We start from the raw sequence: 57,671 nt of genomic DNA on the forward strand, positions 1-57,671 counted from the left end.
CGCCAATACTGGCGGCTATCGGTCCCAAGGCGGTCCAGGAAGATCAGTTACTGACGTTTGGTATCTCGGCAACCGATGCCGACGAGACAATCCCGGTGCTTACGACCTCGGCTCTTCCGACCGGCGCCTCATTTATAGATAACCTTGACGGGACAGGGACGTTCAGCTGGACACCAGACTTCACTCAAGCCGGTGACCACTTTGTGACTTTTTACGCCACTGACGACAGTGCGGCTGTTGATTCAGAAATAGTGACCATTGCAGTCGGCCAGGTCAACCTGCCGCCAATACTGGCGGCTATCGGTCCCAAGGCAGTCCAGGAAGATCAGTTGCTGACGTTTGGTATCTCGGCGACCGATGCCGACGAGACAATCCCGGTGCTTATGACCTCGGCTCTTCCGACCGGTGCCTCATTTATAGACAATCTTGACGGAACAGGGACGTTCAACTGGACGCCTGATTTCACGCAGGCCGGTGACCATTTCGTGACGTTCTACGCTACTGACGACAGCGCCGTTGTCGACTCTGAAGTCGTGACCATAACCGTCTTCCAGGTTAACGTGCCGCCGATACTTGCCGCCATAGGTCCTCAGTCGGTCTTTGAGGGTCAGTTGCTCACAATCGGCGTTTCGGCAACGGATCTTGACGCGACAATCCCGGTGCTTACGACCTCGACTCTACCGACCGGAGCCTCGTTTACGGACAATCTTAACGGAACGGGGACGTTCAACTGGACGCCTGATTTCATCCAGTCGGGCGACCACTTTGTCACGTTCTATGCGACTGACGACAGCGCCGCTGTGGACTCGGAAGTTGTCACGATCACGGTAGTCGAGGCCGGTAACCAGACCCCGGTTCTGGCCCCGATCGGTCCCAAGTCCGTGGCCGAGGCGGATCTGCTCAGTTTCTCGGTAAGTGCCAGCGATCCGGATAGCACTATTCCAGCCCTGTCAACCTCGACCCTGCCCGCCGGTGCGAACTTCGTTGACATCGGTGACGGCACGGGGACGTTCGACTGGATACCGGGCTATGACCAGGCCGGACCGCATGAAGTTACGTTCTACGCCGCCGATGGTTTTGCGGTAGACTCGGAGATTATCACGATCACGGTGGTTGACGTCAACCGTCCGCCGGTCGCAGATGCCGGTTTTGATCAGTTTACGGTGCCGGCTAACAGCCCGGTAACGCTCGACGGCACCGGCTCGTTCGATCCGGACGGCGATGTCATCACGTATCAATGGCTGCAGATCGGCGGCCCGGCGGTTTCGCTGTCCAGCGATACCGCAGCCATGCCGACGTTCACGCCGGGCATCCCGGATGATTACTTCTTTGAACTGACGGTCAGTGACGGCCCACTGTTCTCCGGGCCCGACACCGTGTTGATAAACGTCGTCAACGGCGCGCCGCCGCTGGCCGTAAACGACCTGGCCATTCAGATCGTCGGGGACAATATCGATCTCTCGTGGTCGGCCGTGTCCAGCGACACCTCGGGCTTTGCGATCACCGTGGACCGCTACGTGGTGTACCGCGGCACCTCGGCGTATTTCAACCCGACGCCGGCCGACTCCATCGGCGCCACGGACGGTGCTCTGCTTAGTCTGACGGATGACAACATCGGCGGTGTCAACGTCGTCGGCGACACGTTGAATCAGTATTTCTACGTGGTGCAGGTGGTCGATATCTATGGAAACCGTTCGGCGCCGTCAAACCGCGTCGGCGAGTATGATTACCAGCTTCTGGAGACCGCGACCACGAACTACAACCTGGTAGCAGTGCCGTTTGCCAACACGGGCATTACGACCGCGGATGACCTGATCACCGCCATCGGTTCGAGCAACGTGTTCACCGTCAACCAGTTTATCCCCGCGTCGCAAAGCTACCAGTCGCGGTTTGCCGCCGGTTTCGGCGTAAACTTTGCCGTCATCCCGGGTGGCATTTACCAGGTGAATGCCGCGACCGATACTCTGTTAAGCGTGGCCGGTGATATCCCGGACTCCGGAACCGTCAGTTACACGCTGATCACGACGGCCACGACGGACTTTGGGTTCATGATGATCCCGTTTGAATTGGAGAGCGATTTCTCGGTCGCTCAGGATGTCATTGATGCCATCCCGGGCGTTCTAAATACACTCAACAACTTCGTTGCCAGTTCGCAGAGCTACGTTTCGCGCTTTGCCGCTGGTTTCGGTACGAACTTTACGGTTCGTGCCGGCAAGCCGTACCAGGCAAATGTGGCCACCGATGGCACGTTTCCGGGACCGTAGGGAGTAGGTTGGTATGAAAAAAGTTGATTGTAACATATACGGAGGTGCCGCAGTGCGGTTTAACAGTAAGTACCTCAGGACGAGTTTATTTCCGGGACTTGTCTTCCTGATAGTGCTGACGTGGTCATCCTCTGCCTTCGCACAGGGCTCGATTTTCGGCGGCGTCAGCAACTCCGATGCCTCGACTCCGACCAACGGGGAGATCAGCTTCGTCGGCTTCCTCGATGACACCGACGAGGAGATCAGGATCGAGACCTCGGATGGGGCAGGGTACGACAACGGGAACTGGTTTGATGATTTCCAGAACTATCTGACCGAGGCCCCGTTCAACCCGTACGACTACTACTTCTACAATGTGGTCAACGGGGAGGGATATCACCTGTCGGGGTTGATTCCCAACAACTCCTTCCAGCAGGAAGACGTGACGCTGGCGCCCGACGGCTGGCCGGCCATGCCGGTCGGTCTGACCGGCAGTGCGCTCTCGTCCTCTCGTGTTCTGGTAGAGTGGAACGGCGTACCCGGACTGACCTACCACGTCTACCGCCGTCTGTCCAGCTCGAACGGCTCGTTCTTCAGGCTTGACAATGCCGCCGGAGATCTGGCCGATCCGGGCGTGACGGACAGCTTCTTTGTGGACAACACGGTTGACGGCGTCAGTTCATATGACTACTTCATCATTGCAGAGAACGCCTCGGCCGGCTATTCGCCGCACTCGGCCTTAATCGTGATAAACTCGGCGAGCCCCGTCGCTCCCGCCATTGCGTCTGTTGACCCGGACAACGGGCCGGCGGTCGGCGGCACGCCTTTCAACGTCTACGGCAGCGGGTTCGACCCGGGCGGCGTTTCCGTCCAGATCGGCACCTCCACTCCCGTCGCCGGGACGGTCATCTCGCCTTACCACGTCACGGCCACCACGGCGCCCGGCACTATCGGTGCCGCCGACGTCACCGTTACCAATGATGCCTCCAGTCTGATTTCGAATGCCCTCGCCGGGGCATTTACATACAACGCCAACGCCGTGCCGGTCCTGGCCGCAATCGGCCCCGAGTCGATCGACGAAGGCCAGTTGCTGTCGTTCGGCGTTTCGGCATCCGATCCCGACGGGACAATCCCGGTGCTTACGACCTCGGCCCCGCCGACCGGCGCCTCGTTTACGGATAACCTGGACGGCACCGGCACGTTTACCTGGACGCCCGATTTCACGCAGTCGGGCGACTACTTCGTGACGTTCTACGCCACGGACGACAGTCTGGCCGTCGACTCGGAAATTGTGACCATCACGGTCAACCACGTCAACCTGGCACCGGTGCTGGCGGCTATCGGCGGCCGGACGGTTGACGAGGGCCAGCCCCTGACGATTGGCGTTGCCACGACCGATGCCGACGGCACGATTCCGGTACTGACGACCTCGGCTTTACCGACCGGGGCAACATTCACGGATAATCTCGACGGTACCGGGACGTTCAACTGGACGCCGGATTTCACGCAGTCCCGCGACCATTTTGTCACGTTCTACGCTACAGATGACAGCGCGGCTGCTGACTCTGAGATTGTTACGATCACGGTCAACCAGGTGAACCTGGCCCCGGTGCTTGCGGCTATCGGTGCCAAGGCGGTTGCCGAGGACCAGTTGCTGACGTTCGGTGTCTCTGCGACCGATGCCGACGGCACGATTCCGGTGCTGACGACTTCGACTTTACCGACCGGGGCAACATTCACGGATAATCTCGACGGGACAGGGACGTTCAACTGGACGCCTGATTTCACTCAGTCCCGCGACCATTTTGTCACGTTCTATGCCACTGACGACAGTGCTGTCGTGGACTCTGAAGTCGTGACGATCACGGTCGGCCAGGTGAACGTGCCGCCGGTGCTTGCGGCCATTGGCGCCCGGACGATTGACGAGGGTCAGATCCTGGCGTTCGGTGTTTCGGCAACGGATGCCGACGGTATAATTCCGGTGCTGACAACCTCGGCTCTTCCGACCGGCGCCTCATTTACAGACAATCTTGACGGGACCGGTACGTTCAGCTGGACGCCTGACTATTCTCAGTCGGGCGACCACTTTGTAACGTTCTACGCCACGGACGACAGTGCGGCGGTGGATTCGGAGATCGTGACTATTACGGTTAACCAGGTCAACCTGCCGCCGGAGCTTGCGGTCATCGGCGCCCAGGTGGTCGACGAGGGTCAGTTGCTGACGTTCGGTGTGTCGGCGACCGATCCTGACGCGACGATCCCGGTGCTGACGACTTCGACGCTTCCGGCCGGTGCCCTGTTTGCGGATAATCTCGACGGCACCGGCACGTTTAGCTGGACGCCCGATTTCACCCAGTCCGGGCCGTACGACATTACATTCTACGCTACTGATGACAGCCTGGTCGTGGATTCCGAGTTGGTGATCGTCACCGTCAATCACGTGAATCTGCCGCCGGAGCTTGCTCTTATTGGTCCGCAGGCGGTCGCCGAGGGCGAGTTGCTGGCGTTCGTGACGTCGGCTTCGGACCCCGACGGCGATATACCGGTGATGACCAGCACGGCTTTGCCGGGCACGGCAACCTATATTGACAACGGCGACGGTACCGGCGCATTCAACTGGCAGACCACCTTCGCCGACTCCGGCTCCTACACGGTGACGTTTTACGCGACCGATGCCGTTGATCCGCTTGCCGTTGATTCCGAGGTGGTGACAATAAGTATTGGCGAGGTGGGCAACCACTCGCCGGTCCTGACCCCTATTGCCGACACTACCGTCGCGGAAGGCTCTAACCTGGCTTTCACGGTCACGGCGTCGGATTCCGATCTTGAGATTCCGTCACTTTCGGCCTCCGGCCTGCCGGCCAACGCCACCTTTACGGACAACCTTGACGGTACCGGCCTGTTCGACTTCAACCCGGATCTCACGCAATCAGGCGTTTATCCGGTCGTCTTCAAGGCCGTCGACGCCGCGCTCGAGGTCGACTCGGCAGTCGTACAGATCACCGTCACGGAGACGAATCAGCTTCCGGTGCTGGCCGCGATCGGCCCCCGGACGGTTCTCGAGAACGACACCCTGAGATTCCTCGTCAGTGCCACCGACGGAGACGGCACGGTGCCGCTCCTGACGACCGGTGTTCTGCCCGCCGGGGCGGTGTTCACTGACAGCCTTAACGGCAGCGGTTTGTTTGAGTGGGTGCCTGATTTCACGCAGGCCGCACCATACGACGTGATGTTCTACGCTACTGACGCCGTTTACGCGACTGACATTGATTCAGAGCTTGTTGTCGTAACCGTCGACGAGGCGGGTAACCAGCCGCCGGTGCTGGCGGCGATAGGGCCGCAGACGGTGGCCGAGGGCGACAGCCTGATTCTTACTATTACCGCGACCGATCCGGACGGGATTCCGCCGACTATGTTGGCTCTGGATGTCCCGGCTAACGCCACCTTCCTGGACAACGGCGACGGCACCGGCTTGTTCGAGTTCGGGCCGGACTTCTACCAGTCCGGACCGTACTCGGTGACTTTCATCGCCGATGACGGCCTGCTGGCCGACTCCGAGGTGGTCGATATCACCGTCAACGAGGTTGGCAACGTGCCGCCGGTCTTTGATCCCATCGCCGATACCACGGTGGCTGAAGGAGCGACCCTGGTCATGACCGTCAGCGCGGTTGACCCCGACGGCGGCACTATCTTCCCCGCCCTGTCGGTCAGTACCGCCCTGAACAATTACACCTTTGTGGACAACCATGACGGCACCGGAGCCTTTACTTACTCTCCCGACTTCGTGAGCGCCGGTGCAGATTCCGTGTTCTTCTTTGCCGTCGACTACGGGACTCCGCAGCAGAGTTCATCGGTCGGCATCGAGATCACGACCGCCGATGTCAATCAGCCGCCCGTGTGGGCCGAAGCCGGTCCGTTCGGCGTCTCCATCGGCGAAACCCTCGTGTTTACCGTGAGCGCTTCCGATACCACGGACCCGATTACGATACACCGTCTTTTCCTCTCGGTGCTGTCCACTCCGCCCAACGCCTCGTTTGCGGACAACGCGGACGGAACCGGAACCTTCACGTTCGCCCCGGACGCCTCGCAGGCGGGGCTGCTAACGGTCACCTTCCTTGCCGTGGATCTGGGCATTCCGATGCAGTCGGCGTCGCTGGCCGTGGACATTACGGTCGCGGTGGAGAACATTCCGCCCATACTGGATTCGATCGGTCCGCAGACGGTGGTCGAGGGTGACATTCTCCTGGTCAACGTGTCGGCCGCCGATCCGGACGGCCCGCCGCCGCAATTGCTCGCCGATAAGATGCCGAACAACTCCAGTTTCGACGATAACGGTGACGGCACGGGTGTCTTTACCTTCTTCCCGAACTACGTGCAAGCCGGTCTGGCCAGCGTGACGATAAAGGCCTACGACGGCTTTGCAATCGATAAAGAAGTTATCCTGATTCAGATATACGAGGCCGGCGACCAGGCTCCGGTGTTTGACTCCGTGCCGTCGGCGTCGGTCACTGAAGGCGAAACGGCGACGCTTGTCATCACCGCCTACGACCCGGACGAGATAGGTGTCAGTCTCTCCGCTGACGATGCCACCATGCCCGAGTTTGCCTCGTTCTCGGACGACGGTGGCGGTGTCGGTACCTTCACCCTGACGCCGTTGTTTGCCGATGCCGGCACGTACCCGATTGACGTGATCGCGGATGACGGCAGCATGGCCGATACCGTTACGGTCACCGTCACCGTCATTGAGGCCGGCAACCAGCATCCGTTCCTCGATCCAATAACCGCCGAGCAGACCATCCCTGAGAAGGCGACGGTGGCCTTTACCGTGACCGCCTACGACCTGGATGAGACCTTCCCCATCCTGTCGACCTCGCTGCTTCCGGCCAACGCCACGTTCACCGACAACAATGACGGCTCCGGTGACTTCTCCTTCACGCCCGACTTCGATCAGGAGGGCGTGCACGAAATCACCTTCTACGCCACCGATAACATCGAGACTGATTCGGCGCTGGTGACTATCACGGTCACGGACAATAACCAATTGCCGTTCGTTTACCCGACCGGCGGCCGGACCCTCTACGAAGGCGACACCCTCATCTACGAGGTTACGTCGTTCGATGCCGACGGCTCGACACCCTTTGTGGATGCGTTCCTGTCCGGTACGGCGGATTCGTTGCCGCCGAACATGACGTTTGTCGACAATCGGGACCTGACCGGTACCCTGACGTTTATGCCGGACTACCTGCAGGGCGGCCCGGCCAGCAACCCGGAGCTGTATAATATCGTGTTCAGCGTTGCTGACGAGCGGTATCCCACCGTGATCCAGACCTCCGGCACGGTGACCTTCCAGGTCATTGACCGTAACGCGCCTCCGGAAATCGCACTGCCTGACGGCCCCGGCCCCTATTCCGTGACGGAGGGAGCCACCCTCTCCTTTACCGTCGGGGCCACTGATCTCGATAGTTCGATGGATCCGTTGATTTTCGCCACCGACATACCGCCAAACGCCACGTTTGAGGGCACTTCGAGCATTAAGGAGTTCGTGTTCACTCCGGATTACACTCAGGCGGGCACCTATTTCGTGACGTTCTGGGCCTATGACGATGATGGTGACCTTGACACGGAGGTTGTGCAGATCGACGTGCTCGAAGCCGGGAACCAGGCCCCGGTCTTCACGTCCGTGCTCGAAGAGTTCAGAAATGTGCCGGTCAACACCCTGTCTCAGATTGTCGTGACCGCCGTCGATCCTGACCTGGATCCGGTGATACTGACGGCCGAGCCGATATGGGTGAACATGTACGCATCCTTTGTCGATGCCGGCAACGGCACCGGCACCTACTCCGTCATGCCTGATCCGCTCGACGTCGATTCCGTTTACCCGGTCAGTTTTGTGGTCACTGATCCTTCCGGTCTGACCGATACGATCACCACCAGCCTGAGGGTAGTGACGGTGCTCAGAGGCGACCTTGATGACAACAGCACCTATACGATGAACGACCTGGCCTGGCTGATCGCCTACCTGTTCCGGGATGGCCCGGTGCCGGCCACCGTGGAGGCGGCGGACGTTGACGGTGACGGCGACGTCAACGTCGGGGATGTCACCTACCTTATTAAATTCCTCTACTACTACGGTCCGGCGCCACCGAACTAATCGGTCGTCGGCAACTCCTCAGAGACTGCTCTGGCAGGACCGCCCCCGCAAGGGGGCGGTCCTGGTTTGGCTCCGATGGCCCCATCGAGGCCCCGGACCGCGCGGACCGCAGCCGAAACTTACCGCCGATGACGCGGCCTGCCGCAGAGTGCCTCCGGCACCCGGCGCCGCCGCCGGGCCGTGGTGAAGGCGGACTCTGAGCACGGCTGCCGGCCTGCAAACCGGCCGCCATTTGTCCCCAACCTTCCTTTTATTGGCCAGGCTCGGAGTTTTTTTATTGACTGCCCTGCCCGACGGGGGTATTGTTCGCCGGAGAAGCAATGTCTGCTTGAGGCAGGCCAATACCGCATGCGGTACGTGAGGAGGTGAGGCTTACTGAGACTAAGCTAAATGACGCTGAAATGGATTTTCAACTGAATGACGATGTGAATATGGATGGAGGCTCAGATCACATGAAGCTTAAATTGTTAATGGTCTTTTTTTCCATTTTGTTGCTAGCCGGAGCGGTTTCCGCCCAGGTAACGAGTGTGTCGATTGATACAGTGACTAATCTCTGGAACGTCGACACGCTTAAAGCCGGCGAAACCCACAAGGTATACATCCATCTGACCAACTTCAGTAGCTTCAGCTACAACGTCTCCAACGGTTTTGTCGTCTACTCGCCTGATGGCGCCGGTTGGTCCGGTCTTGCAGGCGGCTTTCTCCCGACGCTGACCAAGGCTGATAATTTCGATGTCGTTTACTCAATCAACGTCTTCGATACTGATGGTAGCAGGGACTCGGTCGGTTTCGCCGGCGCCGCGGGGGCGGATGGGGACGCGCTTTTTATAACCTTCGACGACACCGCGTGGACAGTGACCTTTACTACAAGCATCGAGGATACTACCAAGACAATCTGCATCGACAGTTGTGGTTTTGATCCGACTAACACATGGTCCTGGGCGCCTCGCCCCTCGGGCACGAAGATCAAACCGGACTGGTCGGGGCCGTATTGCTGGACGCTGTACAACGTTGTCACGGATGTACCTGACGGCGCGGCACCGCTGCCGGACAAATTCGCGCTGGCTCAGAACTATCCCAACCCCTTCAACCCCAAGACGGCCATAAAGTTTGACGTGCCGTATGAGACCCACGTCAAGCTGACCGTTTTCAACATGCTGGGCCAGGAGGTCATTACCCTGGTGGACGAGGTAGTGCCGCCGCAATTCGGCAAGCAGGTTGAATGGGACGGCCGTTCGGCTAGCGGCCGAACAGTGGCTTCAGGTGTGTATTTCTACAAGCTGGAGACCGACTCGTTCGTGCAGACCAGAAAGATGGCATTGCTCAAGTAACAACTTGGAATGAGCATCTTGGCAACCCCCCGTTCGCGGGGGGTTTTTTTATGCAGTAGAGACGACGAAGGCAATCCGGGCGGTGCGGGCAGGTTATGTTGCTTCATGGCAACGGGTTACAAGATTTTTATTGACATCATGGTCTGATTTAAGTATGATAATAACTCACCCTGCACTTGATGGCGTGTCGTAACCTCTTGATTTACAGGGAGTTATATGCTTGGAGTCATCGGTAACAAGTTCTCGATTGGCAAAGAAACGTACCAGCCCTTCGCGGCGGAACTGCATTATTTCAGAATCGACAAGCGGCACTGGTCCATCTGCTTTGAGCGGATCAAGCGAGCCGGATTCCGTATAATTGCCACCGCCGTGCCCTGGAATATTCACCAGGACGACTCCAAGCACATCGATTTCAACGGCTTTAATGATCCCCGTAAAGACCTCATCGTCTTTTTAGAGCTGGCCCGAGAGTTCGGCTTTAAGGTGATTCTCCGGCCCGGCCCCTGGGTGGGCGGACAACTAAGGCATGGAGGTCTGCCGAAGTTTCTGTTTAACGACATCAAGGTCTTTGCTCGTGATGCCCAGGGTCGGGAAATCAAGCTGCCGGACAGTTACGGGGTGGAAGGCGGCTTCCTGCCCAGTTACATGCACAAGACTTTTCAGTTTCACCTCAGGAGCTTTTTTCGGGCCCTGATTGAAACGACCAAGAACTATGTCCACCCGAGAGGTCCGGTATTCATGGTAGAGCTCGACTACGAGACTTCGTTCGGGCGGATACTCCAGCCGGACGGCGCTGACTTCAATCAGGATGTCCTTTCTGCCTACTACGGGCCGTTTCTCGAATCGATCTACGAGGATATCAAGAAGCTCAATGCCAGGTATCGGGAGAGAAATGCCGACTTTGCCGGCGTAGAGCCCCCCAGGCAGGTAGCAGGCCTGGCCCTGAAGGACTACCCCAAGGTGCTTGACTGGTTTCGCTTTCGTGAGCACATGCTCAGACAGTACCTCGAAATACTGGAAGATATTTTCAAATCCTATACGGTCGAGCCGCTCTTTTTCCGGTCGCTCTATTTTCAGTCCGGTGACCTGCTGCCGGCCTTCAACCTCGTTCCTGACGACAGATCACCCTTTCTGGGCGGCAATGTCTTCCCCGAAGGCACCTATTTCGACCTGGTGAACAAGGCGCGGTTTCTCAAGGCCGAGTATGGTTTTGCCTTTGCAACCTCCTTTACTTCCGGCATTGCCTCGTCCGACCCGGAGCGCGAGAGAGAGATATCACCCCTGAAGCCCAATGTGCGCCGGTTCTACTTCGCGGCCGGCCTAGCGGCCGGTTTCAAAGGGCTGAATCACTACATGTTTGTTGACCGGGACCACTGGTACGGGGCTCCGTTGCACAACGACGGTACGGTCTCGGAGGGTTACGAGACGGCCAAGAACTTCAATCTGGCCATCTCCTCGGTCGGGTTTGAAGAGATGGATGCCCGCCCTGAGATCGCTGTTCTCGGCAATCGTCTGTATTACTGGCTTCGCGAGACGGAGGGAGCCAAGCAGTTCGAGTACATTCGTCGCCTTATGGGCGAGTCCGTTGTCGGTTTCTGCCGGGATCTGCTGCGGCTCAAGCTGCCGTACGGTATTCGTGAGAACCGTGAATGGGACACCATGAGCCAGTTCAAGCTGCTCTTCGTTCCGACCGCCGAGATTATGGCTCAGAGGGATCAGGAAGCCCTGGTCGAACTGGCCAAATCCGGCGTCACCCTCGTGCTGTGCGGTCTTATGCCGAAGTACGATGAGAATTTCAGGGACTGTCAGGTGTTGGCCAATCACTTCCGCATCAAGACGACGGTTGACTGCCGGATCGGGACGATCGCGCACAAAACTGATTCGTTCATCAGCAACGTGTACGGCTCCATTCGCTCCGTCGACGACGCCAAGGTCAGGAAACTGTGCAGATCGGAGAACAAGATCGTAGGCGTCTGTTCCACCCGGGCCAAGGGACATGTTTACATGTTCAGCTTCGACGTCGCCTCCGGTGGAAATCACAAGAAGCTCTCCTTTGTGGAGTCGATCCTGGCCGGAGAGAAAATCACCAGCTACGTTCAGTGCAATGACCCCTCGGTGGATGTCTCCTTTCAAATGGGTGCCAAAAAGGGCATTCTGTTCGTGGTTGTGCCCCCCCCGGGAGAACTGTCGGACGGTCTGGATTCCCAGCGCAAGGAAGTGATTGTCCAGGCGGACCTCAAACGGCTCGGTTTCTCCGCTGCTAAGCTCAAGCTGACCAACATCCTGCAAGGCGAAGAGGCCAAGCCCATCAGGACCACCGCCCACGATCTCAAAGTCGGTATGCCGTTGGAGGTTGACTACCCCGATGGTCTCATTTTCCTGGTTGAGAAGCGGTAGCATACCCTCACCGCCGGCCGCCCGCAGCCTCTCGTTGTCCCGGCTCCGCCCGATAAAGCCTGCGGTGCATAACTGCCTGCCTGCTTTGCTTTTGCTCCTGGCAGCAGTCACCCTGGCCTGCAATTCCGTCAATGTCAGCCCGCTGTACCGGCATGGGGCTGTCGCGACCACCTCGCCGGTCGCCTCTGAAGTCGGACGCCAGGTGTTCATCGACGGCGGTAACGCCTATGACGTTGCCGTGGCGGTGGGGTTTGCGCTGGCCGTTGCTTACCCGCAGGCGGGCAATCTTGGGGGCGGCGGCTTTGCCGTGGTGCGCGACGGCCGTTCCGGCCGGATTCAAGCTCTGGATTTCCGCGAAACCGCCCCCGGTTCCGCCGACGAAACCATGTACTTGGACGATACCGGTGCAGTCATACCCGGCCTGTCCACCTATGGGGCCAGGGCCTGTGGCGTGCCCGGAAGCGTAGCCGGTCTTTACGAACTCTGGAGAGATCGCGGCGCTCTGGAGTGGTCCGATCTCGTCCTGAGGGCGGCCCGGTTGGCCGATACAGGCTTTCTTATCGATGAATTCCTGGCTGGGGCTCTAAGCTCTTATCGTGTCGAACTCTCCAGCTTTCCGGAGACGGCGGCGATCTTTCTGCCCGGCGGGGCCCTGTTGAAACCCGGGGACAGGCTGGTGCAGAAAGACCTGGCCCGAACCCTGTATCGGATAGCCGAGGAGGGCCCGGGCGCCTTCTACCAGGGTCCCATTGCCGTCCTCATAGACTCCTGCATGCGCCGTCACGGGGGCCTGATCACCCTGTCCGACCTGCAGAGCTACGTTCCGGTCTGGCGGGAGCCGGTTCACTTCGTATTTGACTCCCTTGACGTCTACTCGTCACCTCCTCCGAGTTCCGGTGGTATTGCCGTCGGCCAGATCCTCACGCTCCTCGAACCGTACGACTTCTCCCGGTACAATCCGGCGTCGCCCGAGTACATGCACTTGTTCTGTGAGGCCTCGCGACTCGTCTTTGCCGACCGTGCCGAGCACCTCGGGGATCCGGGATTCTATGACGTCCCCGAGGGCCTTGTAAGCGAGGCCTACCTGGCCGCCCGACGCGAGCTGATCCAGGCCGGGCGTGCCGGATCGTCGCAGAACGTTGCGGCCGGACGCCCCCCGCACGGTGAGTCCGATGAGACGACGCACTATTCAGTATGTGACGGCGATGGTAACATGGTGGCGGTCACGACGACAATAAACACGAGCTTTGGGTCGAAGCTGGTGGTTGAAGGGGCCGGGTTTCTGCTCAACAACGAAATGGACGACTTCGCAATCAAGCCCGGCTTCGCCAATACCTACGGACTGGTCGGCAGCGAAGCGAACAAGATCGAGCCGGGCAAGCGGATGCTGTCGTCAATGGCCCCTACGCTGGTGCTCAGGCAGGGCGAGCCGTTCCTGATCACGGGTTCGCCGGGGGGCTCGAGAATCATCACCACGGTGGCGCAGAGCATATTGAACTACACGCGATTCGGGCTGCCGCTGGCCGATGCGATCGCGCGGCCGCGCTTCCACCATCAATGGTTGCCGGACGTCGTTTACCTGGAGGAGGGCGGGTATGACGTCGCGGTCATGCAGACGTTGATCAAGTATGGGCATAATCTCGAAGAGCGGTCGGCGTACGGCGACCTGCAGATGATAGCGGTGGATGCCGGCGGTTTTATGCAGGCGGCGTCGGATCCGCGCCAGGGCGGCGCTCCGGCCGGTTACTGAACCGGCCCGGGTTGCGACGGCCCTGCACCTTGCACGGACGCCTCTGTCCCCTGATTGGTTTGGACTTCCGCTTTGCGGCAGTACTTGATCCCCAGCAGGATAGCCCCGGTTCCGGCGATGGTCACCAGCAGATACAGAAGGGTGCCGACGTACGGCAGCCAGAAGACCAGGGTGAGCACTATCAGGCCAGAGAAGAGCGACGAGGCGTTCAACAGCTGACTGTCCGGCCTGGCCAGTTTCTTTATGACGAAGCCGACCAGGAACGCCACCACGATGGCGCCGGAATACAGGATTATCCCGCCGGACACCGTCGCGAAACTGGTGATGGGGATCAGTAAAATCGACACGATCAGCAGGAGAGAGCCCGGTATCACCAGGTCGCTGTGGATGAGAACATACCCGATCACCGCAGAGCCGACCGAGGCCAGGAATGCGACCACGCAGACGCCGAGAACCAGAAGGCCCAGGAAGCCGGCGGCCAGGGAGACCGTCATTCGATGCCTGAGTTGATCGACCGCCTCTTCAGCGTATGGGCGGAACAGCCGGACGACTATAACGCCGAACAGGAACGCCGCCAGAAGACTTGAGCCCTTCAAGGTTATCCTGGTGAAGAGGCTTGTCTCCTCCTCTTTTTTCTCCGGCTGTTTCCAGGTTGTTGCGCCGACGATCGTCACGCCCGTAGTGTCAATGGTGAGCTGCTTGCTCGACGTGTACACGAGGTTTCCCTCAATGAACGCCGGGGGGGAGAAGACAATCCGGTCACCAGTGAGCACAACGTCGCCCTGAATGAGGCCGGCGATGCTGATCCTGGGGCCGGTGATCCGCACGTTGCCGTTGACGACACCGTCGATGCTGACGTCGTTTCCGTAAAGGTTCACGTCTCGCTCGATAACTGACCCCTTGCTCAGCCGGATGTTGTCCCCTGCGGCGATCAGTGAACCATCCACCCTGCCCTTGATCCTCACGTATTGGGCTAAGACCCTGAGTGAGCCCCCGACGTGGCCGGAGTGATCGACGCTGCGGGCGAACAGGTTGGCTGAACGCGTGACCGTCCCCTGGAGGAGGCAATCGTATACAAAAGCCGTCAGGTCGCCCTCGATTTTGCCGTCGACGCGCACCTGCTCACCAAAGGCATAAAAGTCATCCTGGATCGTGTGCAGGTTGGAAATGTGAATGTCATCGCCGGATTCAAACACGGACGCCGCGAGTTGCGCCGGCAGCATCAGTGTCACGGCCAGAACAAGTGTGCGAAGGCGAGTGCAGCCTGCCGCTTCAGAACGGATCGACATCGTTAGCTTCCCTCCCAAGGTCCAATTGCCGATACGAATGCACCATCGTAAGGTTGCCGGTTTGCCCCCGAAAATCAACTTAAAAAGTTTGCCGTTGTTACCTCGTTCCTTCCATGTTATGTTGGAAGTGATACGCCGCGGGTCGCGTTTTTCGGTGACGCGATTCATGCTGAGGCGGTCGTAAAACCGACCGGGTTTGACAGCAGGTGCCATGAACGTTCTGGCTTATTTCCTGGCTGCGGTGCTCTGTTTTGCCGTGGCTCTCCGTTTTTACGCTCGCTATATCGGGCGTTCGCTCGGAGAGATGCCGGATCGGAAAACTCCCGCCGTCGAGATCAATGACGGCAGAGATTTCGTTCCCACCCGGCCATCAGTGCTGTTTGCTCACCACTACTCCACGATTGCCGGCGCCGGTCCGATCGTAGGCCCCACGCTCGGCATCCTTTACGGCATCGGGCCCGCCTGGATGTGGATCGTGCTCGGGGCGATATTCATTGGCGGTGTTCATGATTTCGTCGCGCTGTTCGCCTCCATTCGCGAGCGCGGCAGCTCGATGGCGGAAATCGCCAGAAAAGCCCTTGGTCCCGCCGGCTTTCTGCTCTTCATGATCTTTACTATCATCCTGATTATCCTCGTTACCTCGGCCTTTCTTTCGTTGACCGCAATATCACTGACCTCGCTCCGGCCGCTGGCTGACCTGGGACTGTCGGAGGGCCAGACCATGTTGCGAACCACCGTCATAAACGGTGAGACGCACGGCATCATCGGCGGCATCGCCTCCATGTCGGTCATCATAATCACCGCCCTGGCACCGCTTCTCGGCTACCTGGTTGTCAAGCGCGGCATTCCCACCTGGCTGGCCTACCTGTTGGCCGCACTCATCTGCTTCTTCTCCGTGCTGGTCGGACTGCGGGTGCCGGTGGCGCTGGATCCCGGGGTGTGGATGGTTCTGATTGCCGTGTACACGCTTTTTGCCTGTCAGGCTCCCGTCTGGTTCATTTTGCAGCCGCGCGATTTTGTCAACGTCCAGATCCTGTACGCCGGAATGGCCGCGATGATAGTCGGCGTTGTCATCTCGGGCGCACAGGGGTTGCAGGTCTCTTTCCCCGTGGCCAACCTCGCGGTCGGCCAGGCCAGGATGGGTCCGGTCTGGCCGTTCCTGTTCATTACCATCGCCTGTGGGGCCATTTCCGGTTTCCATGCTCTGGTAGCGGGCGGAACGTCGTCCAAGCAGTTGGCCAGGGAACCGCAGGCAAGAACTATCGGGTACGGCGGGATGCTCCTCGAGGGTCTTCTGGCCGTTCTCGTTCTCGTGACCATCGGATCGTCGCTGGGCTACGAAAACTACATGGCCATCACCTGGCCGGAGGGGAAACCCGGCAACCCGATCCTGGCCTTCGCCCTGTCCATGGGCCATCTGCTTCATTCATCGGTGGGCCTCTCCATGGCCTTTGGAACCGTCATGGGTATCCTGATCGTGGAAGGTTTTCTGATCACCACTCTGGATTCCGCAGTGCGCCTGAACCGGTACCTGTTCGAGGAGCTGTGGAAGACAATCATGGCCCGCCCGCCGTCTATTACGAGGAAGTTCTGGTTCAATTCCGGGCTTTCGGTCGTTCTCATGTTGTTGCTGGCCTGGAATCAGGGTTACAAGCTGATCTGGCCGCTGTTTGGCTCCACCAATCAGCTTCTGGCTGCGCTGACCCTGATCGCTGTAACCGTCTGGCTGCACCGGGCCGGAAAGAGTTTCTGGTTCACTCTCGTTCCGGCCGTCGTAATGCTTGCAACTACAATCGCATCTTTGACTTACTCGCTCATAGCGAAGTACCTGCCCGGAGGGAACACACTCCTGGCCGTGACCGACATGGCTCTGCTGGCGCTCTCCATCGGCGTGCTGGTCTTGTCCGTAAGGTCGTTTGTGCGGGTTGAACTCAGCGCCGATCCCCCTGTATCCTCCTAAGACCTTTGCACTCAATAAACAAAGCACCGGTCCGACCGATATACGAGGTAGGACGGGGTAAACCGCGCATGAAGTTCTTCATGGATCGGAACAGAACGCTGCTGCCGCGCGTCGACGTCATTTACCTTCTGACCCGGATAATGACGCTGGTGGGCGTGGTCTGGTTTGCCCTTGTCGGCGACCATCCGATCTATGATACTCGCATATCTCTCATTGTGGTAGTCACCTACACGCTTCACCTGGCCGTGTTCGCGGCGGCTATACGCGGTCGCTTCGACCTCAAACTCGCCTACCTCTCGGCCATCATCTACGACATCCTTTCGGTGCCGTTGTTTGTTCACTACACGGGCTCGGTGTTCTCGGCGTTCTATCTCGTGTTCTTCCTGACGGTGTCGGCCGCAGCTTACGTGCTGACGTTCTGGTTCGCCATGGTCGTGATCATCATCGTCACCCTTGCCTACCTCGCCATCCTCTTACCGGACGTGACAATCGGCGTTCTGCACACCATCTCCATGCGAATCGGCTTTTTGTGGGTCTGGTTCCTCGCCATATCATACGCCTCGGACTACCTGCGACGTTCCGAACGGCGGCTGCTCAAGCTCTTTGATACGCTCAACATGCGTACTTCCGAGCTGGAGAAGTCCCAGGCCCAACTGGAGATGAACTATGAGAACACGCGCATTCTGGCCTCCATACTGAAACCCGACGCGGTGGTAACGGAGATCATGCGGATCATGGGCTGGCGACTGCAGTTTGAGCACTTTGCCGTCATATTTCAGAACAATGCCGGAGCCTTTTACTACCGGGCGCGCTCCGTGAACGGCCACAACAACTTCCACTTGAAAGCCATCGATGCGGCCAGGAGCGAGCTTATCCGGAAGGTGTGCGAGCTTGATGAGCCGATTCGCATCAAGAACCTTGCGGACCGCGACGACTACGTCCCCGTCAAGGAAGGCGCCCGGTCGGCCATAATCGTTCCGTTGACGGCGCACGGCAACATGCAGGGCCTGCTTATCACCGAGTCGTGCGCCGAGGATGCGTTCACGGACAAGGACGTGCAGACGCTGACAATCGTAGCCCGCTCGGCCGCTCTGGCCCTGGAGAACGCCGAACTGCACAGGCGGACGGAGGAACTGACCATCATTGACGACCTGACGGATACCTACAACTACCGGTACTTTGTTCAGAAGCTCCAGGAAGAGCGGAAACGTGCCATGCGCTATAACCTTCCCCTGTCAATCATCATGGTGGATATCGACTGGTTCAAGAAGCTGAACGACAGCCACGGGCACGAGGTGGGCAATCTGGTGTTGACAGAGCTGGCTCGGGTCATCAAACGCTGCATTCGCGACGTGGACGTGTTCGCGCGCTACGGTGGAGAGGAGTTCGTTATCATACTGCCGCAGACGGCCCAGGTCGAAGCTTCCGTCATCGGTGAGCGAATCCGCCAGCAGGTCGAAGAAACCGTGGTCGATTCCGGGCCGACCGGCAAGGTGGGCATAACGGTTTCAATCGGAGTCAGTTCATATCCGGAAAACGGTAAATCAGCTGAAGACCTGGTGTCAGTCGCCGACCAGGCCCTGTACCGTGCCAAAGGATCGGGCAAGAATCTTGTATGTATAGTGTAACGGAAATTGATTGAAGTACATAGAGGGGTTATACTGACAGGTGGTTACATGGATCAGCTATTAGAGAAAATCGGCCAGCTGTTCATCATCGGTTTTCCCGGTGAGGCGCCGCCTTCGCGCTTTCTGGATTTCGTCTGCGAGAGCCAGATTGGCGGTGTTATTTTGTTCGAGGAGAACTGCCCGACGCACCTGCAGGCCAGAGAGAACATCGAACGTGTCCAGGCATTCCTGCCGTCGGCCATGCCTTTCGTCGCCGTAGACCAGGAGGGCGGGCGGATTTGCCGTCTCCGTGGTGCTCCGGCGGAACTGAGCGCGCCGGCCGACTACGGCAAGCGCAACGACCTTGAGCGTTTCCGCGAGGATTACTCTCGCTCTGCCGTCTACATGGCTTCTCTCGGCGTAAACCTCAATCTGGCCCCGGTGGCCGATATTCTTCTCCAGCTGGACAACCAATGCCTGAAGGGTCGGTGTTTTGGGGATACGCCGGAGCAGGTCGCTCTGTTCGTCAGGGCGGCGGTCGAGATTTCGAGGTCGAAGGGTCTGTACTCCTGTTTGAAGCACTTTCCCGGCCTGGGCGCAGCGACGGTCGATCCGCACGAGGCCACGGCCACTGTTGATTACGATCGAATCCTCTGGCAACAGCGTGAGAGACTCCCGTTCGAGGCGGGCGTCAAGGCGGGGGCGGATCTTCTTATGACGACGCACGTGATTGCCCCCCGGCTGGACTGCGAGATAGTGACGGGCTCAAGCCGCGTGATTTCACAACTGGCGCGTACGGAACTCGAGTTTGACGGTCCGATCATGACCGATGATTTGACCATGAAGGGAGCAGCTTCCCTTGGTTCTTACGGCGAGCGGGCCGTCAAGGCGTTCAACGCGGGACATGATTTGCTGCTCTTCGGCCGGGACTACGAGGCGGCCATGCAGGCGTACGAGCACTTTGTGAAGGGCTGCCGGGGCGGTGACGTGTCCGCCGGACGCCTTGAGGAGGCTTTGAACCGCGTGGCCGGGTTGAAGTTCAAACTGGGGCGTTCTGTAGTTCACTGACATGTCTCTGCAAAAAACCCTGGCGAAAAAAACGCTGGTCATAATCGGCCTGAATTCAGGCACTTCCGCCGACGGCCTGGATATGGCCGCCCTTCGCTTTGCGCAGTCCAGGCGCGGCACCGCCATCGAACTGCTCGGCGGGCGCACCCGGACCTTCGATCCTGACCTGCGACGAGCGATCCTGCGGACGGCCGACGCCGCTGACGTTACTTTCCGGCAACTGATTCATCTGGACAACATGCTGGGCATGTTCTTCGGCCGGACCGCCGCCTCCTTCGTCAGGTCGCTGGCCGCCAGGGGCGTGGTCGTGGACGCAATCGCCTCACACGGGCAGACTGTCAGCCATCTTCCGGGCAAAACGAAAATCGGGAAGTACTCCGTCCACGGAACCCTTCAACTGGGGTCGCCGGAGCAAATCAGCGCTCTTACCGGCAAACCGGTGATCGCCGATTTTCGGCAGGCCGACGTAGCCCTGGGAGGCGAGGGTGCCCCGATAACCGTCGAGGCTATGCGCCGGCTGTGTGCGCACCGCAGCGAACCGCGCCTGATTGTCAACATCGGCGGTATGGCCAACTACTTCTATTTCCCGACCGGGCGGAACCACACGAACGTGCGGGCGGCCGACTGCGGGCCGGGTAACGTCCTGTGCGATCTGCTCAGTCGGCGCCTGTTCGGTGAGAAGTATGATCGCTCCGGGCGGCGCGCCTGCTCGGGGACGGTTTCCGATACGCTGCTCGCACGCCTGCGCCGGCAGCGTCCCTTCCGGGAGTTGCGGCCTTCCGTCGGCCGGGAGGACTTCGGCCCGAAACTCGTTGCGCGCATACTTCGGCTGGCCGAGCGGCTTGGCCTGGACAAGTCCGACCTGATGGCGACCGTGGCTGAACTGACAGTGGCCTCGATCGTCAAGCGTGTGCGTCCCATTATCCGGCGAGATGCGGGCGTGAGAAAATTATATTTGACTGGCGGGGGGTCACGTAACAAGTTCTTTATGCAGCGCCTGCAAGCCGTCCTGCCGGGCGTTGGCGTGAGCACGGTCCGGGACCTGGGTCTCGATCCGGATCTTGCGGAGGCAGCCTGCTTTGCCGTATTGGGATACGCAACGCTGCGCTCTGATCCGATGCCGACGCGATTTGACGGACGCCGACGCCGGCCGCTCCGGCCGATTCTCGGGAAGATTGTGCAGCCGCCGCAAAAAAACGTGAACCATGGCTGACATCGGGACAGGACGCCTATCTGTGATATCGATTATGAAGCTGTTACTGCGCATCGGCACGGGGATACTCCTTTTGGTGGTTATCTGGAGCTGTGCTTCAATCCCGGGGTTGCGCGAGGAATCGACCAGCACGTACATCCGGGTGCCGTTTATACGCGTTCTGCTTCAGGAAGGTACTGATCAGGTTGCGGTTACGGCGGATGCCGCCTTTGCCGTCGAGTGCCTGCGACAGGGAACCCAGACGGTCTACTACTCGAGCCAGCCGGTGAGGATTGAGAACCGGGTGCGGTGGTTGACGGTGCGGGATCGAAAGGACAATGTCATCGAGTCATCGCTTGACGAGATCAACATCATTCCGCGCGGGGCGGGCAATCGTGTCAAGCTCAACGGCAGGCGCTATCGTGGCATTCTGAAAATCCTCCCGCACGGCCAGACCATGCGCCTGGTGAACATCGTCTATCTCGAGGACTACCTGCAGGGAGTCGTCCCGCCGGAGATAGGCCCGCGCGCGGAGGAAGAACTGGAAGCCGTCAAGGCCCAGGCCGTGGCCGCGAGGACGTACGCAATGGCTCATCTCAAGCAGTATACCGGTGAACCGTTCGACGTCAAATCGAGTATCATCGATCAGCTTTATGAGGGTGCGACCGTTGAAGACGGGCTGGTCAACCGGGCCATCGAGGAGACCACCGGTCGGGTGATAATGTACCAGGACGGGTTCATCAACGCCTATTACCACTCCACGTGCGGCGGCAGCACCGATGACGTCGCGGACGTCTGGGAGCGCCGCGAGGTCCCCTACCTGAAATCAGTCGATGACGGTACCGCCTGCGCCTGGTCAAAATACTATACCTGGCGGGAAGTGTTCACGGAGGAGCAACTTCGCGGGCGCGTGGAGCAGTACCTGTCCAGTGACCGCGGGCGCGACCTCAGGATCGGACCGATTACCGACGTAAAGGTTATGCAGCGAACGGCAGGCGGCCGGATTGCCAAGCTCGCTGTCACCACGGAACGGGAGACGTTTAATTTCTACAAAGATCGGATTCGGTGGGTGATAGGCCGAACCTCCAACCCGGAGTTGATCCTGCCGTCCGATCGTTTCGAGTCCGTCATTGAGCGTGACGCACAGGGAAACATCAGATCGGTGACGTTCACGGGCCGGGGTTACGGCCACGGGGTCGGCATGTGCCAGTGTGGGGCCATTGGGCGGGCCCGCGCGGGATGGGATTTCGCAGCGATTCTCGCGCATTACTATAGCGGTGTCGAGATAAAGAGGCTCTACTGATGCAACCCGTGTACACAGTCGTGTCGCCGGGTGCACGGGTGCCGGAAGAATGCGCTTAGAGCAAAGCAGATTATCGGGCGTAATACTGGTCGCGGTCCTCGCGTGCGCTTCTGCCTCGGCGGGGGATTTCTCATACTCGGCAGGTGGCGGAGCCGGCATGGCCATGCTGACGGGCGGCGACTTTTTCAGTTTTGACCACGCCGGCACGTTTACTGCCCGGCTTGGCCACCGCCTCAGCGACCGGTGGCGGCTCAACCTGGAGTACGCGGCCTTTTCCTTTTCGAATGATACCCAGGCGGATTCCTTGTCGTCCATCGCCGGTCTGAGCAACAACTCGCCGCTCGACTTCGAAGCCACCCGGCTTACCGCCGCCGTCGATCGCCTCCTTTTTCCCGGTGGGCGCTGGCTCAACGTGACGGCGGGGCTGGGCGGCGGCCTTCTTGTCTGGCGGGCGGTTAACCCGAACACCAACACCACCTACGAGGTCCTGGGGATCAGGAAGCAGTCGACCGACTTTGCCGCCAGCGAACTGATAGCTCAGACCTCAGCGGGCATCATGGTGGCTCCGTCATCGCGCTGGTCCCTGCACTTTCGCGGCTCAGCAGATTTCCTCACCGGGGCAGGCGCCGAGTTCGAGGACGCCATGTCCTCGTCCCGCGACCGCTGGCTTCTTGGAGCCTCCGCCACTCTGGAGGTTCATTTTGGAGCCACCACGTCCGGGCCCAACTGGCCTTCCGAGCAGGCCTGGAACCAGCCTCTCGAAGTTAGCCCTGCGCCCCGGACGTTCGGGTCACCTGACAGTGACGGTGACGGCGTGCCTGACCAGATTGATCGGTGCCTGAACAGCCCTCGGGGCGTGACGGTTGACCGAGCCGGGTGCCCGATTGACACTGATCACGACGGCGTGCCTGACGGGCTCGATGACTGTCCCGGCACCGACGTCGGCGGGCAGGGTGCGGTGGATATTTACGGCTGCCCCGTTGACTCTGATTTCGACGGAATCCCTGATTTTCGGGACGCCTGTCCCGACGGCCCCATCGGCGGGCGGATCGACTCGACCGGGTGTCCGACGGATGCTGACTCCGACGGGGTGCCTGACGGCCTGGACGACTGCCCGCTCACGCTCCCGGGCCTGGCGGTGGATCGGAACGGCTGCATTGACCTGTCGATGTTTGCGGCACCCATGGTGCTCAATATCGATTATCCTCCGGGCTCGTTTGAGATCGATCCCAACAACAAGAAGCGGGTTACGAGGCTGGCCGGCCTGCTGAACTTCGTCCCGGACATCAAACTGGAAGTCAACGGTTACACCGACAACATCGGGACCTCGGTCGCCAATAAACGACTCTCCGAGAAGCGTGCCCGACGGGTTCGGGATTTCCTCGTCACGCTCGGCGTGGCACCCGACCGCATCAAGGTATTCGGGTGCGGTGAGACCGATTTTGTCGCCTCCAATCAAACGGCCGAGGGACGTGCCAAGAATCGACGTATCGAGATAAAGTTCTACCGGTGATGTACAGGCGACTTGCGGACACCAGTCACAGTTTCAGCTGCCAGGACTTCTCCGGGCGGCGGTCCAGTCGTTATGCCGTGGTCATATTCCTGCCGCCCGAACTGGACTCCATTGTAGCTCCTCTGCGCGAAAGGTTTGACCCGGACTACGGCGTGATCAGTTCTCATGTCACCATTGTCTTTCCTTTTGAGAGCACCAAATCCCTGGATGACGTCTCCTTGATCGTGCGAGACGAGATTGACCGCATCAGGTCCCTGGAGATCGAACTGAGTTCAATCGGAGATTTCTATCCTTCCTTCCCGGTGATTTGCTGGAGGGTGAAGGATAACGTGACGCTGACGACCGCACACCGGAGGCTGTACGCACGCCTCGATCTCCCGCTGCCGCACAAACAGTACAGCCCGCACGTGACGGTCGCGCGTGAGATATCGCATCACCGGGTGATGCTGGTCAAGGAGAAGATTGTCAGCTATCTGCCCGACGAGAAATTCCGTGTCCGCGCGGTGGATCTCGTGTCTCCGGTGGCTGACCACAACTGGGTCTCCGTTCGTACTTTCCCGTTGGCTGCCGGCTGAGCCTTTCTGCCCGGGGCCGAGCAAAAAAAAAGCGGCCGTGCGGCCGCTTTTCCTGATTTTACTATGCCGGGAGTGACTATTCCATGGGCTTTTCAGCCGCCACGGGATGGACGAGCGGCTTTGACTTGGCGAAGTCGAACGGCTTGAAATTCGGGTTACCCTCTTTCTTGTGGCACCGCGTGCAGTTCTCTTCCTTGGGGTAGATCAGTCCCGCCTCGATCGCCAGCTTCTTCTGCGCTTCCCGATCCTCGGCCCACTTTTTCTTGCTTTTGATCGTCGGGGATTTGTAGTCGCTGCCAGGACCGTGGCATGCCTCGCATTGCACCCCTTCCAGCAAGGTTGTATCGGCGGTCGTGCCGGTAACGTGACACCCGGTGCACTCCGCCTTCTTCTTTTCTTCCGCGGAGAGACCCTCGAAGGCCTTGGCGTGGCCGGTTTCGGCCCACGCCGTGTACTGGGGCTTATGGCAGACCTTGCACTTGGCTGCTCCGACATATTCGTGGGCGACCTTTTCGGCTTCCTTGGCACCCTTGGTTTCCTCGGCCATGGCCATGACCGTCCAGACTGCCAGCAGGCCCACGAAGAGTACAGCAATAATCGCTAGTTTCTTCATACGCAACTACCTCCACGTACCTTTGCTACTCGTTATACAATGAACCGGTGCGAATGTCCCTGTCCTCTTTGCAGACTGAAAATATCAGGTATAGGATTTGGTGTCAAGTCGTTTGCCGCAGTACGCAGAAAAAAGCCGCCCCGGACCAAATAAAGGCTTGCCAAGCCATTGAAAAAGGGGTAGAATTCCCGCAGGGAAGGTATGAATATACTCGTTGTATCGCAGCACTTTCCGCCTGAGCGTGGGGCCGTCAGGCGGCTTTTTGAATTCTCGCGCTTTTTCGTTCAAAACGGACATAACGTTTCGGTTCTGACGGCAGTGCCGAACTACCCCGACGGCGTTGTCCCTCCGAAATACCGGGGCAAGTTCTTCTGTACCGAGGAGATGGACGGGGTAAAGGTGTACCGCAGCTGGGTCCTGCCGGCCTCGAACCGTTACCCGGGCAGGCGCATGATCGGCTTTGTCATCTTTCTGTTCACGGCGCTGATCAACTCTTTCCGGATTCGGGGCCGCTGTGATCTCATTCTGGCCTCCACGCCGCCGGTGAACACGCCCGTCATCGGCTGGGTGCTGAGCAAATTGTGGCGCTGCCGGTTCGTAATCGAAATCCGGGACCTTCAGCCGGAGTCGAGCGAAGAATTCGGAAACCTTGACCGTTCGCTCTTCACGCGGATGTTAAGGAAGCTCATGCACGGGCTGTACCGCCGCGCCGAGAAGCTCGTGGCGGTGACCGACGGTATCAGTGACTACCTGCAGGTACTCGGTGTTCCGGCTTCCAGGATAGCAACTATCAAGTCCGGATTCAGCAGCGAGTTCGTTACGGCCGACCATAACGGCATCCGACTCAAGTACGGCTGGGAGGACAAGTTCCTGATCCTGTATGCCGGGACCCTTGGCTGGGCGCACTCACTGGAGACCCTTATCGAGGCGGCCCGCCAGTTGACGGATCATCCCGACCTTCAGTTTGTGTTCGTGGGTGACGGCGGCAAGCGTGGCGGCCTTGAAGGTATGGTCCGTGATTACGGCCTGAAGAACGTCCAGTTTATCGGTGCGCAACCGCTGGAAAGCATCCCCTATTTCCTCAAGGCCAGCGACGTACTGATCGAGATCCTCAAGGAAGCCCCCGTAACCAAGGGCACATTTCCCTGCAAGCTGTTCGAGTACATGGCCTCAGGGCGCCCCATCCTGTTCGGAGCCACCGATTGTGAAGCCGTCCGGGAGCTGCGGGCGGCCGGTAAGGCCCTGTCCTTCAGAACTGACGACGTCGAGGGGCTGTGTGACCTTATCCTCAAGCTCAAGTCAGGGCACATTGACGGCAACGGACTCGGGCAAAGATATCAGGAGCACGCCCTTCGTTTCCACTACCGCGAGCGCTGGGCCAAGCAGTATCTGAAACACCTCGAGCAAGACTGACCGCGACGCTTCATTTTGCTTTCTCTACGAATTCCGCATATATTTAGCCGGACCTTGCCAACCGGATCGGAGTTTTACGTATGTGTTCACGCGTCAAGCAAGCCATCAGCGAACTGAATGTGACGATTGCAGATCTGCCCGACCTTCTGCTCGGTGCCGACACCGTCGTTCCCACCATGCACGGGCCGAAACGATACATAAACTTCGACAACGCTGCGTCGACTCCGACCTTTCGGCCCATTGCCGAGGCCGTGGTGTCGTTCCTGAAATGGTATTCGAACGTGCATCGCGGCACCGGGTTCAAGTCGCAGTTGTCGAGCTGGGCTTATGACGCCTATCGCAGCATCGTGGCGGACTTCGTCGGCGCCGACCTCGAAACGCAGGTTGTCCTTTTCACCAAGAACTCCACCGAAGCCATCAACAAACTGGCGCAACGGCTGAACCTGAGCAGGGACGACGTCGTTCTGACAACGCTGATGGAGCACCATTCCAACGAACTGCCCTGGCGGCGGGTGGCACGAGTGGAGCACGTCGGTTTGAATGAAGACGGCACGATTGACAAGGACCACTTCCTGTCGCTGCAGAAGCGGTTTGGATCGGCGGTGAAAGTGGTGGCCATCACCGGCGCGTCAAACGTCTCCGGGTACATCAACGACGTGGACTTCTTTGCCCGGGAGGCCCACCGCGCCGGGGCGAAGATCATCGTCGACGGAGCCCAGTTGATGCCGCACCGGCCGGTTGACGTAAAACCGGACGACCCCGAACACCGCATCGATTACCTCGTCTTCTCGGCCCACAAGATGTACGCCCCCTTCGGCGTGGGCGTGCTCGTAGGTGACAGGAAAACGTTTGAAGAAGGCGACCCGTTCGAGGTCGGGGGCGGCGTCGTGGACATTGTAACGCTCGAGAACGCCTACTGGGCTGATCTTCCGGAGAAAGAGGAAGCCGGCACCCCGGACATCATCGGTGTCGTCGCCCTCGGCAAGGTCATCCGGCTGTTTCAGGCGCTTGGCTGGGACGGGATCATAGGCCACGAGTCAGCGTTGATAGCCCACGCTCTCACCGAGCTGAAGAAGATCCCGCAGGTGACCATATACGGTGACACCGACCCGGCGAACGCCTCGCGGAGGCTCGGCGTCTTTTCGTTCAACCTCGAGAATATCAGCCATGCCCTTGCGGCGGCGATCCTCAGCTACGAGGGCGGCATCGGGGTCAGGGCTGGCTGTTTCTGCGCTCACATGTACGTAAAGGAGCTGCTGCACGTTACGCCGGAGCAGTCAGAGGTGTACGAGGCGGAAATCCTGGCCCGCGACCGGTCGCATCTGCCGGGAGCCGTACGCGCCTCGTTCGGAATCTACAACACCAGGGATGAGGTTGACCGCCTCGTGTCAATGGTCAAAAAGATGGCCGCGGGGGACTATTCCGGCGACTACGTGCTTGACAGGGAAAAGGGTGAGTACGCGCCGAAAAACTTCAAGTATCACTACGACGAATACTACCGTCTCTGACCCCGGAGTGCGGCCCTGCCCCGGCGCCGGGTCGTGCGGCCCGCCGCCGGTCTGCCGTTCACGTGCAGAAATCAGTGTTGCAAGTCGGGAAAACCCGCTATATTGAGTGTGGTGTGCGACTCTTCTCGGTCTCTCAATGATGTCATTGTAGATAGTGATTCGACGAACCAGTTGTGTCCGCAAAAGATTTGCGAGTATGACTATATGATTCAAGGAGATTTCTCATGAAGACGTTCGTCATGATGACGAAAGTGGCTTCGCAGGACGCTGCGCTTGTCGAGGTTGCCTCGCGCCTGCAGCACCGGGAACGGCTGGGAACCACCTGGGTGGACAAGGTCAAGGAGAAGTGCCCGCAGGTGAAGTTCCTTGCTCACTACCTTCTGCTGGGACCGTGGGACTACATGGACATCTATGAGGCACCCGATGAGGAGGTGGCGGCCATGGTCTCCATCATCAGCCGGGCGCACGGCGCCCACCAGGTGGAAAGCTGGGTAGCTATTCCCAATAAGCAACTGGACAAACTCGGCGAGGCGTGCGACGAATAGCGCCGGCATGGTTTGACACGCCATCGGTGTGCCCTCCCGGCCCGCGGCCGGGACGGGGATGCGACGGCCAGGTAAAAAGCCGGAGACCCGAAAGTCTCCGGCTTCTTATTATCACCCGGTTCCCGATTAAGTCGGCGCGCTGCCGAAAACCGCCACCCTATCCCATGAACGGGTACCGGTAATCTTTGGGCGGAACGAAGTTCTCTTTGATTGTGCGCGGTGAGGTCCATCGAAGCATGTTCTGGATCCCGCCGGCCTTGTCGTTCGTGCCGGAGGCGCGGCCGCCCCCGAACGGCTGTTGTCCGACGACCGCCCCCGTGGGCTTGTCGTTGATGTAGAAATTGCCCGCCGCGTTCCGGAGTGTTCGTTCCCCCAGCGCAATCGCCTTTCGGTCGGTGCCGAAAATCGCCCCGGTCAGGGCGTACGGAGAGGTCTGGTCGCACAGGTGCAGGGTGTTGGCGTACGCCGCGTCATCGTAAACGTAAATCGTCACGACCGGCCCGAAGATCTCTTCCTTCATGAGCTTGAAGCTCGGGTCTTTCGTCACGATTACGGTCGGCGAGATGAAATATCCTTTCGAACCGTCATAATCGCCCCCGCACAGGAACTCCGCGTCTTTGGATTCTCTGGCGTAATCGATGTATGCCGTTATCGACTTGAACGCGTTTTCGTCAATGCAGGCGTTCACGAAATTCCCGAAATCCTCCGGGTCGCCCATTTTCAGCTCGCCCACCTGCTTGACCAGCAGCCGGCTGACCTCGGGCCAGATCGATTTCGGTATGTAACAACGCGAGGCGGCCGAGCACTTCTGTCCCTGGTATTCGAACGCACCCCGGGTGACGGCCGTCGCCACCGCCTCGACGTCGGCCGAGGCATGCGCAAATATGAAGTCCTTCCCGCCGGTCTCGCCGACGATGCGCGGGTAACAGCGGTAGCCGGCGATGTTCGTGCCGACGGTCTTCCACATGTGCTGGAAAGTGGCCGTCGAGCCGGTGAAGTGAATCCCCGCCAGGTGCTCGTTTTTCAGAACGAGGTCGCCGATATCGGCGCCACGGGCGAAGACTATGTTGATCACGCCGTCGGGAAGGCCCGCCTCCCGGAGGATTTGCATCAGGAAGTGCGAAGTGTACGCGGCCGTGGAGGCCGGTTTCCAGACCGACACGTTGCCGATCATGGCCGGGGCCGTGGGCAGGTTGCCGTTGATGGAAACGAAGTTGAACGGTGTCACGGCAAAGACGAACCCTTCCAGCGGACGATGATCCAGGCGGTTCCATATCCCCGCCGCGCTGCCCGGCTGAATCCGGTATATCTGTTCCATGTAGTGCACGTTGAAGCGCCAGAAGTCGACCAGCTCGCAGACGGCGTCAATCTCGGCCTGAAAGACATTCTTGGAATGGGCCAGCATGGTGGCGGCGTTCAATAGATAGCGATACGGTCCGGCCAGCAGGTCGGCCGCCTTCAGGAAAATGGATGCCCGGTGTTCCCACGGCATCAGGGCCCAGGTTTTCTGCGCCTCCAGGGCCGTGTCAATAGCCGTCTGAATCTCGGCTTCGCCCGCCTGGTAGTAATGACCGAGCACGAGATCAAGATTATGTGGCGCTCGTATCTCCACCTTTCGGTCGGTGCGAACCTCTTTCCCGTTAATGATCAGCGGAATGTCCAGCGGGTCGGCTTTGAGCCGTTCGATGGCCTGCTCGATTCCGGTACGGTCAACCGAGCCGGGTGCGTAGTTTCTTACCGGCTCGTTCCCGGGAACCGGCGTAGCATAAATGCCCATAATCACCTCCGCGCAAGGCCGGTGTGCCGATGGAAGCCCGTTCGAGGGAGCACGGCACGCGGCCGGATAAGAATCGAATCATCTTCCGCCCGGCCGAAGAGGTCCGACCGGAACGAACAAGTTCACTATGATAAATAGAAAGAATACCCGGGGCAAGAGGCGCGTGGCGCGAAAAACATCCCTGACGTATCGACTATCAGGCAGACGCGGTGCCTCCTGTCGAGCATGCATTCACGGTCCGGGATTCCTGCGGGGATTGCCAATCTCGAAGTACTTGCGACCTTTGCCGCGGCCCGACAAAAATGACCCCTACGGGACTCGAACCCGTGTTGCCGCCGTGAAAGGGCGAAGTCCTAGACCACTAGACGAAGGGGTCATTACTGGTGTTTCCGTGCGCAGGGTAGTATACGCTTTTTCCGCGACCTGTCAAGCACGTACCGTTCCTGCTTCGTTCGTGCCCAAAGCCGTGCTTTCCCCCTCACGCGCGAACGGCTCCCTGCCGGGAGCGGGTTTCGGGACGTGTCGCCGTGCTTTCGGCCACTTTAAGTCCTACCTGCAATATCCTTGCAGGCAGCCGGTTAGCAAATTCAGGGATTTGCGCTTGACATACACCTGGGAATTCGGCTAAAATACGGCGCAGTCTCGAAAACAATTCCTATAACGTATTTTGTTCCGACCGGGCTATACCTGCAGATGGTAACCTGTCTTTCCAGGGTGACGCAAGGATGCGCCCCGGTCGGAGAAGAGCCATCAGACCGACCTGCCGCGCCGACCGGAATCCTCATCACGATCAGACCCCTGCCGGGGTGCCGACGTCATCACAATGGCTGCCCGGGCAAGCGGTTCTTCCGCTGACCTGTTTTCGTCGAACAACACGGCTTCCGTGAAGTACAGGCGCCTGCCGGCGCTGACGACTCGCGCGTCGGCCGTGATGCATCCCCCTTTGGCGGGCCGCAGCAGCGACAGGTTCATGTTTACCGAGAGCACGGTCTCGCCCTCCGCCATCAGCGAATAGGCCGCCAGGCCGCAGGCGATATCGGCCAGTGTTGCCATGATGCCGGCGTGAACGTAGCCGTGCTGCTGGCCGTATTCCGCCCTCACGTCCATGTGGACAGTCACCTGCCCCGGCCCGACCTGGTCGAGCACAACTCCCAAATGGCCGGCCAGGGGTGTCACCTTGTGAAGCTCCTGGACCGCCTTTCTGTACTCCGTTCGTTTCGGCGAGAGTGCTGCCACGGGTCCGCCTCCCTGCAATTGTTGAGGTTGATTTGCTTTTAACCTGTCACCATAATACTACAATGTTGTCCGGCACGAAAAAGCTCGTTTTGATCGCCATGTTTGCGGTCTTCTTTATCATCCTGGTTAACCTCGCGTGGTGGTTCTACTATCAGAAGACGGCGCAACTGCTGGACGACCAGCTCAGCCGCAGGCTGAGTGCCGTGGCGGCCTCTGCTTCCGTGATGATTGGGCCGCTGAAGATCGATGGTCTTCTAACCGGTGACATCGAGGCCTACGCCCACGTGACGTCGTTACTGGCCGATTTGCAGGTCGCCGATTCTCTGGCTGAATTGTTCATCCTGGACGAGGACTACCGCTATCTTGCCACGACGGCCATTGAACCTGACACGACCTATTTCCTTGCGGCGCTGAACGGACGGTACATCGATTCCCTCTTCTTCGGCCGTTCTTCCAGACCCGTAGTCACGCCTACCTACCGGACCGGGCGGCTTTTTCTGAAATCCGCTTTTGCGCCCCTTTACGGCCCGGAGGGGTATGTCATGGCCGTTCTGGGAGTCGAGGCTAACGTTGACTATTTCGACGTTCTGGCCGAACTTCGGCGAAACCTGTGGTACGCCTCTCTTTTCTCCGTCCTCGGGGGGTTGATTCTCGGAGCCGTTTTTCTCCTCTTGCAGCGCCGAGTCGGCCGGGCGGAGCAGCAGCTTTTTCTGGGGCAGACGCATGCCTATCTCGGCAGGATGGTCGCGGTCGTGGCCCACGAACTTAAGAATCCCCTGATGATTATCCGTGGTTCGGCCGAACGCCTCGTCAAGACTGGCGACGCTCCCGAGGCCCGCTACGTAGTCGAGGAGGTTGACCGTCTTAACCGGATCGTATCCGGCTACCTGGAGTTTGCCAGAGCCGACCGTTCACTCCTTTCTGCCGACCCCCCGGAAGACTTCGACCCGATACGGCTCCTCGCGGACACGAAGAAGCATTTCATGGAGCGGTACCGGGCCGAACAGGTAAGCTGGCTCAGCCCCGAGCCGGGCGGATCGACATCTATGGTTGGGCACCCGCGGGCTTTGCGGCAGGTTCTGCTTAACCTGCTTTTCAACGGAGCCGAAGCCTGCCAGCAGGCAGGCAAGCCCATCGCGGTGGGCATCGAAATGAAAGACCGGGCGGCGCTGGTGGAACTGGCTGTGATCGATCACGGAGCCGGGATGTCCCGCAAAGAGGCCAGAAAAGCCTTTACGCCGTTTTTCACCACCAAGCAGAAAGGCTCGGGCCTCGGCCTGTACCTGAGCCGGAAAATAATCGCCGAGATGGGTGGCGATATCGAGATTCGCTCCGTCGTCGGCGAAGAAACGCGAATCGTAATCCGTCTGCCGAGAAAGCCGAAAACCTGACTATGGCCAGAATACTTGTTGTCGATGACGAACCCAAGATGACTTCGCTGGTGTGCGGGGCGTTGGAGGACGAAGGCCACGACGTAACGACCACGATCTCCCCTGACGAGGCGTTGCGCCTGATTGACGAGCACGCCTTTGATATTGTCATTACCGATCTGGCCATGCCGGAGATCTCAGGCATGGAGATTCTTGACAAGGCGCTCGAAAAAGAGGGTGTCGACGTTATCATGATGACCGCTTACGGGACGGTCGATACGGCCGTTTCGGCCATGAAAAAGGGCGCCGCCGACTACCTGCTCAAGCCCTTCTCCCTGGAGGAGCTGACCATTTTAGTCTCCAAGCTGGTCGAGAAACAGAAACTCAGTTCGCTGGCCGGGCACTATGCGCAGCAACTGAAGCAGCAATGCGCCTCCGAGTTCGTCGGATCATCGCCGGCCGCCGAGCGGGTCCGGCGAATGGTGCGACAGGTGGCGCCGACCGATACCACCGTACTGCTGGCCGGTGAGTCGGGAACGGGCAAGGAACTGGCCGCAAGAATGATCCATGACCTGTCGCCTCGGCGCGACAAGGCCTTCATCGCGGTCAACTGCGCCGCTATCCCGGAGACCCTGCTGGAGTCCGAGCTTTTCGGGCATGAAAAAGGAGCCTTTACCGGCGCCGTCGGCCGCAAGCGGGGGCGCTTTGAGCTGGCCGAAGGAGGCACCCTGTTTCTTGATGAGATCGGTGAAATGTCCCCTGCCATGCAGGCAAAGATGCTCCGGGTTCTCGAGGAGAAGAAAATCGTTCGGGTCGGCGGCGTGGACAGCTTTCACGTCGATGCCCGGCTGGTGACAGCCACCAACCGGGATCTCAGGCAGGAAATCACGACCGGGCGTTTCCGGGAGGACCTGTATTTCCGGCTCAACGTCTTCCCGATCGCACTGCCCACCCTTAGCGAACGTGGCGGCGACGTTCTCGAACTGGCCAAATTCTTCCTCCGACAGCAGAATTTTCCTTACCCGGAGCTTGACCCGGTCGTAAAGGAGACTCTGCTCGGCTATGACTGGCCGGGCAACGTCCGTGAATTGCGCAACGTTCTGGAGCGGGCGGCCATCCTGTCCGGCGGCGAGCCGCTGGCCGCTGAGGATCTCGCTATTGCGCCGCAGGACACCCCGATCGTGCAGACTGAATCCGGGAGCACGCGGGAGCACGTGGGCCTGGAGAAGGCGGAGAAGGTGATGATCCTGAAGGCACTTGAGCAGGCTGGTGGCAACAAGACCGAGGCGGCGCGTCTGCTCAGGATATCGCGGCGCCGGCTCTACAGCCGGATGAAGGTGCACGGTATCAGTCCGTAAATGACTGTGATTATGTGCCCGTTGGGACAGACATTTGTACTATATGGTACACGAGGAGGGTCAACGATCTCGTGCCGTCATCGCAAGTGGCCACTCAGTAGTGAGTTACTGGCAAACCCTGACCCGGCACGGGAGTTGATTCTTTAGCGGTCGGATGGAGGTGCAAACTATGAAGATAAGATACATCACTGCAACCACGACCCTCGTGCTCCTGTGTCTGCTTTCCGGTCCCCTGCGCGCTCAGGGCGGGCACGGCGATCCGGGCATCGTGGACAAAGTCGAACAGCAACTGAGAGAAACCGACGACGTTCTCCAGCGAGCCAGGAACGCGGTACGGTCGTCAAACAACCCGATTGCCGAGCAGACGCTCGTTCAGGCTATCAGACTTCAGGAAAGCGCGTGGGAGAGCTTCGCGGCCGGCTCTTACCAGACGGCCATGTTCCTGACCCGCCAGGCTCGGGAGAGGGCCATGAGCGCGCTGACCGTGGGTCGCCAGGCTCAGCAGTATGAGGGCGTGCTCCAGCGCCGTCTGGAACGTGCCGCCGATATGCTCGATCGAGTCAGGGATCACCTGTCCGAATTGAAGGACGAGCCGCTGAATGCCATCTACGAGAATGCTCTCACCAACCTTGACCGGGCCTGGGAGTTCTACCGGACGGGACAGCATCGTCCTGCGGTCAAGCTTGCCGATCAGGTGGAAAAAGCCGCCGAGAAGCTTCTCAGCCGCCGCAACGCCGAACTGCGCAACCGCCAGCAGTTCCGACAACGCCTGGAGAACATGGAACGCCTGCTGGAGCAGGCTGAGATTACGACAGAAAATTGTGAATCCGAGGTTGCCCCTCGCCTTATGGAAAGGGCTGAAAACACCGTAAGAGTGGCTGAGGAGCTGGGCCGACAGGACCGCTATCTGGCTGCCCTGCAGTCGCTTCGCCAGGCCCGTCAGATGGTTCTTCAGGCGTCGCGCGAGTGCGAAGGACCGGATCAGCTTATACGACGGTACGAACGGCTGAAGAAACACGCGGATGAACTGAGCGAGCTGCTTTCCTCGGGTCCTGGAGCAACCGATGACCCTGCTCTGAAGCTGGTCGAGCAGGCCCGTGAGCAGTTGAAAATAGCCCGGGAGCAGCTCGACCAGGACCGGCTTGAGGCGGCCTCGGCTCCGCTGCAGGCAGCCCAGCTTGCTCTCAGGCAGGCGCAAAAGCATCTGGAGAGTCGCTGACAGGCGGCTCGGGCCGAGGTATGCCGGTTAAGTTTCGCTGCTGGACCAGCTACGCGGGTTTTCTCCTGCTGACTGTCTCTTGGGGATTTGCCCTCGGCGGCAACCTGGATCTGGCTGCCGGTTTTGGATACGAATTCATATCGCAGAACTTCTTCCTGGATTCGCTTGACCAGGCGGGCCGTGACCTGCTGGAGACAACCACCGCCATTGAAACAACCTACCTCGATGATGCCAAAGCTCATGTCTCCCTCGGATACCGGCCGTTTGAGGATCGGCGGCTGGAGTTGCGATCCCGGTTTGAGATGACTCCCCGGTTTGTCAGGGGAAAGCTCTATACCGATCTTCGCTCGAAGCTCGGTCGCTGGCGCCTCGACCTTGATTCTGAACTGGACTGGCGGTCGTGTCACAAAGACTCCGCACGTTCGGGCGATGACTACTTGTACGGCAAGGCACGGGCGCGCCTGACTCTGCCGCTTGACAACTCGTGGTCGGCCTGGTGGGAAGTAAGGGGCGACTTCGTCACCTTCGACTCCGTCTCTGCGCTCAGCTACGACTATTACCGTCTCGGCGGCAGAAGCGGTGTCGGCATACTCTTTGGTGACCTCTCCATGCTGGACATTGATTTGTTCGTGCAGGCCAGGAGCGTGCCGGACACTTCCGAGCTTGGTTATGTCGACCTTGGCCTTGAGAGTTCTTTCCTTGGGCTGTACGGCCGTGGTCAGATCGATCTGCTCGGACGTCTAGAGCGAAAGGATTACCGCCAGCCCGGCGGTGAGGATGACTACTGGCGGGCGGAAGTTCAGGGGCGGCACAAGCTGCGGCTAGGCGAGACGTATTTTTTCAACCAGCGGCTCGCCTTTGAAGCCAGTTTCTTTAGCGCCGACGACCTGATAAACTACGACTATACGCGGACCCGGCTGACTCTTCTGGCCGGCCGTGACCGCGGGGGGCTGTCCATGGGCGCGGGCGGCGATCTCGAATACCAGGCCGAAGTCGAGAGTGAGCTGTTCCCCGACGACAGTTATCTGCAGGCAGGTTTAGCGGTGGAGGTTACCTATTTCGACTCAGACCGCTTTTTCGGCTCGCTGGAGTCGATTCTAGGCCGCCGGAACCTGGAGCACGAAAGCTACCTGCAGACGGACTTCGATTTTGAGCGGCTGAATCTGCTCTCGGACTGGCGGCTGAGCGGGGGCTTGCGCCTGAGCCTGTTGCTTTCCGCAGAGTGGGAATGGCACGGAGATGCGACCGAGAACAGCCGGATTCTGCTTGTGTCTTCGGGTCTTACGATCGGTTTTTAGGCCGGTCTGCCTATGCTCCCCGGCGTTTGTCAGTGTCGCCGCCAGCCGGTGTGTTCCCTGTATCCATCTTTGATTTCTCGATCCGATCCGCCATCCAGCCGTCGCCTGCTGAGCACATGGTGCAATTGATGCTCCCGGGAGCATGCTGTCTATTGGGAGCAGGACGCCCTGGTTGTGCCGGGCTTGGAATAAGGTGTCACCGGCCACCGCCCGCAGTGATTAGAGACGGGTTGGCGGGGCTGACAGGAGAGCAGATCAGTGGCAGGACAACCGCGTATCGGGGAGCCCGGCCGGCAGGATTATTTCTACGGAGTGTAGTATATGGACATTCAGGGGTTTTTGGCAAAAAAACTCTTGACAAAATACGGTCTTGGGGTTATACTCGAGTTGTCTAGGGAAAATAGTTGTGTTAAACGCGCTTCTGTTTTGCGTACATCGCACCTTTGGTAACTTTAAGACAAAGTTAAAGTTACTCTGATTCAAGCTCTTCTTTCAGGATCGTTCAAAAGATTTGAAGGTCTTACCCGGGTTTTTCTATCTGGGTGGATCCACGATCTTTCATAGAGATCTCCTATCCAATTTTGAATTCGACTTCTCATGCATGTCATTCTGGAGCAGCTGTTCCGGTTTGACAGAGATTTCGGATCTGAATTGGCCAGTGCCGATGCTCCCTTTTGTGAGGGAGAATTGGTACGGGAAGGTAAGAGTTCGGGAAAGCGATTTCCTGGCAATTACCTAAAACTTTGGTGACCTTTACTGGATTAAAGGAGCATTGAATGATGCAAAAAAGAACCCTATATTCTTTGCTACTCATCTCCTTTATAGTGGCATTTGCGGCGTCTGTGTCGTTTGCCAACACGGTCACTATTGAGTCGAAATCAAATATCTTACGTTGTGACAATCAGGCGTCCAACGTGGATATTGAAGTCACGTCGCCGGACGGCGTCGACGCAATCGAATTTGTATTCGAGATTGTCGAAGGCCCGGAAGGCGGTTTCTTAACGGTGACCGATGTTGTATGGGATGTTGATCTGCTCAACCTGATGGATCGTATCGTCGATCTGAGTCAGGTCGACGGAGTATCCCCGGATTATATCCGCTTTGCCGCTATGAAGCTGCAGCCGACTGACGCGCCGCTTCCGGCGGGTTCGTATACTGTAGCCCAGATTAAATTCACCACCAACGACAATTGCGGTGACGATGTCGCCATCGACAACACGGTGTTCCCCTACGTGATAGGCGGAATCACCACCCAGTTTGTCGATGCGGCCACTAATTTACAAGTCGCAGTGTCGGTCACGCCAGCTACCATCGAAATCGTCAATCAGCTTCCTGAGATTGCCGATATCGATGATGTCACGTTGGAGTGGGGTGATTTCTACTCCGGCCTGGCGACGGCCACCGATCCGGACGGGGACAACAGCTGTGAAGAGCTGAAGTACTACAAGGTGTCCGGACCGGATGACTTGGTCGTCGGCGAGACCAGTGGTGTCATCACGTGGCTCACGACCGGCGCTGACGTGTGTGAGCACGTCGTGCAGGTCAAGGTGGTGGATGCGTGTGGAGCGGAGGATGTTACGTCCTTCACAATCTGCGTCCACAACTTCGCACCTATCATCACCTGCCCGGATGATCAGATGATCTTCTTCGGCGAGGCTCTCCAGACGCAGGTGACGGCTACAGATGACGAGGACCCGCATGGTCCCGGCCCGTATCCTCTGATCTACAAGCTGGTTTCGTTCGATGGCCCGGGGATGGTTATGGTCGACCCCGGCAACGGCGAGATCGTTTGGCAGACTGAGACAACCGCTAACTACACCGGTGTCTTCAACATCTGTGTTGAGGTAACGGACAGCGCTAACGTCTGCGTGGATTGCAGCCCGAAGAACGCTGACACCTGCTGCTTCCAGGTTGAGGTGGTCTCAATGGCCATCGCTATTGAGAAGCAGCACGGCGACGGTATGGGCGTGCCTCAGGGTCAGGAGACCACGGTTGAAGTCACGATGCTTCCTATGAACTTCAACAACTATCCGATTGGTGGCTTCAATTTCCTGATTCAGTACGACGCGACCGCGCTGAGCTTCCTGTACGCGGAAGAGGGCGAATTCCTGCTCGACTGCGAATGGGAGTACTTCACCTACCGGTTTGGCCCGGACGGCAACTGCGGTGATGGGTGCCCGAGCGGCTTGTTACGCGTCGTGGCTATAGCAGAGACTAACAACGGTGCTATTCATCCGGAATGCTTCGTAAACGACGGGTCGGTTACTGACGCTGATCAGCTCGTTATCTTGCACTTCATGGTCTCGAACGACCGGCTTCTGGAGTGCCAGTTCGTGCCGATCAAGTTCTTCTGGATTGAGTGCGGTGACAATACGCTCTCGTCCGTATCCGGTGACACGCTGCTGATCTCGCGCGATGTCTATGACTACATCGGCAGCGGCGGCATTGACACCTGGTATCAGATCGACTCTCTCGATTACGAGCTCCCGGGTATCTGGGGCGCCAACTACACCTGCGACGTCAGCGATAAGGGCTACCCGATTCGCTGGGCTGACTTCTGGAACGGCGGTGTTGACATTATTTGCAGTAAGGACATTGATGCACCTGGCGACGTGAACGCCAATGGCTGGGCATTTGAGATCGCGGACGCGGTCATGTTCAGCAACTACTTCGTCGATGGTCTCGGTGCCTTCCTGGGTCATGTCGATGCCTCTATTGCCGCCACCGACGTCAACAAGGACGGTATCACCCTGTCAATAGCTGACCTGGTGTACCTGATCCGTGTCGTTGTCGGCGATGCTCAACCGTATCCGAAGGAAGTCATTCCTGAGAACGTCCGCTACACCCATGATGCCGGTGTGGTGACCACCCAGGGTGACGTCGTTATCGGCGCTGCGTATCTTGTTGTTTCAGGTAACGTCTCGCCTGAGCTGTTGGCTGACAACATGGAGATGGCGTATCGTTTCGACGGCCAGAATACCCGCATCATCGTGACGCCGCGGGTTGATAATGTCGTTACTGAAGGCTTCACGGGCGAGTTCCTGGGCGGCATTGACGGTGACATTCTTACCATTGAAATGGCCACCGTTGCTGCTCTGCCGATCGTGGCGACCAACGTCCCGACGCATTACGGCCTGAGCCAGAACTACCCGAACCCGTTCAACCCGACTACCAAGATCGACCTCGCGACTCCGGAGGCTGGTTCTTACAGCGTGACCATCTATAACATTCAGGGTCAGGTTGTGGACGTCATCTCCGGTGTGGCCGACGCTCCTGGTGACTACATCGTTGAGTGGGATGCTTCGAACAATGCGTCCGGCGTGTACCTGTACAAGCTGGAAATCAACGCATTTACAAGCGTCAAGAAGATGGTACTGCTCAAGTAAATTGTTAGCTTGAGTTTTACCCTACAGATAAGAGCCCCGCTCCGGCGGGGCTCTTTTTTTGCCTTGCCATGCAGGTTTGTGGTTGCCTCAGAACGGTCCGTCGGCTAACTGCGGTCAGCAGCGCCGTACCGACCCGGTCGCAATCTCAGTTGGCCCCCGTTCCGGTGCCCACCCCGTGGCGACCGAGCAGATCAAGGAACTCACTGGCCCTGAACGGCTTGGACAGAACATCATCCACCGCGGCGCTGCCGGCGCTCCCTTTGATACTCTCCGGCGAAATCGAACTCCCCGTCAGCACCGCCAGCATGTCCGGGTAGCGCTGCTTGATGGAATTGATCAGCGTCACGCCGTCCATGTCCGACAGCCGGTAGTCCGTGATTACCGCGTCGATGGTGCCGTTCTCCAGTTCGCGCATGGCCGCCTTGGCGTGCGGGACGTGAAAGGGAAGGCACTGACTGTAGCTCAGGGCGTCGGCGAGCGTGTTCCGGAACTCCTCGTCTTCATCGACGATAAGAACCCTCGGCATCCGCGACGCGAAGCTGTCCACCTTGCGGGCCAGCGCGTTTTCAATCAGTTGCTCTATCTGGGAGATGCGAAAGGGTTTGGCCAGGAAACCGTCCGGCGACGCCTGGCCGATGATGTCGCGCGTCGCCACGCCCGTTATGAAAAGCACCGGCATCCTGGCGTAATGGCGCCGTACTTTCTTCAGAAGCTGCAGGCCGTCCACGTCCGGCATCCTGATGTCGGTGATCATCAGGCTGTAACTGGACTCCCTGAGCTTCGCCAGCGCCTCCACGCCGCCGGAAGCCCCCACCGCCTCATAGCCTATGGTGTCCAGCGTGTCTACCAGCAGTTCCAGCAGATCAGCGTCGTCATCAACCACCAGGATCTTCGGTTTGCGTTCTCTCGGGTTCATGACCTGATAAGTTTGAGTAGTTGTGCCGTTTTCTCGTTGAGCAGCGGCTGGGTATCGGCCTCGACGTTGAGTCTCAGGAGCGGCTCCGTGTTGGAGGGCCGGACGTTGAACCACCAGTGCTCGTACTGGACGGTCAGGCCGTCCAGCGTGTCTTGTTCTCCGTCATCGTAGGCTCTCCTGATGGCCTCGATCTTCTCCGGGATTGATTTGACCCGGCTGTTCTGCTCGCCCGAGCGGAAGTAGGGGTCGATATCCCTGACCATCTCGTGCAGCGGGCGATTCTCCCTTGATATCAGTTCCAGGCACACCAGCAGGGCGATCATTCCGGAATCGGCAAACCAGTTGTCGCGAAAGTAGAAATGCCCCGAGTGTTCGCCACCGAAGATGGCGTTGTGCCGTTTCATGAGCGGTTTGATCAGGGCGTGGCCTACCCGCGTACGGATGGCCCTGCCGCCCGACCTTGCCACCAGTTCCGGCACCGCCCGGGAGCAAATAAGATTGTACAGGATGGTCTCACCGGGGTGCCTGGCCAGCAGCGATTTGGCCACCAGCGCCGTCACCATGTCTCCCCCGAGTTGTTTGCCGAACCTGTCCAGCAGAAACATCCGGTCGGCATCGCCGTCGAACGCCACCCCGAAATCCGCCCCCTTCTGCGCAATCTCCTTCTGGAGATCGACCAGGTTTTCCAACTCGATGGGGGAGGCCGGGTGATTGGGGAAGGTGCCGTCCAGCTCGAAGTACAGGGGCATCACCTTCACCGGCAGTTCTTTCAGGACGGGCGGGAGGGTGTAGCCGGCCATACCGTTGCCGGCATCGATGACGATGCTGAACGGCTTGACCGTCGCCGGGTCGATGAAGGAAAGGCAGTGCCGGGCGTAATCGCTGGAAATGTCCCTGCGGACAATCATTCCTTTGGAGGGCGCCTGCTCCAGGTAGGCATCGTTCTGGATCATCTCGAGGATCTGCTTCAGACCCTCCTGGCCTGAAAGCGGCTCCGCGTTCTGGCGGCACATTTTAAAGCCGTTATACTGTCGGGGGTTGTGGCTGGCCGTGATCATTACGCCGCCATCGAAACCGTACTTGCCGACCGCGAAGTAGAGCCCGTCGGTTGAGATCAGCCCCAGGTCGATCACGTCCACGCCGTTGGCGTTGATTCCGCGGGCCAGAGCGTCGAACAACTCATCGGAACTGCTCCGCATGTCCCGCCCCACGGCGATTGCTTTCGGCTTGAGAAACCGGGCCAGGGCGGCTCCGATCATAAAGGACGTGTCACCGTGAAGCTGGTCAGGATAGGTTCCCCTGATGTCGTACGCTTTGAATATAGAAGGATCGATGGCCATCCGTGGTCCCCTTCCCATCACAGCCCGGCGACATTCTCGCCCGGACTGACTGGTCCACCTGATACACCCTATGGCAAGCCCGGTTCCAAATCAACAAGAACTTTGGGAGGCCGTTGTTCGAAAACGTTAAGATGTTTGGTGACAACAGGATGTGCGGTCAATCTGGTCAAAAGGCTGGGCTCAGCGGGATCCACGGACTCGCCACCATAGATGCTGACGGCATAAGGCGGAAAAGAAGACCCGCGATGTCGGGCTGGTTATTCGGTGGAGGTCCGCCGGCCGACGAACAGGTTGTAGACCCATCCGAATATCGCGCCGCATATCAGGCCGTCGACCAGCCCCCAGATCAGTCCGACCAGGCTGCCAAGGGGGGTGATGCTGTATCCGCGATAGATCCTGCCTATTATGGTGGTCTCTGCACTGGCGCCGTCGAAGAGTATCATCCACCAGGTGCAGCCGAATACGGCAAGCCCCCAGAGCAGGCTCGATGTGAGAGCCAGTGCCTTGACGTTGAGTTTCATCGTGACCTCCGGTGTTCTCCTGGTGTTGGCAGTTGCCGACCGTTTCAATCATCATATGCCGCCGCGCTTTTTCATAGCTTTATCAGAAGCGCGGTCGGCCTGCTTGGACCGCCGGTGCCGGTGCAGTGGCCTATCGGCGCGAAGAGAAGCGCATGACGATGGGTCCGACCAGGGTTTCGAAGTCGCGGTATTTCAGCTTGATCAGTTCCGTGTGCGATCCGGCATTGAAAGCGATCTCGTCCTCTTCAGCCAGGCTTTCGGCCACGTAAACCTCCATACCGTAGAGATTTCCAAACGGTGGCATGGCGCCCAGTTCGCACTCCGGGAACATGTCCTTGAACTCCTGTTCGCTGGCCAGCTCCACCTTCTGAGCCATTGCCGCCTCTTTCAGCAGGTCGAAATCCACCTTGTAGGAGGCGGGCAGTACGGCCATGGCCATCTTGCCGTCCAGCTTGATCATCACCGTCTTGGCCAGATCCTTACCGGGGACGTGGGCCGTTGCGGCGATCGTCTGAGCCGTGTAAGCCGGCGAGTGGCTCATCGTCACGTAGCTGATGTTGTTCTTTTCCAGAAACTGCTTGAGCTTCTTCACGGGCATCGCGATATCCTCCTTGGGTTGTAGTTTTCTTCCTGTTACGAACGTGCGTCCTCTTTACCTGACGTGCGCTCTCGGGCGGCGCCCGAGAAGTCCGGCCAACGATGGAAGAGACGGTGTCCCACGCAACGTGAGACGTTCGTTCACAATAGTAATGAATGACTGCGGGCCAGGAAGATATTACGATCGGCAAAGACCACGAGCCGTGTTACTGGATGCGGTCGGCTCGCCGGCCCGTTAGTGTATAGAATAGACGTATTCGTGCTCGTCGATCAAGCGATTTTTTGCCTGAGGCCACTGATACCGGCCTGCCGCCCGATGTGGCACCGGGGCACTCACGGTGCGAGGCGCAGAATGATGCCCCGCTCGCCCACGCAGTAGACATGGCCGCCCGCCGTGCCCCGGATTCCGGTAAGCCGAAAATCCGTGCCGGTCGCCATCGGAGTCCAGTCGCGGCCGTCGTAACGTACGATGACACCGTCGGTTCCGGCCGCAAAGACGTCGTCGGCCGAGCGGCCGCTGACGGTCAGAAGATCCTCGGTCGTAACGGCCGGCATCCGGCTCCAGCTCTCGCCGTCATAGTGCAGGATGGTACCGGCCCAGCTGACTGCCCAGACGTCACTCGATGACGATCCCCATATGTCGGTTATCGTCTCAGGTGTGGAAGGGGGGAGTTCCAGCAGACTGATTTCAGACCATGTGCCGCTCTGGTAGTGAAGTCGTGTACGCTCGCCCGTGGCATAGATGTCGTCCCCGGAGCTTCCCCAGATGCTGGACACGATCGGGCCGATGGGTCCGGATGCCTTGCTGTAAGCAACGCTCCACTGGGTGCCGTCATAATGGACGATTATTCCGCTGGAGAAGTTCTCCCTGCCCACGGCCCAGAGGTTGGAATCGGAAGTCCCCCATATGTCTCTTAGCGACAACGTACCCGATACCGTAACCTCGTTCCATCCGGTGCCGTCGTAGTGCAGGACCTTGCCGTGTAAGCCGTCGCTGCCGACCGCGTATACGTCATCGGGTGAAAGACCGAACACGCCGTAAAGCGTGGCCGCCGTGCCGCTGTTCATGACCGACCACTGGTCTCCATCATAGTTAACGATGGTGCCGAGATTCCCGACCGCAAAGACGTCATCGTCGGTGCTTGCCCAGACGGCCCGAAGGTCCTCCGATACCACTGAGTAGTATTCGTTCCTCGTCCAGGAACTTCCGTCGTAGCGCAGTATGGTCGCCTGCGAGCCGACGGCACTGACGTTACTCTCGTCGCGGGCCCACACGCCGAACAGCGCCGTTCCTTCGTAAGCGGTCATTTGACTCCAGGACTCGCCGTCGTGCCTCAGGACCTGGCCGGCGGTTGTGACGGCAAAGACGGCCGTATCCGCAAGGCACCACATGTCGGTGATTCGGCCGCTCGTGGGCGGGCGCTCGAGAATCCACTGGCTGCCGTCGTAGTGACGAACGGAGCCGACTGAGCCGAACGCGAACATATTGCTGTCGGACGTTCCCCAGATGCCGCCGAAATAGTCGGCGGTGTCGAAAACCTGCATCCACTGGGCACCGTCGTACTCGTATATGCTTCCTTCTCTCGAGGAAAGGAATGCGCTGCCCGACGGGGCGACCCACACGCCGGTGAAATCCTCGATGATACTGGTTGATATCAGATCCCATACGATTCCGTCGAAATGAACGACGCGCCCCCCGTCGCCCACGGCGAAGACATGGGAGGACGAAGTGCCGTGGACAGACTGCAGGTCATAGGACGTCACGCTGGAGTCTATGTGCCACGAGGAACCGTTATCCTGGAGCAGTCCGCGGGCAACCAGCCCTCGTCCGCCCACCGCGAACGCCCGATCATCCGGGCTCTTGTAGATGGCCGAAAAGTGGTTATCTGCCTCGCGCAACACCCGCGTCAGGACGGAACCGTCGTAGTGGAAAATCCCTCCGCCGAGGCTGGTGATATACATGTCGTCCGGTGACCTTCCCCAAACGTCGCTGAAGAACTGAAGTGTCGGCGGGCCGCTGACACGCTGCCACGTCGCCTCGGGCGGTATCGGTTCGGAAGGTTTCGTAACGTCATCCCCGCAGGCACCGAGGAACAACAACAGTGCCCAGAGCGGAATCAGTATCAGTGTGTGATAGCCGCGAACGAGGTGTTTGGCCGGCATGATTACCTCCGTTGGTGCGAGATTCGTTTGAGCCGCACACCGCACGTCCAGGCACCTGAACTGAGGCGCCCGGGCGGGGCTGGCGCCAGGCCCTGGTCGTACTATACACCTGACGAGCGGGCGAATCAATCCGCCCATCACTTTTGTGAGTCGATTCTCGCCCTGACCTCCTCCCACGACCCGGTGATAAGGAAACTCTCGTCCATGTTACGGACCATCGATACCAGCCTGGCCCAGGGGACTGCGAACGTGAGCACTCGCGACGGCACACAGGGTCGGGCCGAGACATCAAACATGCCAAGCACCGCCCGTGGTTCCTGCGAAAGCCCCTCCTGATATGGGGAATACACGATCGATGCACACCCGGCGCACATGGGTGCAATCACGCCGTGGGGGTGGGGGATGTCGAAATTCGCCAGCGTGAACAGGCCGGAAAGTACATCCGGGGTGGCAAAGAACACGGCGGCCACCGGGTCGTCCCGTTCTTCCAGCAGGTCCCATCTCTTGAACACTATGTACCGGCCCGGCGCGTCAAACGTCGACTGGTGCTTCAGCAGCTCGTTCACCAGTTCCGGTGATTTCTTGTACCGCTCGCCTTCCAGTTGACCCGGTATCCCGCATGACAGGAAGTACTCGAACTGCGGACGAAGCTCCTGGGTGAAGCCCAGGTATCTCTGGCCTCCTCCGCAGCCGATGCTGTCCAGTTCGAAGCAGACCGTCTTTCCGTTCCGAACCTTCGCGAGATCGCAGATGATGCACCGATGCCCGGTTGGTTTCGATGCAGCTTCACCGTGTCCTTTCTCATCGGTGTAGTAGAAGACGACCGGCAGTTCCGCGCCGGGGAAGTATCGTTCCCATTGCCGAATGAACTCTTGCTTGAACGTCATCGTGTCCACTTCACTCCTCCTCGGCCGGCCTGTCGGCCACGTCTGTCTCCAGGGTGCTTATCCATAGACCTTTCGTCGGCTGCCTGCAAATCTCGGGAATCAGGGATACCAGCGGCGGCGGTCGCAGCTTTGCCTCTTTGAGTCTGTCGACGGGTTGCCATGAGAATTCGAGATCGGCCTCGCGGGATGACGGCACCTCCGGATACGTGATATTCAGAAGGCGCGCGGTGAACAACTGGTTCAACTCATGGTGCATCCGGCCGCCCTCATGCCAGGTGTGCTCAATGACACCGACAAACGCGCCGATCTCGGCCCGGCCGTCGAACTCTTCCCGCAGTTCCCGCGCGATAGCGGCCCGGACGCTCTCGCCGTGTTCCACGTGGCCGCCCGGGAGATGCGTGTGCTCATCCGTAATCTCACGAGCCAGCAGGATATGGCCCCGGCTGATTATTGCTGCCCTGCCTATGATCTCGATCTCTGCCATAGCCCTTCCGTGACGTAATCCGGGATCGTTCGTTCCCTCAGCCCGGGCGGGGTGCCTTGTGAACAAGGATGAATTCTCGCGCCAGCCGGCCGATCTCACGCGCCACGTCCTCGGAGAGGTGCACCTTCTCCAGTGACTCGCGGTCCACGTCCGTACTCTTCTCGTAGGTCGCCTCCAGGATGGCGAAATCGGCCCCCCGCACCAACTCTTTCAGTCCGGGGCAATTGCCCGTATCACCGGTTATCGCGACCGTGTCTCCTTCACAGGTAATGCGGTACCCCAGGGCCGGTACCGGCTCGAGCGCGTCAGATCCCTCAATGCTTCCGCAGTGAACCACGGGGTAGGCAACGATAGACATCCCGACGATTTGCAGGCATGAGCCGGGCTGCAACTCCCGGTAATTGATGGAGAACGGAACCGTACCATGATAGCACCGCCTGAACAGGTCAACGGCGCGGGGCACCTCCACGCAACCGGCCGGGGCGTAAATCGGCACCGCGTCCGTCCTGCCGACCATCCGCAGGAACCCGAGCAGCGAGTGCAACCCGCCCATGTGATCGAAATGGCCGTGGGTGAAAAGAATGCCACGGAGGCTCTCAAGGTCCAGACCGCCGGACAGGATATCTCTGAGCGCTCCGTCGCCGGTATCAACGAGCAGGGCACCGGTGCGGTTGCTCAGCCAGATATGCTGGGCTACTCCGGCCGCCGAGAATAAGACCCTGACGTTCAGACTCGTGCCGCGCCATGTCCGGAAGTCAGTTTCTCGATTCTGCATCAACCTGTCTCGTTGGGGCCGTGTCTTCGGCCGTGCCTGTACGTTGCCGACGTGACCAAGGTACTATAAGTCCATCCGTCTTTCAAGTTCCCTGAATCGGCGGTCGTCTCGGTATTGAAAGTGCTCAAGCCGCGATGACAGGTCGGGGGTCGGTATCTCTCCGGATTCTCTTCTTGACAGCCGAATGCGGGTCCGGATATATTTCGTCAATTGGCGAAATGGCGAATTGAATTATGAACGATTTTCCTGCTGTTAACCTGTTCAGGGCCCTCGGTGACGAAAGCAGGCTTCGTGCCGTCCTCGTGTTGAGGCGGCACGAACTGTGTGTCTGCCAGATTGTGGAACTCCTGGGCCTGGCGCCGTCCACTGTCTCGAAACACCTGGCTATTCTCAGGGAGGCCGGGCTGATCGAGGCCCGGAAAATGGGCCGGTGGGTGCACTACCGCACAGCGCCGGCACCGGGTGGAGGCCTGCCGGGGGATCAGCTTTCAGCCATTCTGGATTCTCTGGCGACCACACGCCCGGCGCATCGGGACGACCGGAGACTGAAAGAGATACTCAAGCTTGACCCGGAGGTGCTGTGCGAGAAGCAAAGACGCGGCTGAAAGTGCTGTTCCTCTGTACCGGGAACTCCTGCCGCAGCCAGATGGCCGAAGGATGGGCAAGGCACCTCCTGCCGGACGTTCTCGAGGCACGGTCCGCAGGGACAGAGAAGCGCGGGCTTGATCCCGTGGCCGTCAAGGTGATGGCGGAACGGGGAGTCGATATCTCCGGTCATAAGTCCAAGATGTTGGCAGAAGTGGCAGGCGTGGATTTCGACTACGTGATTACCGTGTGCGCCGACGCCGACGCAAACTGCCCGGTTTTTCCCGGTCGGACGATCAAAATCCACCGGGGTTTCGACGACCCGCCGGCGCTGGCCGGGGACGCGAAGACGGACGAGGATGCTCTCAGGGAATATCGTCGCGTGCGGGACGAGATCCGCGACTTTGTGAAGACGCTGCCGGAATTGTCTGGCACGGTCAGGCGGGAATAACGCACCCGCTCATAGTTGTGCCGGCAGCCGCGCGCAAGCGAGGATACGGCCAATTGATATACTCGAGGAAGGACCTGCCATGTCAGCACCCGTTATGGTTACAAAGCGGCTGAGGCTGCTTGACAGATATCTGACGGTGTGGATTTTCCTGGCCATGGGCCTGGGCGTGCTGCTGGGGTATGCCGTCACCGGCATTGAGCAGTTCATCGACACGTTTCAGGTGGGCACGACCAATATCCCCATCGCCATCGGCCTGATTCTCATGATGTACCCGCCGCTGGCCAAGGTCAGGTACGAGGCTATCGGCACGGTCTTCCGAAACGTTCGCGTGCTGCTGTTATCTCTGGTTCAGAACTGGGTTGTCGGGCCGCTCGTAATGTTTGCTCTGGCCGTTGTTTTCCTGTACGACCTGCCGGATTACGCCGTCGGACTTATCATGGTAGGGCTGGCCAGATGTATTGCCATGGTTCTGGTGTGGAACGACCTGGCCGCGGGAGACAAGGAACTGGCCGCCGGGCTGGTGGCCTTTAACGCCATATTCCAGGTGCTTTTCTACGGCGTCTATGCCTGGATCTTCCTGACCTTTCTGCCCCCCCTGTTCGGATTGAGCGGGGTGGTCGTGGACGTGGGCGTCGGCCAGATTGCCACGACGGTGCTGATCTATCTCGGGATTCCGCTGGTCGCCGGCCTGGTCAGTCGGCTTGTGTTGATGCGGGCCAAAGGGCGCGACTGGTACGAGCAGACGTTTGTGCGCCGCATCAGCCCGATTACGCTCGTCGCCCTGCTGTTTACGATCGTCGTGATGTTCTCGTTAAAGGGTGAGCTTATCGTCAGGCTGCCGCTGGACGTGCTGCGTATCGCCGTTCCGCTGGTGCTCTATTTCGTGGCCATGTTCCTGATCACCTTCTTCACGGCCAAAACCAAGCGAATCAACGCCGGGTACTCGCAGAACGCCACCGTGTCGCTGACTGCCGCCAGCAACGACTTCGAGCTGGCCATCGCCGTCGCCGTGGCCGTTTTCGGCATCAGTTCCGCTGCCGCGTTTGCGACGGTCATCGGCCCGCTGGTCGAGGTACCGGTGCTGATCACGCTGGTGAACGTGTCGCTGTACTTCCGCCGGCGCTACTACGGCTCGACGGAAGCTCTCAGCGCGAGGCCCGAGAAGCCTCCCGCTGCCCCGTGATTGGGTCTTGCGGGAGGCGTGCGATACGCGATTCCGGGAGTCGCCGGCGGCCGGGCGCGTAATCCCGCCCCCGAAAGAGCATTGCTCTTTCTTGTGGATTGGAGTAACTTAGTGCAGGCGAAAGTGGCGGAAATGGTAGACGCGCTGGATTTAGGATCCAGTTCCGGCAGGAGTGGGGGTTCGAATCCCCCCTTTCGCATTTCCGCCAGACGGCCCGGGTGCAATGGAACGCCGGCGGCACGCAAGCGGTCCAATCTGACAGAGACACCCGCGTAACAGATGGGTAAACTGCCTGCCGCCGGTGGTAGCCGGTGCCGGCGTTCAGGGTGAGTAGCATGAAAGTAGATTTGAAAGAAACGACGGAACTCGAGCGGGAACTCAATATCGAAGTCGAGCCGGAGACCGTTCAGTCTGCGCTGGAGAAAAAGCTCCATGAAATCAGGCAGACCGTGACGCTCAAGGGTTTTCGCAAGGGGAAGGCACCGCTTGATCTCGTGAAGTCGCTGTATCATGACCAGGCCAAGGCCGACGTCGCCGACAACCTGATCAGAGACACGTACCCCCGGGCGGTGCAGGAGAAGACCCTCCGCGTGGCCGCCCGTCCGACCGTCACGGACCTGAGTTTCGACGACAGCGGCGGCTTTGCTTACACGGTCAGGGTCGAGGTCTTTCCCGAGGTGACGCGGGTGGAATGCGAGGGCTTGACGCTCGAGGCCATCGACACGGAGCCGACCGATGAAGAGGTCGAGGCGATGGTCGCAAATTACCGCAGGCAGTTCTCGGACCTTCGGCCGGTGGACCGGCCCGCCGAGGACGGCGACGTGGTCCTGGCCGACCTGCACAAGCTTTTCGATTCCAAGGAGGCGCTGGTCGGAGATTCCTTTGACAACTCCGAGGTCGATCTCGGCAGCCCGCTGACGGTCAAGGAGTTCAAGGAGGAACTGCCGGGCATGAGTGCTGGTGATTCGAAGGAGTTTACGGTGCATTACGACGAGGGTTACGCCGACTCCAGGTTCGCGGGTGCCCAGATCAGGTACAACTGCACGGTCCGGGCGGTCCAGGAGCGCGTCCTGCCGGAGTTCGACGATGCGTTCGCCAAACGCACCGGTGTTGCGGAAACCGCGCTGGAATTGAAGCTGAAGATGCGAGAGGATATCAGGAGACAGAAAGAGGAGAACCGGACGCGCCGGGACAAGCGCGTGGTGGTCCGACAGATCTGCGAGAAAAACGAAATCCCCGTCCCGGAAGGAACGGTCAACGCGTACCTGGATGCGGTCGTGGAGGATCTCAGGCAGCACCGGTCCGAGGTAACCGAGGAAGAGATACGTCAACAGTATCGACAGGCCGGGATCAATTCCGTCCGCTGGGATATTCTGTGGCATGCGCTCTCGGAGCATGAAAGCATTGAAGTTTCACCCGAGGATTCCGAAAACTGGATAAACGGGTTCGCCGCAGCCAATAAGATGACCCCGCAGCAGGCCCGCCAGGCCCTCCAGCAGTCCGGCAAGGCGGCCGGTCTCCGCGAGTCGTTGCTGGAAGACAAGGTCATGGCCTTTCTGGTCGGGAAGGCGACAAGGGAACCCGCGAGAAAATAGAATATGGAGGTTCGAACCCTTGCGGCCCTTGGGCGCAGGGTGAAGGTGCTTATGAAGGACAAGTTACACGACAGTTACCTGATTCCGATGGTGGTTGAGCAGACCGGTCGTGGTGAGCGCGCCTACGACATTTTCTCTCGCCTGCTCAAAGACAGGATAATCTTCATCGGGACACCGATCGATGATCAGGTTGCGAATGTGGTCATTGCCCAGATGCTGTTTCTGGAAGCGGAGGACCCGGAGAAGGACGTTTTCGTGTATATCAATTCTCCGGGCGGTTCGGTTACGGCCGGCATGGCCCTGTACGACACCATGCAGTTCATCAAGCCGGACATTGCCACCACCTGCGTGGGCCTGGCCGCGTCGATGGGCGCATTTCTGCTGGCCGCCGGGACCGAAGGCAAACGCGCGGCGCTGCCGAACGGCCGGATCATGATTCACCAGCCCATGGGCGGGACCCAGGGGCAGGTGTCCGATATCGTGATCATGACGGAAGAGTTCGCCAAGGCCAAGAAGCGGCTCAACGAGTTGCTGGTCATGCATACCGGCCAGCCCCTCGAAAGGATCGAAAAAGACACCGATCGGAATTACTTTATGTCCCCGGAAGAAGCCCGGGAATACGGCCTGATCGACAAGGTCTACGAGTTCAAGCGCGAGATAAAGAAATAAGACGCCCCGCCGGTCGGTCCGGCACGTGACGGCGCCGCCGCTGCGGGGAACCAACTAACATGCCGAACGACGAGTTTGAACCACGCCTGCCGCAACGCTGTTCGTTCTGCGGCAAAGAATACGGGCAGGTGAAACGGCTCTTTGCAGGGCGCGATGCGCACATTTGCAGCGAGTGCGTGACTCTCTGCTTTGACCTGCTGGAGAGCGTCCCGGACGAGCAGCCTGCCGAGCAGATAGCGGATCTTCCCCGGCCGGCCGATGTCAAGAACTCCCTGGATCAGTACGTCATCGGCCAGGAAACGGCCAAGGTTACGGTATCCGTGGCCGTGTACAACCACTACAAGCGCATAAACCACCTGCAGGCCCTCCGGGCAAAAGGTAAGCTTGAGCCGCAGGACGAAGACGTCGAACTTGAAAAATCCAACATCCTGCTGCTTGGTCCCACCGGTACCGGCAAGACCTTGATCGCGCGAACGCTGGCGAAGTGCCTGAAGGTGCCGTTTACGATCGCCGACGCCACGGTGCTGACCGAAGCCGGGTATGTCGGCGAAGACGTGGAGAATATCCTGGTGCGTTTGTTCCATGCGGCTAATTTCAACGCCGCCAGAACCGAACGCGGAATCATCTACATTGACGAACTGGACAAGATCGCCCGCAAGGACGGAAATCCGTCGATCACCCGTGACGTTTCCGGCGAGGGCGTGCAACAGGGGCTGCTGAAAATCCTCGAAGGGACGGTTGCCAATATCCCCCCCAAGGGAGGCAGGAAGCACCCGGAACAGTCGTTCGTGCAGATCGATACGACCAACATCCTGTTCATCTGCGGCGGCGCCTTTGACGGATTGGAAAAGATTGTGGCCCGCCGGCTGGGGAACAAGGTGGTCGGGTTCGAGGCCGACAAGAAATACGTCAGCGAATCCAGCGAGGATATTCTGGACCATCTCGTCCCCGCCGATCTGATCGAATACGGGCTGATTCCCGAGCTTGTCGGGCGCGTACCCGTCGCAGCCGCCCTTCGACCGCTGGACGAAGAGGCGATGCTGTCCATACTGACCGAACCCAAGAACGCCCTGGTCAAACAGTACGCTCGTCTGCTCGAGATGGAAGGAGTGGAGCTTCAGTTCGAACCCGAGGCGCTCAAGGCGGCTGTCCGACTGGCCCGGGAGCGCAAGACCGGTGCCCGGGCGCTCCGCTCCATTTTCGAACGCGCCATGCTCAACGTGATGTATGAAATCCCCTCAAATCCTGAAGTTGCCGAGGTCGTGGTCACCGGTGAGACGATCACCGAGGGCAGCCCGGCACGCCTTATCACCCACGCCCAGAAGAAGAAGGCCGGTTGAGGCGGCGGCGACGTTCAGCCCAGGTCGAGCCGGTAGACCGGTCGGCTCGGTGCCAGGCGCTGCACCTCTTTGAACCCCAGGCGGGTGAAGATCACCTCGGGCCCGGTAAAAGAGAATGCCGGCGGCAATCGTTTGCCGTTTCTCGTCAGAGTCACAGGATACGCTTCGACGATCTTTCCTCCGCGCCTGCGGATGGCTTTGACCGCTTCGCCTGCCAGGAGTTGGCCCAACCCGATGCGACGGTATTCTTTGACCAGGTAAAAGCAGTTGATCGCCCACAGGCCGGCGGCGCTTTCCGTCCGGTATGACCTGGTCGTCTCCAGGCCCGGGAAATGGGCCTTGGGTCCGAACGAACACCATCCCACCGGTTCCCGGTCGTCAAGTGCGAGGATTCCGTGTGCCTTCCCGGATTTCACGAGTTTCCTGAAGGCCTGTTGATTGGGTGCTCCCTTGACCCTGCTCCACCGCTTGCGGGCATCAGTCAGTCGCCAGAACATGCACCAGCAGCCTCCGCATGCGCCTTTCGTACCGAACAGGCTTTTAACGAGCGGCCAGTCCGTTTCGGTGAGTTCGCGTACGGTGAGCCGTGCGATGTCAGCCGGACTGCACATGTGCGTATGGTAGAGCCGGGACCGGCGGCGGGCAATCACAAACATGGGCGGGTCTCAGTGTCCAGACCCGCCCGTCGGGCGCACGGGGCAGAAACTCCTTGATTTTGACTTCGCAGGGGCTATCTTGCGGCGGTTTCTTCCGAACGGCCGGCTCGGGCGCCAGGACTTTGTCTCGGCCCTGGCGGGTCGCAGCACCGGCAAAGAGAGAACAGCAAACCGCAAATACAGAAGGTGAAGACACATGAAATTCGGCGACAAATTACAGGGTGATATTGTCATTATTGAGATATCGGGCAAGATCATGGGGGGCGAGGAGACGACCATGTTCCACGGCAAGATTCACGAGTACATCCAGATAAAGAAGAGCCATATCGTGCTCGATCTGGCCAAGGTCGAATGGATGAACTCGGTCGGGCTGGGGATGCTGATTTCCGCCCTGACGACCGTCAAAAACGCCGGCGGCCGTCTCGTGCTGGCCAATATCACCAAGATCGAGTCTATTCTGACTATCACACGGTTGATTACGGTTTTTGAGCACTACGACAGCCGCGAAGAGGCAATCAAGTCGTTCGCAGCTTAGGACCTGGCGTAAGTGCGCTATCAGTCTGGAGCAGGCCCCGGTCAGGGGCCTTTCCTTTTTGGGATCCTCCCGGAATGTCAGAATCTGCCTTTCGTGCAAGATTGCGCGGCAGCGCGTAAGGCATTGAACGAAATGCAACTTCCGGCAGTCATATGGCGTAAATAACAATCTACCCGGTGAATACGCTTATCATGTGACGGGGAGTCTTCCATGTGGTACCGTGCTGTCCTGCTGCTTACAGTCACGCTGACGCTCGTGCAGATCTCGGCCATGACTGGCCCCGTTCTGGCTGACGAAACCTTCACCGCTGTGTATCATCCCACGATCCGTGTGCCGCGCGGCGACGGCGAGATCAGAGTTGACGGCGAACTGGACGAGATGATCTGGCGCCAGGCCGCCAGGGCGACGGGTTTTGTGGAGACCAATCCCGGCGACCAGATCAAACCGGGCGTCAGGTCCGAAGCGCTTATCACCTACGACCAGTCCAATCTGTACGTGGCCCTGATAGCTTGGGACGATCCCTCGGAAATCAGGGCCTCTATGCGGGAGCGAGACGCCATCTTCAGTGATGACTACTTCGGGATAATGCTGGACACGTACGGCGATCAGGCCTGGGCATATGAGTTTTTCGTTAACCCGCTCGGCCTCCAGGGGGACCTGCGCATGCTGGCCAGCGGGAATGAGGACATCTCGTTGGACGTGGTGTTCAACTCGTATGGCAAGGTGACCGACAGCGGTTACCAGGTAGAACTGGCGATACCGTTTGCCTCGCTACGGTTTCCCAACAGGCCGGTTCAGACCTGGCGGGCCAATTTCTGGAGAGATCGGCAGCGGGAAAACCGCTACCGGTACTGCTGGGCGGCACAGGACCGCAACGACCCCTGTTTTATCTGCCAGTGGGGGTACTTGACCGGCATCGAGGGCATCGAACCGTCCAGCAACATAGAGATCCTGCCCAACGTGATCGGTTATCAATCGGGTGCGCTGGCCGATTCGGACGATCCCGCCTCAGTTTTTGACAACGCCGATCCGGACGCCGAGCTGGCACTGAACGCCCGCTACGGCATCTCGTCGAACTCGTCGGTGGAGATAGCCGTCAACCCGGATTTCAGCCAGGTCGAATCGGATGCCGGACAGATAGACGTCAACAATCCATTCGGCCTGTGGTTCCCAGAACGTCGACCCTTCTTCCAGGAGGGAAGTGACCTGTTCAGCACGTTTATCGATGCGATCTATTCACGTTCGGTCAATGACCCCATTGTCGCCGGTAAGTTCACGGGTCAGTATGGCCGGACATCGCTGGCCTACCTGGTGGCTCGGGACGAGAATTCACCGCTGCTGTTGCCGTTCGCAGAGCAGAGTATCCTGGCTCAGGCGGGATTCTCCACCGTCAACATCTTTCGTATTCGACAGACGTTTGGCCAGAATTCCTACATCGGTGCCATGGCCACCGACCGCCGCCTCAGCACGTTTTCGCGGGGTGGAGTGGGCGGCGGCTCCGGTTCCGGGTCCACGTACGGAATGGATGCAGCCTGGCGCTTCCTGACCAATTACCGTCTGGAGTTTCAGGTCCTGGGCAGCCACACCGTGGAGCCGCAGGCTCCCGACCTGATCGACACCACCTGGGCGGACGGCCGTGCCCAGGAATCTTTCGACCGGGGACGGCATACCGTTGCCCTGGACGGTGAGGTCTACGACGGCCATGCCGTCTATGCGGGCTTCGAGCGCTCCGCCCGCCACTGGGATGTCGACCTGCATTATGCGGAATTCAGTCCCACCTTCCGGACTGATAACGGCTTCACCACCCGAAATGATTTACGCCGGGCCATGTGTGGCGTTGGGGTCGGCTTCCGGCCAAACAGGGAATGGCTGATTTCCTGGTGGTCGGAGCTTGACGTCGCTCGGATCTGGGATCACGGCGGCCCCATCAATCTGGATCCGTTTTCATTTGTTGAGGGCAACAGAGACGAATGGATCACGGTGGAGATGGGATGCGAGTTGAGGAATCGGACACAGTTGTCTGTCAGCTACCTCAACAGTCAAGAGCGGTTCGCCGGCAGCGTGTTTCCGGGGATCAGCAGGCTGTTCCTGGCAGTTGACAGCCGCCCCGGCGAACTGATCATCAGTGGCCTGAACTACACGGTCGGACGATCGATCTGTCGCGACCGCAGGAGTCCGGAACTGGGTTGGATCAACGACGTCAATGCCTTCGTAACCGTAAAACCCACCCAGCGGCTCCTGATCAACCAGAATCTCAGCTTCTCCAGGATGGAGCATCTTGACCGCTTCCTGCAGGCGCATCCCGGTGTCGGCAGGAAGATCTACTCCGGGTATATCCTTCGCACGCGGCTTACCTATCATTTCACTCGAAAATGGAATCTCCGGCTGGTCGCACAGTATGATGATTTTGACGAGAGGTTTGACCTCGAACCGCTGCTGACCTGGCGGCTGAACCCCTTTACGATCTTTTACGTTGGCGTCAACAACCGCCTTCAGCACTTTGACCCGGACAAGTATACGTCGGTATCCGATTCGCAGTGGGAGACGTCGTCCCGGCAGTTCTTCGCCAAGCTTCAATACCTGTTCAGAATTTGAAGAACGGATGAGCGACGGACTTCGGACCGTCGCACGACACCGGCGCGGTCCCGCATGCGCCGCAGTCTCGGTACACGATAAGGTGGAGGAGAAATACGATGGGACAGCAGATCATACAGGTAGATTCTTTTACCGACCGTCCCTTTGCGGGTAATCCTGCGGCCGTCTGCCTGATGTCGGGACCGGCCGAAGAAGGTTGGATGCAGGCAGTGGCGCGGGAGATGAATCTCTCGAATACCGCTTTTTTCTACCCGGACGGCGACCGGTACCAGTTGCG

Annotated in this window: 42 protein-coding genes and 2 tRNA genes (1 of these 44 running past the window's edge); 30 read left to right on the forward strand and 14 right to left on the reverse strand. The window is 59.2% G+C overall.

Annotated features, from left to right (window positions below; translation table 11 throughout):
- The 5 genes from VMY05_05580 to ggt form a co-directional block, all read left to right on the forward strand.
- The coding region (locus tag VMY05_05580; GenBank protein ID HUV30540.1) for an Ig-like domain-containing protein at positions 1 to 2,264 on the forward strand (2,264 nt) is incomplete at its 5' end.
- Between the two features lie 13 nt (positions 2,265 to 2,277).
- On the forward strand, positions 2,278 to 8,394 hold the full coding sequence (locus VMY05_05585; protein HUV30541.1) for an Ig-like domain-containing protein: 6,117 nt from the start codon (positions 2,278 to 2,280) through the stop codon (positions 8,392 to 8,394).
- A 527-nt stretch (positions 8,395 to 8,921) separates the two neighbouring features.
- Positions 8,922 to 9,725 carry a T9SS type A sorting domain-containing protein gene (locus tag VMY05_05590; protein HUV30542.1) on the forward strand — a complete coding sequence of 268 codons (804 nt, stop codon included), beginning with the start codon at positions 8,922 to 8,924 and terminating at the stop codon, positions 9,723 to 9,725.
- A 216-nt stretch (positions 9,726 to 9,941) separates the two neighbouring features.
- On the forward strand, positions 9,942 to 12,122 hold the full coding sequence (locus VMY05_05595) for a beta-galactosidase (GenBank protein ID HUV30543.1): 2,181 nt from the start codon (positions 9,942 to 9,944) through the stop codon (positions 12,120 to 12,122).
- A 91-nt stretch (positions 12,123 to 12,213) separates the two neighbouring features.
- Positions 12,214 to 13,872, forward strand: coding sequence for a gamma-glutamyltransferase (ggt, locus tag VMY05_05600; protein HUV30544.1), 1,659 nt, complete (start codon positions 12,214 to 12,216; stop codon positions 13,870 to 13,872).
- On the opposite strand, the gene VMY05_05605 is transcribed toward ggt, so the two are convergent.
- Entirely contained in the window at positions 13,866 to 15,161 is a 1,296-nt protein-coding gene (locus tag VMY05_05605) for a hypothetical protein (GenBank protein HUV30545.1), read from the reverse strand. The two genes, ggt and VMY05_05605, sit on opposite strands and share 7 nt — an antisense overlap.
- Positions 15,162 to 15,372: 211 nt before the next feature.
- Between VMY05_05605 and VMY05_05610 the strand changes: the two genes are divergently transcribed.
- The 7 genes from VMY05_05610 (at position 15,373) to VMY05_05640 (ending at position 24,379) form a co-directional block, all read left to right on the forward strand.
- Entirely contained in the window at positions 15,373 to 17,121 is a 1,749-nt protein-coding gene (locus VMY05_05610) for a carbon starvation CstA family protein (protein ID HUV30546.1), read from the forward strand.
- Between the two features lie 80 nt (positions 17,122 to 17,201).
- Complete coding sequence (locus tag VMY05_05615; protein ID HUV30547.1) at positions 17,202 to 18,749, forward strand: diguanylate cyclase; 1,548 nt, start codon at positions 17,202 to 17,204, stop codon at positions 18,747 to 18,749.
- A gap of 48 nt (positions 18,750 to 18,797) precedes the next feature.
- Positions 18,798 to 19,796 carry a glycoside hydrolase family 3 N-terminal domain-containing protein gene (locus VMY05_05620; GenBank protein ID HUV30548.1) on the forward strand — a complete coding sequence of 333 codons (999 nt, stop codon included), beginning with the start codon at positions 18,798 to 18,800 and terminating at the stop codon, positions 19,794 to 19,796.
- 1 nt (position 19,797) lies between these two features.
- A complete protein-coding gene (locus VMY05_05625) occupies positions 19,798 to 21,009 on the forward strand; it encodes an anhydro-N-acetylmuramic acid kinase (protein HUV30549.1) in 1,212 nt (403 codons plus the stop codon).
- A 34-nt stretch (positions 21,010 to 21,043) separates the two neighbouring features.
- On the forward strand, positions 21,044 to 22,291 hold the full coding sequence (locus VMY05_05630) for a SpoIID/LytB domain-containing protein (GenBank protein ID HUV30550.1): 1,248 nt from the start codon (positions 21,044 to 21,046) through the stop codon (positions 22,289 to 22,291).
- A gap of 157 nt (positions 22,292 to 22,448) precedes the next feature.
- The gene (locus tag VMY05_05635) at positions 22,449 to 23,804 is read left to right on the forward strand and encodes an OmpA family protein (protein ID HUV30551.1); all 1,356 of its coding nucleotides are present in this window, start codon (positions 22,449 to 22,451) and stop codon (positions 23,802 to 23,804) included.
- The gene (locus VMY05_05640; GenBank protein ID HUV30552.1) at positions 23,804 to 24,379 is read left to right on the forward strand and encodes a 2'-5' RNA ligase family protein; all 576 of its coding nucleotides are present in this window, start codon (positions 23,804 to 23,806) and stop codon (positions 24,377 to 24,379) included. The genes VMY05_05635 and VMY05_05640 overlap by 1 nt, the downstream gene beginning before the upstream one ends.
- Before the next feature lie 76 nt (positions 24,380 to 24,455).
- Here the strand turns inward: VMY05_05640 and VMY05_05645 are convergent, their stop codons facing one another.
- The gene (locus tag VMY05_05645) at positions 24,456 to 24,992 is read right to left on the reverse strand and encodes a multiheme c-type cytochrome (GenBank protein HUV30553.1); all 537 of its coding nucleotides are present in this window, start codon (positions 24,990 to 24,992) and stop codon (positions 24,456 to 24,458) included.
- A gap of 201 nt (positions 24,993 to 25,193) precedes the next feature.
- Between VMY05_05645 and VMY05_05650 the strand changes: the two genes are divergently transcribed.
- The 3 genes from VMY05_05650 to VMY05_05660 all read left to right on the forward strand — a co-directional run bounded on the left by VMY05_05650 (position 25,194) and on the right by VMY05_05660 (position 28,458).
- A complete protein-coding gene (locus tag VMY05_05650) occupies positions 25,194 to 26,405 on the forward strand; it encodes a glycosyltransferase family 4 protein (GenBank protein HUV30554.1) in 1,212 nt (403 codons plus the stop codon).
- Positions 26,406 to 26,485: 80 nt separating this feature from the next.
- Positions 26,486 to 27,913 (forward strand): aminotransferase class V-fold PLP-dependent enzyme, encoded by a 1,428-nt coding sequence (locus tag VMY05_05655; protein ID HUV30555.1) that lies wholly within the window; start codon positions 26,486 to 26,488, stop codon positions 27,911 to 27,913.
- A gap of 224 nt (positions 27,914 to 28,137) precedes the next feature.
- Positions 28,138 to 28,458, forward strand: coding sequence for a GYD domain-containing protein (locus tag VMY05_05660; protein HUV30556.1), 321 nt, complete (start codon positions 28,138 to 28,140; stop codon positions 28,456 to 28,458).
- A gap of 157 nt (positions 28,459 to 28,615) precedes the next feature.
- Here the strand turns inward: VMY05_05660 and pruA are convergent, their stop codons facing one another.
- The 3 genes from pruA to VMY05_05675 all read right to left on the reverse strand — a co-directional run bounded on the left by pruA (position 28,616) and on the right by VMY05_05675 (position 31,471).
- Complete coding sequence (gene pruA, locus VMY05_05665) at positions 28,616 to 30,235, reverse strand: L-glutamate gamma-semialdehyde dehydrogenase (GenBank protein HUV30557.1); 1,620 nt, start codon at positions 30,233 to 30,235, stop codon at positions 28,616 to 28,618.
- Positions 30,236 to 30,538: 303 nt separating this feature from the next.
- Positions 30,539 to 30,611 (reverse strand) — tRNA-Glu (locus VMY05_05670).
- A gap of 374 nt (positions 30,612 to 30,985) precedes the next feature.
- Positions 30,986 to 31,471 (reverse strand): PaaI family thioesterase, encoded by a 486-nt coding sequence (locus VMY05_05675; protein ID HUV30558.1) that lies wholly within the window; start codon positions 31,469 to 31,471, stop codon positions 30,986 to 30,988.
- 62 nt (positions 31,472 to 31,533) lie between these two features.
- On the opposite strand from VMY05_05675, the gene VMY05_05680 reads away from it, so the two are divergent.
- From VMY05_05680 to VMY05_05700, 5 genes are all read left to right on the forward strand, one after another.
- A complete protein-coding gene (locus VMY05_05680) occupies positions 31,534 to 32,862 on the forward strand; it encodes a HAMP domain-containing sensor histidine kinase (GenBank protein HUV30559.1) in 1,329 nt (442 codons plus the stop codon).
- A 2-nt stretch (positions 32,863 to 32,864) separates the two neighbouring features.
- Positions 32,865 to 34,199, forward strand: coding sequence for a sigma-54 dependent transcriptional regulator (locus VMY05_05685; GenBank protein HUV30560.1), 1,335 nt, complete (start codon positions 32,865 to 32,867; stop codon positions 34,197 to 34,199).
- 169 nt (positions 34,200 to 34,368) lie between these two features.
- Entirely contained in the window at positions 34,369 to 35,418 is a 1,050-nt protein-coding gene (locus VMY05_05690; GenBank protein ID HUV30561.1) for a hypothetical protein, read from the forward strand.
- 20 nt (positions 35,419 to 35,438) lie between these two features.
- A complete protein-coding gene (locus VMY05_05695) occupies positions 35,439 to 36,716 on the forward strand; it encodes a hypothetical protein (protein HUV30562.1) in 1,278 nt (425 codons plus the stop codon).
- Positions 36,717 to 37,630: 914 nt separating this feature from the next.
- Positions 37,631 to 40,102 (forward strand): T9SS type A sorting domain-containing protein, encoded by a 2,472-nt coding sequence (locus VMY05_05700; GenBank protein ID HUV30563.1) that lies wholly within the window; start codon positions 37,631 to 37,633, stop codon positions 40,100 to 40,102.
- 145 nt (positions 40,103 to 40,247) lie between these two features.
- Here VMY05_05700 and VMY05_05705 read toward each other — a convergent pair whose 3' ends face one another.
- From VMY05_05705 to VMY05_05740, 8 genes are all read right to left on the reverse strand, one after another.
- On the reverse strand, positions 40,248 to 41,018 hold the full coding sequence (locus tag VMY05_05705) for a response regulator (GenBank protein ID HUV30564.1): 771 nt from the start codon (positions 41,016 to 41,018) through the stop codon (positions 40,248 to 40,250).
- Positions 41,015 to 42,358, reverse strand: a complete 1,344-nt coding sequence (locus tag VMY05_05710) for a phosphomannomutase/phosphoglucomutase (GenBank protein ID HUV30565.1) — start codon at positions 42,356 to 42,358, stop codon at positions 41,015 to 41,017. Before VMY05_05710 ends, VMY05_05705 begins: the two co-directional genes overlap by 4 nt.
- Positions 42,359 to 42,615: 257 nt before the next feature.
- Complete coding sequence (locus tag VMY05_05715) at positions 42,616 to 42,879, reverse strand: bacteriophage holin (protein HUV30566.1); 264 nt, start codon at positions 42,877 to 42,879, stop codon at positions 42,616 to 42,618.
- A gap of 130 nt (positions 42,880 to 43,009) precedes the next feature.
- Positions 43,010 to 43,477 carry a YbaK/EbsC family protein gene (locus VMY05_05720; protein HUV30567.1) on the reverse strand — a complete coding sequence of 156 codons (468 nt, stop codon included), beginning with the start codon at positions 43,475 to 43,477 and terminating at the stop codon, positions 43,010 to 43,012.
- A 332-nt stretch (positions 43,478 to 43,809) separates the two neighbouring features.
- Entirely contained in the window at positions 43,810 to 45,639 is a 1,830-nt protein-coding gene (locus VMY05_05725) for a hypothetical protein (protein ID HUV30568.1), read from the reverse strand.
- Between the two features lie 137 nt (positions 45,640 to 45,776).
- Positions 45,777 to 46,526: a DUF169 domain-containing protein gene (locus VMY05_05730; GenBank protein HUV30569.1), complete on the reverse strand. Its 750-nt coding sequence runs from the start codon at positions 46,524 to 46,526 to the stop codon at positions 45,777 to 45,779.
- Between the two features lie 10 nt (positions 46,527 to 46,536).
- Complete coding sequence (locus VMY05_05735) at positions 46,537 to 47,010, reverse strand: NUDIX domain-containing protein (protein HUV30570.1); 474 nt, start codon at positions 47,008 to 47,010, stop codon at positions 46,537 to 46,539.
- Positions 47,011 to 47,047: 37 nt separating this feature from the next.
- Entirely contained in the window at positions 47,048 to 47,785 is a 738-nt protein-coding gene (locus VMY05_05740; protein ID HUV30571.1) for an MBL fold metallo-hydrolase, read from the reverse strand.
- A gap of 233 nt (positions 47,786 to 48,018) precedes the next feature.
- Here VMY05_05740 and VMY05_05745 point away from each other — a divergent pair, with 233 nt between their 5' ends.
- From VMY05_05745 to clpX, 7 genes are all read left to right on the forward strand, one after another.
- Positions 48,019 to 48,390 carry a metalloregulator ArsR/SmtB family transcription factor gene (locus tag VMY05_05745; GenBank protein HUV30572.1) on the forward strand — a complete coding sequence of 124 codons (372 nt, stop codon included), beginning with the start codon at positions 48,019 to 48,021 and terminating at the stop codon, positions 48,388 to 48,390.
- Positions 48,366 to 48,821, forward strand: a complete 456-nt coding sequence (locus VMY05_05750) for an arsenate reductase ArsC (GenBank protein ID HUV30573.1) — start codon at positions 48,366 to 48,368, stop codon at positions 48,819 to 48,821. Before VMY05_05745 ends, VMY05_05750 begins: the two co-directional genes overlap by 25 nt.
- 79 nt (positions 48,822 to 48,900) lie before the next feature.
- The gene (gene arsB, locus VMY05_05755) at positions 48,901 to 50,004 is read left to right on the forward strand and encodes an ACR3 family arsenite efflux transporter (protein HUV30574.1); all 1,104 of its coding nucleotides are present in this window, start codon (positions 48,901 to 48,903) and stop codon (positions 50,002 to 50,004) included.
- A 117-nt stretch (positions 50,005 to 50,121) separates the two neighbouring features.
- Positions 50,122 to 50,203, forward strand: a tRNA-Leu gene (locus tag VMY05_05760).
- A 136-nt stretch (positions 50,204 to 50,339) separates the two neighbouring features.
- Positions 50,340 to 51,599 carry a trigger factor gene (gene tig, locus VMY05_05765; protein ID HUV30575.1) on the forward strand — a complete coding sequence of 420 codons (1,260 nt, stop codon included), beginning with the start codon at positions 50,340 to 50,342 and terminating at the stop codon, positions 51,597 to 51,599.
- 51 nt (positions 51,600 to 51,650) lie between these two features.
- Positions 51,651 to 52,268, forward strand: a complete 618-nt coding sequence (gene clpP / locus VMY05_05770; GenBank protein HUV30576.1) for an ATP-dependent Clp endopeptidase proteolytic subunit ClpP — start codon at positions 51,651 to 51,653, stop codon at positions 52,266 to 52,268.
- A gap of 59 nt (positions 52,269 to 52,327) precedes the next feature.
- Entirely contained in the window at positions 52,328 to 53,608 is a 1,281-nt protein-coding gene (gene clpX, locus VMY05_05775; protein HUV30577.1) for an ATP-dependent Clp protease ATP-binding subunit ClpX, read from the forward strand.
- A 14-nt stretch (positions 53,609 to 53,622) separates the two neighbouring features.
- Here clpX and VMY05_05780 read toward each other — a convergent pair whose 3' ends face one another.
- On the reverse strand, positions 53,623 to 54,105 hold the full coding sequence (locus tag VMY05_05780; protein ID HUV30578.1) for a GNAT family N-acetyltransferase: 483 nt from the start codon (positions 54,103 to 54,105) through the stop codon (positions 53,623 to 53,625).
- A gap of 355 nt (positions 54,106 to 54,460) precedes the next feature.
- On the opposite strand from VMY05_05780, the gene VMY05_05785 reads away from it, so the two are divergent.
- The 3 genes from VMY05_05785 to VMY05_05795 all read left to right on the forward strand — a co-directional run.
- Complete coding sequence (locus tag VMY05_05785) at positions 54,461 to 54,799, forward strand: STAS domain-containing protein (GenBank protein HUV30579.1); 339 nt, start codon at positions 54,461 to 54,463, stop codon at positions 54,797 to 54,799.
- A 210-nt stretch (positions 54,800 to 55,009) separates the two neighbouring features.
- Positions 55,010 to 57,394: a DUF5916 domain-containing protein gene (locus VMY05_05790; GenBank protein ID HUV30580.1), complete on the forward strand. Its 2,385-nt coding sequence runs from the start codon at positions 55,010 to 55,012 to the stop codon at positions 57,392 to 57,394.
- 98 nt (positions 57,395 to 57,492) lie between these two features.
- Positions 57,493 to 57,671, forward strand: the start of a protein-coding gene (locus VMY05_05795) for a PhzF family phenazine biosynthesis protein (GenBank protein HUV30581.1). Its footprint extends 616 nt past the window's final position; only the first 179 of its 795 coding nucleotides appear in the window; the start codon lies at positions 57,493 to 57,495; its stop codon lies off the right edge, out of view.

It is taken from the genome of Acidobacteriota bacterium (genome assembly GCA_035529075.1).
GTDB lineage: Bacteria > Zixibacteria > MSB-5A5 > GN15 > FEB-12 > DATKXK01.

Bases quoted from the DNA above. Each gene is read 5' to 3' on its own strand.
- VMY05_05585 (HUV30541.1), top strand. From the start codon at position 2,278: ATGAAAAAAGTTGATTGTAACATATACGGAGGTGCCGCAGTGCGGTTT.
- VMY05_05595 (HUV30543.1), top strand. From the start codon at position 9,942: ATGCTTGGAGTCATCGGTAACAAGTTCTCGATTGGCAAAGAAACGTAC.
- VMY05_05605 (HUV30545.1), bottom strand. From the start codon at position 15,161: ATGTCGATCCGTTCTGAAGCGGCAGGCTGCACTCGCCTTCGCACACTT.
- VMY05_05610 (HUV30546.1), top strand. From the start codon at position 15,373: ATGAACGTTCTGGCTTATTTCCTGGCTGCGGTGCTCTGTTTTGCCGTG.
- VMY05_05615 (HUV30547.1), top strand. From the start codon at position 17,202: ATGGATCGGAACAGAACGCTGCTGCCGCGCGTCGACGTCATTTACCTT.
- VMY05_05620 (HUV30548.1), top strand. From the start codon at position 18,798: ATGGATCAGCTATTAGAGAAAATCGGCCAGCTGTTCATCATCGGTTTT.
- VMY05_05625 (HUV30549.1), top strand. From the start codon at position 19,798: ATGTCTCTGCAAAAAACCCTGGCGAAAAAAACGCTGGTCATAATCGGC.
- VMY05_05630 (HUV30550.1), top strand. From the start codon at position 21,044: ATGAAGCTGTTACTGCGCATCGGCACGGGGATACTCCTTTTGGTGGTT.
- VMY05_05635 (HUV30551.1), top strand. From the start codon at position 22,449: ATGGCCATGCTGACGGGCGGCGACTTTTTCAGTTTTGACCACGCCGGC.
- VMY05_05640 (HUV30552.1), top strand. From the start codon at position 23,804: ATGTACAGGCGACTTGCGGACACCAGTCACAGTTTCAGCTGCCAGGAC.
- VMY05_05645 (HUV30553.1), bottom strand. From the start codon at position 24,992: ATGAAGAAACTAGCGATTATTGCTGTACTCTTCGTGGGCCTGCTGGCA.
- VMY05_05650 (HUV30554.1), top strand. From the start codon at position 25,194: ATGAATATACTCGTTGTATCGCAGCACTTTCCGCCTGAGCGTGGGGCC.
- VMY05_05655 (HUV30555.1), top strand. From the start codon at position 26,486: ATGTGTTCACGCGTCAAGCAAGCCATCAGCGAACTGAATGTGACGATT.
- VMY05_05660 (HUV30556.1), top strand. From the start codon at position 28,138: ATGAAGACGTTCGTCATGATGACGAAAGTGGCTTCGCAGGACGCTGCG.
- pruA (HUV30557.1), bottom strand. From the start codon at position 30,235: ATGGGCATTTATGCTACGCCGGTTCCCGGGAACGAGCCGGTAAGAAAC.
- VMY05_05680 (HUV30559.1), top strand. From the start codon at position 31,534: ATGTTGTCCGGCACGAAAAAGCTCGTTTTGATCGCCATGTTTGCGGTC.
- VMY05_05685 (HUV30560.1), top strand. From the start codon at position 32,865: ATGGCCAGAATACTTGTTGTCGATGACGAACCCAAGATGACTTCGCTG.
- VMY05_05690 (HUV30561.1), top strand. From the start codon at position 34,369: ATGAAGATAAGATACATCACTGCAACCACGACCCTCGTGCTCCTGTGT.
- VMY05_05695 (HUV30562.1), top strand. From the start codon at position 35,439: ATGCCGGTTAAGTTTCGCTGCTGGACCAGCTACGCGGGTTTTCTCCTG.
- VMY05_05705 (HUV30564.1), bottom strand. From the start codon at position 41,018: ATGAACCCGAGAGAACGCAAACCGAAGATCCTGGTGGTTGATGACGAC.
- VMY05_05710 (HUV30565.1), bottom strand. From the start codon at position 42,358: ATGGCCATCGATCCTTCTATATTCAAAGCGTACGACATCAGGGGAACC.
- VMY05_05715 (HUV30566.1), bottom strand. From the start codon at position 42,879: ATGAAACTCAACGTCAAGGCACTGGCTCTCACATCGAGCCTGCTCTGG.
- VMY05_05720 (HUV30567.1), bottom strand. From the start codon at position 43,477: ATGCCCGTGAAGAAGCTCAAGCAGTTTCTGGAAAAGAACAACATCAGC.
- VMY05_05725 (HUV30568.1), bottom strand. From the start codon at position 45,639: ATGCCGGCCAAACACCTCGTTCGCGGCTATCACACACTGATACTGATT.
- VMY05_05730 (HUV30569.1), bottom strand. From the start codon at position 46,526: ATGACGTTCAAGCAAGAGTTCATTCGGCAATGGGAACGATACTTCCCC.
- VMY05_05735 (HUV30570.1), bottom strand. From the start codon at position 47,010: ATGGCAGAGATCGAGATCATAGGCAGGGCAGCAATAATCAGCCGGGGC.
- VMY05_05740 (HUV30571.1), bottom strand. From the start codon at position 47,785: ATGCAGAATCGAGAAACTGACTTCCGGACATGGCGCGGCACGAGTCTG.
- VMY05_05745 (HUV30572.1), top strand. From the start codon at position 48,019: ATGAACGATTTTCCTGCTGTTAACCTGTTCAGGGCCCTCGGTGACGAA.
- arsB (HUV30574.1), top strand. From the start codon at position 48,901: ATGTCAGCACCCGTTATGGTTACAAAGCGGCTGAGGCTGCTTGACAGA.
- tig (HUV30575.1), top strand. From the start codon at position 50,340: ATGAAAGTAGATTTGAAAGAAACGACGGAACTCGAGCGGGAACTCAAT.
- clpP (HUV30576.1), top strand. From the start codon at position 51,651: ATGAAGGACAAGTTACACGACAGTTACCTGATTCCGATGGTGGTTGAG.
- clpX (HUV30577.1), top strand. From the start codon at position 52,328: ATGCCGAACGACGAGTTTGAACCACGCCTGCCGCAACGCTGTTCGTTC.
- VMY05_05780 (HUV30578.1), bottom strand. From the start codon at position 54,105: ATGTTCTGGCGACTGACTGATGCCCGCAAGCGGTGGAGCAGGGTCAAG.
- VMY05_05785 (HUV30579.1), top strand. From the start codon at position 54,461: ATGAAATTCGGCGACAAATTACAGGGTGATATTGTCATTATTGAGATA.
- VMY05_05790 (HUV30580.1), top strand. From the start codon at position 55,010: ATGTGGTACCGTGCTGTCCTGCTGCTTACAGTCACGCTGACGCTCGTG.